This is a genomic window from Dyadobacter sp. CECT 9275, from assembly GCF_907164905.1.
Taxonomy (GTDB): Bacteria; Bacteroidota; Bacteroidia; order Cytophagales; family Spirosomataceae; genus Dyadobacter; species Dyadobacter helix.
Window position 1 is genome coordinate 460,343 of record NZ_CAJRAF010000001.1, and the last position, 57,671, is coordinate 518,013.

Here is a 57,671-nt window from a genome sequence, read left to right on the forward strand (position 1 = left end):
TACCATGGGTATTGGCTAGATTTTTGTATTTAACGGATAACCTTCCCCAAAGGACGTTAAACGGGGGAACATGTTTCCGGTCCAATGGATGTCTGGTTTTATTTTAAATTGAATTCACAACCCGCTTAATAATAAATTTTTTATGAATACTTCGAAAATCACTAAACTAATCCCGTTTGCCGTAATGGTTCTAACCCTGATTTTTCAATCCTCGTTTGCACAGGGAGACAAAAAGTCGACGGCCATTTTGGATGCCATGAGTACCAAATATCAGAAAATGAAATCCTTCAAGGCGCTGTTTACTTATACGCCGGAGGGGGGGACTGCCCTTAAGGGTGATGTTACGGTAAAAGGTACCAAGTTTCGCCTGAAAATGGCAGGCCAGGAGATTTATAATGATGGCAAGCTGATGGCCACCTACATCAAAGAAACAAATGAAGTAAACCTTCAGGATTTTGATCCTTCATCTGCCGGGGAGCTGGATCCGACGAAGATCTATTCGGCTTATAAAAAAGGTTTCAAGCACAATTTCCTACAGGAGAAAAAAGACGGAAAGGATGTGGTTGAAGTTGTTGAGCTTACGTCGACCAATAAAAACAGCCAGGTGGCAAAAGTGCAGCTGCTGATCAGCAAGGTTGACAAAACAATTAAAAGCTGGAAAATTTTCCAGAAAAACGGACAGAAAGTAGACTATAAAGTGGAGCAGTTCCAGCCTGATGTAGCTGTTGCCGATAATTTTTTCACATTCAATTCCAAGCAGTACCCCGGCGTGGAAGTTGTGGATCTGAGATAGAACATAACCTTTTTTGCACGAATCAAAGGCCTTCATTCAGAAACGGATTGAAGGCCTTTTCGTATACGCTCGGCAGAGGAAACATGAAATAAAACGCCCTCTGTCCTATTGCAGGTCAGAGGGCGTTTGAGTTAACCACCAGATTTTTATTTCTTCTCCTTCGCCAGTTTCAGCGCTGAGGTAGTTGTGTAATATTTGGCTACCATGTTTGGTACTTCCCATGCAGGTAACTTACCTTCCTTGAGATATTCCATGTATTTGTTGGCAACCTGGGCGAAATGAGATTCGTGGCCTGTGTCGTATTTGGCAGGTATTGTAATTTCCCAGCCTTTGTCGTTTTTCTTTAACTCGATACCTGGAAACTTATCCTGAACGGATTTGAATGCAGTGGCCAGCGCTGCTTCATAAGTTTTATCCTTTTCAACCGGCTCGATATATAGTACCGGCTTGAACTTCTGGTCTTTTCCCTGGCGGACAATCAGGTTGGCTTTAGAGCCTTTCATGATCGAATAGTGGGTATCTCCCGTTCCTTCCGGTGCCTGGAAGTTCCAGTAAACTGCCACACGGGCGTTAACACCTTTTAGTTTATAATTTATTTCGCCGTTTGCATATACACTCAGTACCGTATCCTTTACATCCTTGCTGAGGAAATCGGGGAATTTTTCACTTTTGGTAACCAATTTGAACTGGGAAGCAGTAACCTCCGTAGCTTTTCTTTTTGCGGAAAGCAGCTCAATGTCTTTTTTATAATCCAGGGTTACGTTAGGGAAACAGCTCCATTGCACCAGGTCTACCAGGTGTGTGGTAACATCCACTATTCCTTCACCCTGCTGATTTACGTCAAAAAACCAGGTAGGGCGGATCAGCGGTTCGCCGGATATATATTTAAAAAAGTGATGCACGCTTTCTTTTACAACGGCCGGGTCCTGTGGCGTTCCTTTTTGCAGTTCACCGAAAATATCGGGTAAAGAGGCCAGTTCGCGCTGCAAGGTATTGGTAATTTCGTAGCGTTCTGTCATGATATCATAAAGCAGTACCTTATTTTTATCAGCGCTTGCAAAGGCTTCCTGAAGCAAGCCAAAGCCCGCATCGTCGATCGCCATCGGCTTGTCTGCCAGTACATTCAGGCCTGCATCTACCGACTTTTTGATATAGTCAGTTTTCTTTTGATTGTTTCCTGCCAGTACCACTACATTACCTTTCTTTTCGGCAAGCATTTTGTCCAGGAAGTCAGGACCGGTATATACCTCTTCTTTCCAGCTTGTTGCGTCTTCCGGGCGGGTATTGTACTTTTCAATTTTGTCCAGATACGCTTTCACGTCAGGCCCTTCGGAAGCGTAAACATGTACTAGGGAGTCAACATCCTCGTACATAGATTTTTGTACCAGGGCCGCATGGAAATGACCCGGTTCTACAACTAGCAGACTTAGCGGTTTGGACTTGGCCTGCGTGGTTTCTTTGGTGGTATTACATCCCTGGTTCAATGCAAGTATGCCGCTCAGCGCAACGGTTATAAGTTTTGTCTTCATTTGATTGGTTAAATTTACTTTCTGGTATGGTCAGAAAGTTAGGGATAATGACCGGCATCGGAATTTTGTAATATATTTTCATTCCTGATACCTGTCCGTTCCTAACTTCAAGCCTGACTATAAGACGAGATTTCCCTCAATTTACCTGCACTGTCTTTGTCAATAAATAACGTAACGTTCGGGTGGTTCCTTAAAACGGTGGAAGGGTAAGCCTCCTGAATGTCATCTTCCAGTGTATGCTGAATGGCTTCCGCCTTTTTTGTGCCAGGTACCATTGCATAAGCATATTTCGCCTTCAACAAGGCAGGAATGGTAATCGTAAGGGCATGGGTGGGAACATCCTCAAAGGTGTCGAAGCATTCATCGTTCACTTGCTGCTGGCGGCAGGGAGTATCCAGTTCCACCTGTTTTACAATCAGCGGATCGTTAAAAAAGGCCACGTGGGGATCATTAAAAGCCAGGTGGCAGTTTTCTCCTATGCCCAGACAAACGATGTCAGTAGGGTATTTAATCAGTAAATCCGCATATCTTTTGCATTCCGCTTCGATATCGGTAGCGTTACCGTTCAGGTAAAAAACTTGTCCGACTGGTACATGGTCAAATAATCTTACCTTAAGAAAATGCCCAAAACTCTGGGGGGCATCTCCTGGCAGGTTCACATATTCATCCATGTGGAAAGCGTTTATTTTTTCCCAGGCGATATCTTTTTCCTGCATCAGCACTTCCAGAAATTCGTTTTGAGAGGGAGCGGAGGCGAAAATGATATGAATGGTTTCCTGGGTTTTCTGAAGTTCGCGAATCTTGGCCGCTACCGTTTGAGCCGCTTCGATACCCATAAGCCGGCGGTTTTCGAATATTTTTACGTTGAGGCGATCTATTTTAATTTCTTGTGCCTGTGTACTCATTTCGACGAGATCAATAAGTGGTGGTTAATTAGGTATATCCGGTATTCTCGGTGAGCCGGGAGTTTTGGTTCTAGTTTTTCTGGTAAACCACGCTGCCCTTGACAATAGTCGTCTGGATATGAATGTTGCTGTCAAAAATGACAATGTCCGCATCCTTTCCTGCTACGACGGAGCCTTTGCGGTTTTCAACACCCATGATTCTGGCAGGTGTTGTGCTCATCATTCTTACGGCATCGAGTAGTGAAACATCGGCCATGTGAACCATGTTGCGTACGAGCCTGTCGGCGGTGGAAACGCTTCCTGCGAAGGAGGTACGGTCGGGTAATTTGGCAACTCCGTCTTCCACAATCACCTTGAGGCCGGTTGCGAGAGGTCCTAGGACACTTTCTCCTTCTGGCATGCCTGCGGCACGCATGGCGTCGGTGATCAGCGCGGTCCGGTCGGCTCCTTTGATCTTGTACACCAGTTTTAAAAGAGGCGCCGGGAGATGAACACCGTCGGCTATGATTTCCACATCCATATCCAGCAGGAAGGCACTTTCAATTGTGCCTGCATATCTGAACGCATTTTTCCTGGTTACACCCGACATGGCAGAATACAAATGTGTGGCCAGAGAATAACCGTTTTCATACGCATCCAGCACTTCTTCATAGATGGCGTCGGTATGTGCAACGGCTGCCAGAATTCCTTTCTGTCTTAATCTTTTGCCAAAAGTAATCGCTCCGGGTAATTCAGGTGCGGCGCTCCAGCGTGTAATGGAATCGGAATAGGCAAGTATTTCTTCATATTCCGCAGGGTCAGGATGGCGGATATAACGTGGGTCCTGCGCGCCGCGCTGGCTTACGGCAAAATAGGGTCCTTCAAGGTGCATACCCAGAAACTGTGCTCCCCGGGTATTGTTCCGATGCGCCGTTTCGTAGATATCAAGGGTTTTGAGCAAGTCTTCCTTTTCACTTGTGAGGGTAGTGGGTACCATAGCGGTGGTACCATATTGCGCATGGAGTTCCGCAATTTTCAGGAAGGCTTCTTCTGTCCCGTCCATAAAGTCATATCCACCGCCACCATGGATGTGGAGATCTATAAACCCGGGAGCCACATAATGTCCTTTGGCATCCAGGATTCGGGCATCAGGTACATCCATGTCTCTTTCATGTACTCCGGCTATGACGCCATTTTCTATCACCACCGTTCCGTTATGGATGGTCCTGTACGGTGTTAGTATCTTTCCGTTTATTATTTTAATTCTCATTCTCTCAATTTACACAGTGGCTACTCCGGCTACCGGAACCGGGTAATTTCCATTTTGGTCAGGCATTACCAGAGGATTAGCATCCCATGCCAGTTTTTCCGGTACAATACTGACGTTCGATTGCATGGCCTCGTCCCATTCTATGGTCTGTCCCGAATGTGCCGCCATCCGGCCTATGATACAGGCCATGGTACTTTTGGCACCCCATTCCGTATCATTAATCAGCTTTCCTGTGGTAATGCTTTCAAATAATTTATCGTGCTCGATCTGATAAGGATTGTGAATGATCCGATCGTTTTTTTTCCAGATTACTTTCCCGTTATGCTCTTTCAAACCGGTGGCCAGGTCGCCATAGCCTTTTGTTCCTAAGAAGGAGAACCCGTTTTTCTTCATGGTTCCATCAATATGGCGTATCTCGCTATGCAGCTTAAAGCCATCGGCATACTCATATTCTACATAAAAATGATCGTAAACATCTCCATTGTCGGGGCCTTTAAAGGCGGAACGCCCGCCCACACCCTGCGCTCTGACGGGATACCCGTTTTTGACCCAGTTCACAACATCATCGTTGTGTATCTGAAGGCCGGCCGGTGAACCTGCCCAAAGCCAGTTGAAGTATCTCCAGTTCCTGACCTGGTATTCCATCTCGGTCCACCCTGGTTTGCGGGGTACCAGATTGATATTGCCCACCATATAATAACAGTTGGCGGAAAGTACATCACCTATGGCACCTTCTTTGATCAGATTTACAAATTCCTGATGTGTAGGATCATAGCGATTCTGGAGGCCTACCACCACTGACAGTTTCTTCCTGGTGGCGAGTTCGCCTGTTGCCAGTATCTTCCGGATACCCGGCGCGTCTGAGGCAAGTGGCTTTTCCATAAAAACATGTTTTGATGCCGCTATTGCTGCTTCAAAATGGTCGGGACGGAAAGGCGCCGGGGTCGCCAGCAATACTACATCGGCCAGCTCAATAGCCTTTTTGTAGGCATCAAAACCCACGAATTTATGATTCTCGGGCACGTCGATCTGCCCCTTGAGCTTTTCAATTTTGGACAAATGAAAAAAGGTTTCATCCAGCTGATCGCGGAAGACATCGGCAAGGGCCACAAGCCGTACGTTTTTTGATGCCGTTAAGGCTTGTGCCGCCGCTCCTGCACCCCGTTTACCACAGCCAATGAGTGCGATCCTGATCACATCATTGTTGGAATTGTTAACGAATACCCTTTCGGCTCCCGGGCTTAAAAGTGCTCCTCCAAGGGCAAGGGATGAATGTTTTATGAATGAGCGGCGTGACGGGAGCAAATCAGTTTCAATGATCTTTTTCATAGGTTGTTGTCAATCTGAGCGGAATGATCTTACCAGTGTCTGAGCTTATGGCCATACATGGCGTAAAATACCAGATAGAGATAACATGGAAGCAGCACCCAATAAGCGAGCCTGACGTCATACAAATCAGCAAAGTGGCCGTAGAACAAGGGCATAATAGCATTTCCGCAAAGTCCCATGATCATTACGGAAGCGCCAAGTTTGGTAAAACGGCCAAGGTCGTCGAGAGCGAGGGGCCATATTCCCGCCCATACAAGCGAGTTGGCCAGGCCCAGTAATACCACAAACCAGATGGAAATATCTGTGGTATGCCCAAGAAAACTCACCTGTCCTTTTGTAAAAATAATCAGTAAGGTAAATATGGTACCGAGTAAAGTGCAAATCCGGAGGGCATTCACCTGGCTGATGAATCTGGGAATGGTAACAATCCCGATGAGGTACCCGCAAATGGTACAAAAGAGTGTATAGGATGGAAATACCTTCGCTTCGAGCAGGTCAATACCCATTGAATTAGCGTAACCGATGATGGTATCAATGGCAATAACCTGTGTTCCAACGTGCAGGAAAATGGCAAGAGCGCCCAGGATCAGGTGGGGAAACTGGAAAATGCTGGTTTTTCCTGCGTTGGCAGTAGCAACATCGCCAGTTTCATGCTCGGTATCTATTTCGGGCAGGGGAGAACGGTACACCAAAAAGCCCAGAACAAACAAAAAGGTACCCAGGGCAATATAGGGGTTGATCACCCGGCGGATCAGTTCGTCCAGAGCAGCACTTTTTTCAGTAGGATTCATGGTACCTAACTGTGCAAAAAGGTCAGTGTCGGTAGGCCGCAGAATCACAGCCGCAAAAATGATGGGTGATAAAATTCCTGCCGCTTTATTACAAATACCCATCATGCTGATCCGCTGTGCAGCTCTTTCTTTCGCACCCAGAATGGTAATGTAAGGGTTTGCAGCCGTTTGTAATATGGATAAACCGATACCAATGGTGAACAAGCCGACCAGGAATATCTCATAGGTACGGGTCATGGCGGCGGGTACAAAAATAAATGCGCCCAGGGCCATTGCCCAGAAGCCAAACATCATTCCTTTTTTAAAACCAACGGATTTTAACAGGTAGGAAGACGGAACCGACATCACAAAATACGCAATGTAAAATGCGAATGCCACCAGATACGCCTGAAAGCTGGTGAGTTCACATGCAATTTTGAAATAGGGGATCAGTATGGAATTAACCCAGGAGACAAAGCCGAAAATGAAAAACATCAATCCGATCAGAAAGATGGAGATGGTGGTTTCCTTTTTGGTAAGATGTTCTACTTTTATCGCTATTGCAGCACTTTTCATTCTGGTAAGAGTTAAATCCCCGGGAATTTCCCGGGGGTGAGGATTACAGGGTCGGGTAGGTTATGAACGGACAATTGGCAATTAAACCGTTGGTTCCCATCCTTTTTGGTACTCGCGTTTCCATAGTTTTGCGGCCGCTTTGTTATTCTTGATATGTCCGTTGGAAGGATCAATATCAAGCGCACCTCCCGAACGGAGGGCAATGTTGCCCAGCTGCGCAAGTAGTGTACTTTTGTGTCCGCTTTCAATATCGGAATTCAGTGCCGTACCTTTTTTGATTCCCTCGAAGAAGTTCTGAATGTGTAACGCATCCAGCCCTTGCGATGGGTTCATTTTATTTCTTGGATCAATGACAAAGTCATTTTTTACATCTTTAACCAGCTTGTTTTTCAGATCATAGATGCTGTAATTATTACCTTCGCCAATCTGTATGGAACCGGTTTCACCGTAAAAAACCACACCTACACTGGTACCTTCTATATTACGTCCATTGCAGCTTCTTCCTTCCCAGGTCATGGCCGTGTTGTTTGCAAATTCCAGGTTAATCACTTGTGTATCTGGCGTTTCCCAGTCATCTTTGTAGCGGTATCTGCCTCCTGCTGAGGTGACACGCGTGGGATAATCAACCTGAAGTCCCCATCGCATCAGATCGAGCATGTGGGTTCCGTTGTTCAGAGCTTCGCCGGTTCCCCAGTTCCAGAGCCAGTGCCAGTTGTAGTGGATCAGGTTGTCTTTGTAAGCTCTTCGTGGTGCGGGGCCCTGCCACAGATCGTAGTCCAGCCAGCTTGGTACCGCCGTTTCTTTTCCTACCCCGATGGACGCCCGGTTGTTAGTATACCAGCCTTTTACAAAATACGGACGTCCGATGGTCCCACCATGCACTTCTTTAATAGCAGCGGCAACATTGGGCCAGGAACGCCTCTGATTACCCATCTGAATTACATTTTTGTATTTTTTCTGAACCGCCATCAGCAACTCACCTTCATGCGGGTTGTGGCTGCAGGGCTTTTCCAGATACACATGTTTACCGGCTTTGGAGGCCAGTATGGCAGCAGGGGCATGCCAGTGGTCGGGAGCTGCCACTACCAGCGCATCCAGGTCTTTGTTTTCTAACGCTTTTCTGAAGTCAGGAATATTGGCTGGTTTTGATTTCTGAATATTCTCAACCGTACTGATACATTTTTCAGCGGCACGGGTATCTACATCAGAAACAGAAATTACCTCACAGTTGGGTTGCAGGGCATAGTTGGTTGACAACGCCAGGCCGCGGCTGTTCACACCCATCATACCCACTCTTACCTTTTCGTTAGCCCCAATAATACGTGCATAACTTTTTGGGGTGAAGGACGGAAGTATACCTCCTAAACTTAGCATGGCGGTGCCTGCCAGGGATTTTTTTATAAAATCCCTGCGTCCGCTGTCATTTCCGGGGTTATCTGTTGTTTGCATAGAATTAAGAAATTATGACTTATTATAAAATACTTTAAGGTCAGAATGCAGTTACTTTATTAAGTTACTTTTTCAGGTAAATTACTGGTAGCGGGTCTATTCTGCTACTTGCGCCGCCCAGTAGGTGCAATAGCCGGTTGCCAGTACAGGCCCTTTGAACAGCTGGCATTTTCCGCAGGCAGGCGTATCTTTCTGCGGCAGATAGAGCTGGCAATTACTGCACTTTGAATCTGCAATAGGTGATTCCTTCACATATCCGAGTTTTTCCCTGGCTTTCAGGTCGGTATCACTGATCCCTGAAAAATCATTACAGGGATCAGCTGAAGGCTTTGCCTGTTTATCATCTTGTTTTGCTTCTTTTTTTGATTCTGTGCTGTTACACGCGCTGAGGAGTACTCCAGATGTGAGCAACACGGATCCCGAAAAAAAGGATTTTTTAAAAAAATTCCTCCGGTCCACTATTTGAGCCATATTGTAAATGCTTTCGTTTAAAATTTAAAGAACGGACAGAGGTAATCACGGTTTGAGTATATCCTCAAGAACGGCTTTGGATTCTGCCGATGCGGTTGTTTTCATAGCAGTAAGCATCTTTTTGGATTCAGCCCCGAGTGCTGTTTTTTCCTTCCTTGAATTTCTTCCGTCGGCAATTCCGGAAAGTACTGCTGAAGTCCAGGTTTCAGTATCCGATCCGCCGGGTTTGGTAACGACGGACAGCAGTGCCGTTATCTCCGTATCTTTATTTCTTGCACCGGTTACATACGCAAAATCCTGAATGAAATCTGTTTTTTCTGCATCACTTTTTGAGAAAAACGAATTACCAGCCGCCAGCGATTTAAGCAGGTCAGGAGAAGTTCCTGCGTTTGAACTGAGAACCGCCATTCTGAACCAGTGGTCTTTATAATGTTGTTCCACCACTTTGGCCAAAACCGGCGCCGATTGCTTCGCCGGGAAATTACCTACGCTTAAAGCTGCCTGGAAAGCCACACGGGCGGAGGAGTCGGCTGTTCTGGCAACGATAGCCGGGAGAAGCTGCGGATACTTTTCGGCAAACATCAGGCCATATTCACGAACGCCCGCATCCTTGTCATCCACTGCTTTAGCAACCAAACCAGCGTCCAGGGCACTCAGACCTTCCAGAACGAAGAAGGCGTGCAACCTTACGCGGGGATCGGTACTTTCGGAAAACAGCGTTTTAACGGCCGGAATAATACTTTTGTCCTGCTTTTCAAGAATAAGCCGCTGGGCCTGTAACCGCCACCACTGGCCGGGATGAGAAAGCACGCTAACGAGCTCAGCAGCCGACATTTTTGCCAAATTCGGTACGGTTTTGTCGGTAGACTTTGGATTTTTAGGGGTGATCCGGTAGATACGTCCTTTGTCCGAACCTTTCATAAAATCCATGTCCGCCTTAAGATCGTCTGGAATGGAAACCGGCGTTTCAATATGCTGACGGTAAAAATCGATCACATATAAAGCGCCATCCGGACCAACCGTAAAACCTGCGGGGCGGAACCAGGTATCGGTTGAGCTTAAAAACTCTTTGTCTTTTTCAGTGATAGAATCTCTCCGTGCTCTGAACGTCGGGCTGTCCGCGAGTGCTGTAAGAACGTCCCGGTGTACCAGGCTTCCGGAAACATCGCCGGTGAAAACATTACCGTAATATTTGTCTGGAAAGGTTTGCCCACCATAAAAGGTACTTCCAGAAGCACCCGTGAAATGGTCTTCGGCGTATTCCACACGGTCAAGCTTTTGTTCCTGATATTGCTCATTCCGTCTTTTAGTCCGTTCGGCACGCCAATACGGAGCCGGTGTGGTCTGGAACATGATTACCTCTTTGTCCGTAATATCTTTTACGGCCCTGGTGGAAGGCAGGTATTCGTGACGGTGCAAGTACCGCCAGGGCATGATCATCTGCTGCATGTGCAGGCTGTTTTCGGTCACAAAACGGTGGCCAAAGTCATCAAACGTATGCCCGAACTGCCCCGGGCCCGACTCCTGTTCAAACTGGTTGCGGTCGAGCCGGAAGCGGAAATCCGCACTTTTCATATTCATAGGCTCACCCCCAGGCTTCTTACTGAAAGTAACCGAACCATCCTGGCCATGATTGGATGCATAGATCCAGTTGTCCACGCCAAACCGCAGATTTGTGATCTGCGCCTCGGAGTTATTTTCAAAAAAACCAGTAAACAGTACTTCCTTCACATCGGCTTTTGAGTCGCCATTGGTATCTTTCATGTACCAGATATTGGGTGCAGCCGTTACCAGCAGTCCTCCTTTCCACGGCAGCATACTGGTGGCCTCCGTCACGCTGTCTGCAAAAATGGTCGCTTTGTCGATCCGCCCGTCGCCGTCAGTATCTTCCAGTACTTTGATCTTTCCCTTTCCTTTTCCGGGTTCCGGTTTGTAAGGATAATCGGGCATTTCTACGACATATATCTTTCCTTGTTCATCAAAAACCAGATCTACCGGATCCATGATGAAGGGTTCGGCGGCAAAAATTTCAATATTGAAATCGGGGTTGAGGTCGAAACTTTTCAGCGCCTCTTCCGGGGTGAGCGCGTCGGGATAGCGTTTCTGTGAACAGGAATAACTGAACAAGACCAAAACAGAAACAGAAAGTAACGTGGTGATACGATTCATGGGTTGAAATCAATTAAAAGGGTTCGATATTTTTACCAGATCCTGAATGATTTTGCCTTCATGGTTAAATCTGGCAAGGAAATAAATGTGGCCGTCGGAGCCGACCGCAATGGAATTTACATAGGTAGGGCGTTCACCGTTTTCGTAGAAAACCGGACCGTGATCGGTATACTTATGATCCGAGAGACGAAAAGTTACCAGGTGTAAATTTTCGAGTCCTTTGGCAGCGCCTTTCGCAATCTGATCCTCGCCTTTGAGCCTTTTTCCGTTGATGTAAATGGGCCCTCCGGTGAGATAATAAATAGTATCCTGATCAGGCCCAAGCTGAAATCCCAGATAGCCATAACTGAACTGATCAAACATTCCGCTTTTTCGGGAGGGCAGGGATGTAATCCGTTCAACGATTTCTATGTTTTGTTTTCTGGGGTCAAACCTGAAAAGATACCCCGAATTGCCATGAACCCCGTAGGCAACTTCTTCCACAGGATGCCAGAATATCTTGCGCCAGTTGTAACACATGCTTCCCGGGCGGGTGAAGTCGTATTTGCCAAAATAATCAAGGCGGAGATCCACGTCGGGGAGTTTTTCCAGGATTGCGGAGTCCGGATTGTAGGTAAAAATATCACCTTCCGCAGTGGAGAAAAAGACAGAGCCGCTTTCAGGATCTACAAAGAGCGAGCGGCACAAGGAGCGGAAATCGTCTCCGGGAGTACCTGCTTCTCCATTTCCTGAAACCCTTCCCAAGTCTTTTAATGTACGGTTGTCAACATCAAAATGAATGAAATTCCCTCTCGGCCAGGAGATACCGTACAGATGTCCCCGGTCGCGGTCCATGGTCATGGAAACCATCCCTTCCCCGTTTGGTACCAGGGCCAGATCCTCGAACGTGCCGGTTTGCAGATCATAGGACAAAAAGTGCCCGCCGGGATAAAGCTGATACCCCGCAGGAGGATTTACCGGCAGGCGGTCCATGCCATCGATCAGTTCATAAAATCCTACATGCGTTGAAAAGTAAAGTTTTCCGTTTCGTTCATAAAAACGGACGTGGCTTTTCCCCTGTGAAATGGCTTGCAGGTGCCTTTCTCCGCAGATATCTGTCAGATCGCCAAGGAATTTGGTTTGGTCCGTTGCCGGATCGTAAACATACATCTGGCCTCCGGTATCATGCTGGTCTGACGACAGTACGTAATAGATCCTGCCATCACTGGCTGCCGAAATAGCATTGTAGGTATCGTGCGCCTTTTCAAAACCGGAATAGTAATGCCGTGCTGCCAGCATTCCTGAATCAGCCGATACTTCGGTCAGCGTTTCGTTTAATGAATTACTCATCTAAAAATTTAAAGGTTTAGGTAGTACTGTCAGAGGCGAAAAAGTTTTTTGGCGTTTTCGTAAAGTATCTTTCTTTCGGCCTTTTTGTCGGGGGCCAGTTTTCTGATCTCGATGAGGGTTTGCGCCCCCTGGCACTTTTCGCCGTGTCCTACGCTGTCATCGCAATCACTGCCATAGAGCAGCTTGTCCTGATGCCTCTTGATAAAATCGCGTGCGTGCTCTTCATCCCTTGTCATGGATAACAGGCCAGAGCCCGCCGACATGTCTCCGTACATATTGGGGTAGTCACTCAGCAGCTTATCGGTGAGGCCGCCCTTTGTAACTTTTGTTTTTGGGTATAATATGCTCTGGTCTGTGTGGTTTTTATCGATATTGGCCCACCAGGTTTGCGCATGGCCTATGAAATTGACCTTGGGATATTTCTCCAGCATCTTAGGAAAACGTTCAAAATTGTAATTGAACATCTGAAACTGCCAGTGCATGAGCACAGGCACATTGTAATGTTCTGCAAGCTTGTATATTCTCTGCATTTCCTTTGAGTCGCAGTCCACACCAAACTTTAATTCGCCTATGACCGGTGCTCCCAGTTTAAGGTATTTTTCAATTTCTTTGGTGGCATCGGGCAGATCAGGAACTTCGTTGGCTCCAAAAGTAAATTCGCTGGGATAACTTTTTGCAAAATCGTAACAAACCGAATTGACGCCGCATTTTGCCTGTAAGCCGTTGGTGGTTCCCTTATGTGTGGATAATCCGAAAGAGGGCGTACCCGCAGGCAACAGAATGGTTTTGGTAATGCCCATTGCCCGCTGATGTGCCAGGAGTTGCTCCTGAGGCCGTCCTGCATAGTTGGTATGCTGGTGGATATCGATAATGGGTTCCTTGTCCTGAAAAGAACTCTCGCCGGCATGAGAGGCCAGTGCATTACCTAAAAGCAAGGTACTGGTGCCAATAATAAAATCTCGTCTGGAAATGGGTTGGGTTTTACACATATTCTTCTTTTCAGGAAACAATAATTATTTAATCAGTTTTGACTCCGGTTTGGGAACTCCCACCTGTTCTGCCAGTTGGGTAATACCATGCAGTATATCCTGCTCCACTTCCGAAGTCCAGGTGCCTGGCAGTCCATAAACTATGGCGGCAATCTCACCTTCGTAACCTCCTTCACGCAGAATGGTAGCCGAGGGGATGTAGGTCATCACGTCATTGGAATAGCCCATGACAAAAATTTGCTGCCCGAATATTTTTTTTAGTTCAATGGCATACTGTACGACCAGCTCTCCGCCCAGGGTCATGATGGGGAGTTCTCCCAGTTTCCACACCTGAACCGGGTAAGGATATGTTTTGTCAAACGCTTCACCTTTATTTATTTTTTCAATCATCCGCATGGCCCAGCGTTTCTGGTACCCCGCTGCTGTTTCTGAATACTTTTTAAGTTCGGCCAAAGTAGGTGCCGTAGAAAATGCAAGGTCAATTTCGGAATAGGCGGTTTTTAAAACAGGCGTCAGTTTGGGCATGTCCTCGCTCAAAATTCGTTCTACAGCCGCAGCAAGGGTTTTTCCGTACTGTTTGGCCAACGGAACAGTGTGGCGCGGAAGGGGATTCTGGTCTGCACCAGCTCCCTGAAAAAACATAGCAGTCGTACCCGGATACAGCTTTTCCAGCTCCAGTTGCGCATACCCGGGATAATCGCCAGACCAATTGTATCCGTCCAGTACAGTTGGATGACAGGCATAACCAAAGGCAATGGCCATCAGCTTACCCTGATCGTCGGTGACTTTAATCACTGGTACCGCAAAATCATTGGGTCCCTGTAATTCAGTGAGGCGTTCCAGTATGCCTGCATCGTTATTACGGCGGTTGACCTGAAATCTGGCTACTCCGTTACGTGCATATATTTCAGCAGGCTTTAATGCTTTGATGGCATCTCCCACCAGTTTGACAAACTGCCCGACGAGCTTGTCTCCGTACTGGTCTATTTTCACCTGGTCTTCGGCAGTGATGGGGTATATATCCGTCAATGCTTCCTTCAAAACCGGCGCTGAATGGGTGTGCGAACTGTTCAGGATGATCTGATCTTTTGATAGATTATAACTTGCTTTAAGCTGATTCCTGATTTCATCCGACATTTTCTTGGGAAGCCCGAGCAGATCTGAGGTAACCAGCACAGACCTTTTACCATTTGCATCTTCAAATACCAGGGCCTTTGCCCAGAGCTCATGCAGTTTTCCTTCCGAAGCATGGGTGCGGCTGGCGAACCCTGCCATCCACATGTTTTGATCGGGTGTAATAACGACCCTGGCAACACCTGCCTTCCAGCCAGCTGCTTTTCCGTTGGCCGAAACCAGGTGGCTAGCCATCAGAAGCAGTAAAAGGAGATGAACATGTACGTGATTCCGTTTCATTTCTGATCCAGGGTTTTAATTTTCTCTGCGTTGGTATATATCTTTTCGATGGCATTGGCTATCAGGTCCATATCATTTTTGGTTCCCAACAGCATATTTTGGGTAAACCATACCGCTTCCTTGCAAAGCAGGTCGTTTTGCGGGCATTGGTTTCTTTCGTTGTATTTTTTAATATCCAGTAATTCCTTCGGATAAATTCCCTGGTAACCTTTTGACTGAAAAGTTTCGTTCAGGAATGGCTGGGTGTTCAGGGTGTTGTACCCACTGGAACAGGGAACACCCTCCGCTGCCAGAGCTTTCAGAAAGCCGGCTCTTGTAAGGCCTTTGAATGCATCCTGTTTGTACCGGAATGGAAAAAGGTGAAACGCTGCGCGGGTTACATTGGGGTACAACTGGTAAGGCACAATACCCGGGATGTCTTTGATTTTGGATTTTAAATAAGCAGCGTTCTCGTTGCGAGTGGTGGTTTCGGCATCAAGCCTTTTTAACTGTGCCAGTCCAATGGCCGCCTGGTATTCAGTCCATCTGAGTTTGGTACCCTGCATGGTGGCGCCCGTTCCAACCGCACCCACCGCACTTCCGTACGGGTTCCCGAAATTGGTAAAGGAAAAACAGCGGTCCAGGAAGGCATCATCGTTACTGGTGACGGCACCGCCTTCTCCAATGGGCAGGTTTTTGGAATTTTGAAAACTAAAACAACCCGCATGGCCGATTGACCCCACTCTTTTTTTATTAATTTCTGCCAAATGTGCCTGGCATGCATCTTCAATAACGATGAGGTTATGTTTTTTGGCAATGGCCATGATCTTGTCCATGTCAGCAGGCAGGCCCAGAATATGAACAGGGATAATGGCCTTGGTCCGTGGAGTAATTTTAGCTTCGATTTTAGCCGGATCCATCTGATAGGTATTGGGATCTATATCAACGAAAGCGGGCATTGCTCCATTGGTCAGTACGGCGCTTACAGTGGCAATAAAAGTATAAGGAGGCACCAGTACCTCATCGCCTGCTTCAATATTAAACTGCGAAATCGCTGTTACCAGCGCGTTGGTACCATTCACAACCGCCAGGCTTCGTTTTACGCCTATTGCCGCTGCCCATGCTTTTTCAAATTCCGTGACGACTTCCGCTCGGGACCAGACTCCGCTGCGCAGTACCTGCAGAACCTGCTTTTCATCCGTTTCAGGATTCCAGGTTGGCCAGGAAGGCCATTGGGCTTTGCTCCAGGACGGCGTTCCACCCAGGATTGCAGGGGTAGATGCCGTCTGAATACCTGCTGCAGCCAGCTTGCCTGAAACACCGGATGTCAGTGCTGCTCCCGCAACGGCCATTGCGTTCTGTTTTATAAATTCACGTCTCGAAAAATCAGACATAAGTGTAAATGATTAGATGACAGGATATCAAGGGTTTGTTTAGTTTTTTAAAATACGATCAATGAACCGATATGCTTCCATGCGTGTCTCCGTCGGAAAATCGTGGGCTGACGCCGGATATCTTACCTGGATCATATCGGGTTTGTGCTGGTATGCCCAGGAAGCATTTGCAATGCCTTTTCTTACACCGGCGACATCGAAATTGCTGTCGTTGACCGGAGAATTGGAAAAGAATGCCCTTGGGGCTATAACGGCTATTACCCCATCAAAATCAAATGGGATTTTTTTGCCGTCAAGGCCGTACTTATCTCTGAAAAGCGGCATATATCTTTCCTGAGCCCAGGGGCCCAGGCGGCCACCATATTTTTTGGAGGCTTCTTCACCAATGTTATAGTAGTCAAAAAGTGTCCAGCCGCAGCTGGTTACCACCACTTTCAGGCGGGGGTCAAAAGCGGCTACAAACATGGCATTGTGCCCGCCAAGGGAATGTCCGATGACGCCGATCCGGTCGGGATCTACCTCTTTTCGTGAAGCCAGGATATCCACACACCGCATGTGGTTAAAGATCCCTTTCATCGTTGCCGACTCATAACGGTCGGTTTTAAAATTGTAATCTTTTGCGTCTCCAAAACTGGGATAGTCCGGTGCAATGACGACATAACCGCGCTCGGCGAGTTCTTTGGCGTAACCCCGGTTTTCAACGGTGCCCTGCCCATCTACGCTTTTCATGCCAAGAGCATTGGTTGGATGCAACGCCAGCATTGCCGGAAACTTGTGCCTATTTCCAGCAACTGGAATATATAAGTAAGCACTTACTGGTTCGTTCTCCGCAACGTCAAAAGCAATGGTATACCGGGTATATTTATCCGTTTTGATACTGTCCGCAATCCGAAGGACCGGCACGGCCGCTTTGGGATTATACGGCAGCTTACCCATTACATCCTGCATTCCCTCAAGGACCTGCTTCCGCTTTTCCTGTAAATCTTTTTTATTCTTGACTGGCTTTAATGTGCCGTCATCAGCTGTATAGGTGAGTACTTGTGCTAACGGCTGCCCTATGATGCAGACGGTAAAAACAATGCTGAAAAATAGGGTCGGGAAGGGAATGTTCATTTTCGCTGCATTATATTGATAATCAAAATGTTGGTCGTAGAATATTCCGTTGATCTGAGGTTTCGGGTACGTACCCGAAAAATTTAGGATTAAAAGGGTATAAGCTTTTTAAAATGTACATATACGTCTTTTCAGGATAACTCAGTATTGTAGAATTTTAATACCGATATGAAATAAATGAATTTTTAATTTTTGCCGGATCCGCCTGGACCCGGCGAAATCAGATACACAAATATAAAATTTTTATTTTATGAAGATTATAATACCAACTTTTTATTTGGTAAATGTTTTTAGGAGGGGAAGGAAATTCTGCCTGCGGGTTGGATGACATCGTTTCCGCCCTTTCGGGTAAGCGGGCTGTACGTTAACCGCTTCTGAGGGGGGGGAGTTTTCAGTTTAGGCGATCAGTCTGGATAAGGGTCCCGGCACGTATTTTCCAGGAGGATGGTGATATCGTGCCGGGGTATTTCAGATCTTCGTTTGTGTAGTTCCGCCTTTTTCCATGGAGATGTCCACAGGGCGGTTTGTTTTCCAGGATCCTGCTGTAAAATCGGGAACATTAACAGAATTGGACCGATGTGCCACCGACCACTCACTCAAAGGTCCTATGGCGCTCCACAATGCAGCGTCGTAAACGTCCTGATCAAGCGGCAGTCCGTTTCTGAGACAGTCAATGGTGCGCCAGTCCATCAGGAAATCCATACCTCCGTGGCCACCAACCTGTTTGGCCACTTCCCCAATTTTTTTAACAATGGGTGGGGTATATTTTTCTTCAAGCGCTTTAAATTCTTCATCCGAGAGCCATTCGTGTCCCTGTGAATAGCGGGCGGGAAGCGGATACTTCAGCGCACTGCCTTTGGTACCACTGATGAGCTGTATGCGCGAATAGGGACGGGGAGAAATCACGTCAAACTGAAGCATGATCGTCTTGCCTTTCTTTGTCCGGATCGTGGTAGTATTCATCATACCGTTGTAGGGCTTGCCGACAAAGGATTTGAAATCAGGATCTTTGGCGGCGAGTTCTCTGGCGGTATCTGCCATGACAAAATCATTATTAGACATGGATACCAGGTAGTCCATCTGGTCTCCTCTGTTGATATCCATGATCTGGCAAATAGGGCCAAGCCCGTGCGTTGGGTACAGGTTTCCCGTACGCTGTGAAAGCTCTTTCAGCTCCCACATCTGGTAAAACCTGTCTTTTGAAAAAACATATTCTGTTAAACTGTGGATATAAGCGCCTTCTCCGTGGGTAACTTCCCCAAAAAAACCGTTACGGGCCAGATTCAGATTTAGCAATTCGGTAAAATCATAACAGCAGTTTTCGGTCATCATACAATGTTTCCTGGTACGTTCCGACGTCTCCACCAACTGCCAGCATTCTTCTATTGTTTTGGCGGCAGGTACTTCCACACAGACATGTTTCCCATGGTTCATCGCAAATACGGCCATTGGTGTGTGTAGTGCCCATGGGGTTACAATGTACACCAGATCAATATCATTTCTGTCGCATAGCTTTTTCCAGGCATCGGGGTGGGTATCATAAAGTCCGGGGCTCTGACCCGAAACTTCGACCATTTTTTTTGCTTCATTCACTTTTTCAGGGCGCAGATCGCAGAGTGCTTTTATTTCAACCCCCTGGATTTTATTCATACGTTCCACCGCCGCCATGCCACGGTTGCCCAGGCCTATAAAACCAATCCGTACGACGTCCAGTTTGGGAGCGGCATAACCCGACATATTGAATTTCTGAACGTGATTCTTATCAGTCAACGCCTTTGTCAGTTGTAATTCCGACGGGGTACTGAGTGCCATTCCCATCAGCCCTGCCTGTTTTAAAAATTCTCTGCGCTTACTTTCCATGTGGTTGAACCGTTTCTTATTCTGAAATACATGTATCTAAAAATGCCGGCTGGTATCCATTATTATGGGCCCATTTTACTGCGGTGATCAGTTTTTCGCGGTAATCGGGCTGATAATTGAAGTAGGACGAATAAAAATATTGCTCATGCACCAGCAGGTCCACATAAGGTGGACTGCTACCTTCTTCGGCATACTGATTGAGCCAGGGCTCTATTTCTTCTATTTTTTTGATATCAATCACAATACTCGTTTTGATGAAAACCACATTTTCACTCATGTCTTTCCATACAAAACGTTTTTTGATATGCCGCCTTTCTTCTACGCTCAGGTAATAGCTTGCCGGATACAGGTCGTCATCCACATTGAAATATCCCAGTTGCCCCCGATAGCCAGCATCTCTCAACGCCCTGGAGGCCTCCCGGGTGGCTTCTCCCCAGTGTATGGTTGTTACGCCGGTCATTACTTCTTCCCCGGCAAAACGCCTGATCTCCCCGATCACCAGGTCGCAATCCTTTTTTACCGTATCATAATCTGCGCTGATATAGGGCTGATCGGGAAATTCACCGCGGGCATGAAAGCTTAAAGTGAGCCAACCGGCATTGTCTTTCCACTCCTCTTTAAATTTGTCAGTAAACTGAGACAGGTTGAAACCTTCTGTTTCGTAGAAAAGGTTCAGATGTATTTTCGTACCATAGGTATCGTTGATTTCTTTCAGCACAGCCAGATAAGGGTGCTCAAAAAGGGAGCTGTACACATCAGCTTGCTGCTGGATATCTCTCAGGAACCAGATGTTGTCGTCGATAGAAAGGCGGTATTTCCCTGCGAAATTTTTGAGACGATACACGGTGATGCGGGTGTGCTCTCCGGTTGTGGCGTTTACGGCTTCCAGGGTATTTTCATAATCGGAAAGCTCGATTTCAGCGGAATAGTAACTATCCTCGAAGTTCGTTTGAACACCATTAATCGTAATTGAATTTCCCGCTGGGGCAGCCACTGATACTTTTGTTTTCAATGACTCCCCGGTCAGCGCGCCGTCCCGGGCATGAAGCATGTCGCCGTGTATGGGTTGAATGAAATACATTGCTTTATCGGTCATTTCATTTTGGGTTCATCGTGAGAAATTTCTGTCTAAAGATTGGCTTGCCCCGTTTCTGGATACAGGATCATAACCATAGCGAGAGAGCTGCACCGTTAATAAGTTGCTCTCCCGCCCGACAAGTCGAAGGTAAAACCAGTGGTGAAGCTGTTTTCTTTAGAAACGATATAGGTTGCAAGGTTAGCGGCTTCTTCCAGGGTACCACAGCGTTTCATCGGGATTTTGTCGGTCATGTATTTCACCTGGGCTTCGGGCATGGCAGCTACAAGCGGCGTCTGAATTACTGCCGGTGCCAGTGCATTAACGGTGATACCATTTTCTGCATATTCTTTGCCCTGTACTTTTGTCATTCCGATCACCGCCGCCTTGCTTGCCGAATAAGCCAGCATTCCGGCATTCCCTTCTTTCCCGGCAATGGAGGCAATATGCAGAATACGGCCATAATTGTTTGCAAGCATACTGGGTAAAACAGCCTTGGAAGTGTAAAAACTCGCCATAAAGTTCAGCTCAAAAACCTTATGCAGGTTTTCGGAGCTTACCAGATGGCTGTGCGTGTTAGTGATTCCCGTAATGCCTGCGCAGTTGACCAGAATATCAATTCTGCCAAACCTTTTGAGTATCTGTTCAATCGCGCTTTCAACTAAATCCTGCCTGGTGATATCAAGGACAATTGATTCAGACTGGTCAGGAAAATGGTCAAATTCGTTTTTTAAAGCCGTTTCGTTATAATCCAGTAACCCTACTTTGGCACCTTCATTCAGTAATTTTTTAGCAATTGCGAGGCCAAGACCGGAGGCAGCACCGGTAATGATAGCAACTTGTCCTTGAAAATCAGTCATGTTAACGGTTTAGGTGTTTTGAGGCAGTGTACCTGCCGTATGTTTTTTACTTACTTGTATTCAATTCCAGTGGTGTAATCTCGTAATTTTCGTCGTGCAGCAAATTGATGATCCGCTGGTTGAGCTCCCTGATATAACTGATCGACGAAGCGTCCGGTATATAGGCGGCCTTACGTGATATACTGTTGGTGAGTATTCCACGGGCTATCAGCAGCTCTTTTTCGGCGTAATGAAAAAGCTCCATATTTTGTAGTGAGAAGAATATCTGCGGCATCACTTTTTCAAAAAGATCAAAAGCTTTGGCATCTTCACCGTTGCTCCGCAAGTTAAAAACTCTTTGCAGGATATCCGAAACGGCCAGCCCTGGCATTACGCCACGAATTCCTACAGGAATTAGTTCTAACATATATAGCCCGCCCCAGCCTTCGAAGAGCCCGACTTTGCCCTCGGTGATTTTGATGATCTCATCAAATTTGGGCGCACAAAGGGGTTCTTCCAGTTTCAGGTATTTGAAATTCGGATTTTCATCCATCAGGTTTTTAATAAAACTTACGCTAATGGATGAACCGCCCGGGTTGAAATCCTGAATCAAAACAGGGGTATTGGGAATTGACTGGAGAAATTCTGAGAGATAGGCTTTCAATGCGTTTTCGGGGAGGCTGAAAATCCGGGGAACGGCCAGTGAAACCACATCGGCACCTGCCGCAACATTGGCCTGTGCCAGCCTGATAGCTATTTTGAGAGACGGGTGATTGGACTGCGCTACAATTTTGATCCTGCCCGCTGCATGGTCAACAGCAACCTTGACTACATGTAGTTTTTCTTCGTCAGTGAGTTTGTAAAATTCACTTGCGTAGGCGGGAAGACAAACAGCCTTGATGCCACTTGCGATGGCAAAGTCGATCAGGTCACGGAGGGCGTTGTCGTCAATGTCCTCATTTTCGGTAAAGGGGGTAGGAATAATAGGAACTACACCGTCGAATTCGTCTGCTGTATTAATCATATTGTTTCTGAGTTTACTTTCGTCAGGTTTTTTTGTTGTGCTTTGTTATCTACAATTGTAAGTATTAAGGTGGAAGCCAATACCAGAACTCCCCCGATGATGGCTTGCGTTTTCAAGGTTTCTCCCAGTATAAATGCGGCGATTGGAAGGCCCATCAGCGTAATGAGATAGTTGGAAAGTGCTACCTGTGTGGCATCCAGGTTTTTAAGTGCTTTAAAGAACAGCAGCATGGACAGGAAATTGTGAAAGAGTGTGAGTGCTATCATTCCGATCCAGGTCTGTGTGGTATAGTCAGGTATTCTGGAGAACATTTCCGGTTCGTAATATGCCACCAAGGGTGCCAGGAAAATCACCAGAAAGAGGTAAGTGTAAAATACCATTTCCATTTCGGTAAATTTGCCGGATATCTGCTTGCAGCCAACATTGTAGTATCCGTTACCTGCAATCGCGATTATTATCAGGATATTTCCCCAGGCATATTGAGAACTGAAATCCATTTTTTTAAGATCGTCCGTGGAGCATAATACCACACCTATGATTGCGATGGCAAAACTGATCCAGCGAGCCCGGTTCATTTTTTCTTTTAAGATCAGAAAGGCAAAAACGGCAGTGACTACCGGAAGAGCCAGTACAAGAATGGCAGCATTGCTGGCCAGTGAATACTGCGTACCGTAGGTCATGAACACCTGTGAAGGAAAGGCACCCAGGGCCGCCAGCTGGATAAATATCAGATAGTCTTTCAGCTTTCTATTTCCCTTTTTGAAATCCTTGATCACAAAGGGGATAAGGAAAAGAGTGGCCAGTACCATAGGAGCCCACACAGTGAAGTAGGGGCCAACCTGATCCTGCGTCAGTTTGATGCAGGTAAAGTGAAATGACCAGATCAGGTTACAAACGAAGAGGATAACCCAGGACGTGATGGATTTGCTCATATAGTACTTTCTAAAAACTGGTTCGTTTTGTATTTGTCAATCGCGTCATAGTCGGGTACTATGCCAAGTCCGGAGCCGGCAGGTACTATGGCCGCCCCATTTTCAAATCGGATCGGATTTTTGAGCAGGTCATCTTCCCGCACCAATTCTCCGAAAATATCGGAAGGTATGCTGCAGTTAATGCTTGCTGCGGCAATATGCAATCCCATGGCTTCGGAAATCCCAAGGTCCACCTCCGAGCCGCGCCAGCATGTTTTGCCTTCCATGTGGGCAATCTCGGCCAGGAGTACACAATTATAGGCGGAGCCGTTGAAATTATAACCATCGGCGGCATCGGCCCGCACAAATGTGATCATGTCCCGGATGTCCTGGGTGTAAGGCAGCGAAATATGCCGGTAAAGCGGGATGCCTAAATTGGATTTCAGGTATTGGAAACCTGCAACATCTCCGTGCAGGATGGGGTCTTCGAGTCCAAACATGATGCTGGTGTCCACCCCTTCCATCAATTTTAATGTGGTTTGTACATCATTCCATCGCTGGTTGGGATCCAGGATTATTTTGATTCCTTCACCGCATTTTTTTCTGATTTCATCCGTCCATAAACGAACCGGGTCTTCATCCGAACATTTGAATTTAAAAACCTTATGTCCTTTCTGCATGGCTTCGTAAGCCTTTTGGGCAGCATCTTCGGGGGTTCTGCGACCTGTCCAGCCGTTGCAGTCCACGCGGTCACGATAGCCTCCGCCCAGCAGTTGGTATACCGGAACATTCAAAAGCTTGCCCACCACGTCCAGAACTGCACTTTCAAATGCCTCATAAATCCGCTGGTCGGTTACCGGGAGCCGTCTCCAGTTTAGTTTGAGTACATCTTTTCCTGTAAAATTCTGCATGGCGGCCCAGAGGAGTTCCCTGGATGCGCTCCGGTAGGTTTCACCTATGCCGGTCAGGCCATTTTTAAGTTTGATTTCAATAATCCATTTGGGCTGGCTGGCAAATTGAGTCCAGCTTTCTCCTGTCATGAATTTTTTTGCAAATTCGGTATCCTTGTCCAGGACCAGGTCAGAGTTGAGGCTGCCAGGTTTGGATGGGACAATTACCTCGGTTGCGCGAATGGAATGGATAAGGGTCATTTATGATTCAATGGATTTGGTATTGTATTTTTCTGCGAGCTTACGGATGTCATAACTAAATTCGATGAAGGACTCCTCCCATTTTGCGGCCGTTTCTTTGGTATAAGGGTAAAATCCTTTCCCATTACCGACCCCCTTTGCACCCTCCGCCACCAGCTTCTCCATTATCTCCGGGGTGTGTGTACTATTGTCAAGCTCAGGAAAAAGATCCTTCATCACGGTTAAATATGCCGGGATACCGGTAAGATCCATGAACCGGAATGGGCCTGCAAAAGTGATCCAGTACCCGAGGTCGTTCCGTAGCGAACGGTCCACATCTTCAACGGTCGCATATCCGTTTTCCACCAGATTAAAAGCTTCCCGGAGCATGGCATACATGATCCGGTTGGTAATAAATCCGCGGATATCTTTTTTCAGCAGTGAAGGTTCTTTTCCCCAGCTTTCAGCCAGTTTTACAATAGCCTCAGCATTTTTAATGTCGGAAGACTTCCCGCAGATCACTTCCATGAAACGTGTAATGTGTGCAGGTTCAGCCCAGTGGATCCCTAGCAGGCGTTCGGGGTGCCGAAGCCCTTCCTGCAGAATAGATACAGGAATAGCAGATGTATTGCTCCCGATGATAGCAGCAGGGGACACAACTTTTTCAAGCTCCCGATACAATTTTTGTTTCTCGTCAACACTTTCCGTAATGGTTTCGATGATTACCTCATGCCCAGCCAGCAGATCCAGCTGGTCCGTGATGGTAATTTTTTGAATGATCACATCTGCACCTTCCTGCAAGAATCCTTCAGCTTCAAGTTCTTTCAGGAAATTCAGGATGCGTTCCCTGGCAGTACCGGCTTCTGTTATATCTTTTACGAGCGAGGTAACCTCATGTCCGGCGGCCAAAATACAGGTAGCAATGCTGCTCCCCATAAGCCCGAGGCCGACGGTACCAATTTTTATTTTGTTGATCATGTTTCACTATTTTAAAAACCGGTTACACCTTCCTAATCCTTGCTATGGCATCAATCTCTACTTTGATACCATCTCCCAAAACCGACTGAACAGTGGTGCGGGCAGGCTTTATCCCCTCAAAAAATGAAGCGTAAGTTTTATTGTATCGGTCAAAATCGTTGATGTCGCTCAGGTGTGCAGTGCATTTAACAATGTCCTCTTTGGTGCCGCCGGCTGCTTCCACGATCTTGAGAATGTGATGCAAAGTATTGGCTGTCTCTTCCTCAATTGTCCCGCGGATGACCTCGCCGGTTGCAAGATCGAGCGAGCCCTGGCCGCTAACAAAAAGCCAGCCGTCTACCAGGATGCCAGCGGAATAAGCACCGGTATCTGCAATTTTGTCGGGGTGGTGTATTTCTGTTTTACTCATGGTTCAGTGTCTTATTCAGGGTTTGGGGGCCTGTGATTTTGGTATCGTATGTTAGTATCTGTCGGGTAAAATGTTTTTCTGGTCTGCTTCTATTTTTTAAGGCTTTCCATCAATGGCCATTCCTTAAATGATATTAAAAACTCGGTAACCGTCCGGACTGCGGTTTCGAAAAGGTGTTTCCCTTTGTCAGGAGTGGCAAGCTGAGGTTCTCCGCTGCTGCCATTACCGGAAATAAACCTGGTGGGTTTAAACAGGGTCACACCTTTATAAGCCTCGTCATCCTCCCATGGAATGTACCCGTTACTTGCTGGCCGGGGAGCTCTTTCGGCTTTGTCCATCCACACCTTTTCCGGGAAAAGATGTAACATTAAGCTTGTTTCGTATTCGCATGCATGGCTTAGCGCCGGGCTTTCCATCGGCGGGGCACCAGCAAAAGCCTTTCCGCCTACCTCCCAGTATGTTGCGAGGGCAATGTTGGGTTTGTATTTTTCATCTACCGTTTTGCTTAATACGGCAAGAGCTTGTTTCACGGGAGTGATATTGCCGCCATGGCCATTTAGCAAAACTATTTTGCGAAAACCTCCTGACAACATAGACAGCACAATGTCGACAATAACTTTGCTATACAGTTCCGGACCGATGCTGATCGTACCGCCAAAATCCAGATGGTGATCACTTGATCCGAATGGGAGCGTCGGGCAAAGTAAGACATCGGACGGTAAGTTTTTTTCAACCTGGGAAGCCACATTGCTGACAATATCAGTGTCTGTTGCCACTGCCAGCTGAGGGCCATGTTGTTCAATGGCGCCCAGAGGTAACAACAGGATTTTGTCAGTTGCAAGTGCTTGGATAGACGTATAGGCCAGGTTGGAAAACAGCATAATATGAGCGTGCTTTTTCTTTATTTCTTAAAATAATAACTCTGTTTCAGATAATGATTCAAATTTATACAATTTAATTTGTAAACAAAAATTATGTAATTTAGTTTACAAATTAAATTTAACCCTTGCTGTGGAGGAATGTGTTACGGCACTTATTGTTAAAAATCAGGTCGGAATAATTCCTCAAATGATCTATCCGATACGTTTTCTGCAGGATTCTGAATCCTGTAATCATTCACTTTCAGATAAAGTTTTTGCCAAAGCGCATGTTCTACCTCGAACCTGCCTAGAATGGTATTGAGGCGGTAAGGCATGTATTCTGTTTTCCAGGCCTGGGCATAAGCGTCTTTCAATTCTCCGTTTTCGTCCATCATATCAACCAGTAAGCCATGGCAGAGATAGGTGATATCATATACGACAAAGTCATTTTTCTTCTTTTCCAGCATCGAATGATTCCAGCGTTCACAAATGGTGTGGGCCCACAAAAACCGGGTGGCTGTGTAAGCCATCAAGCGTGCAGAAACCAGGAGGGAATTAATGAAAGCCGTGTCTTTCTGATCACACTTTTCAAGTGCCGTGATGAGCTGATCCTGCGCTTCTTCGCTCATTTTTCTTGCGTTCTTAAAGTCGTCAGTATGCTCCCGGGTATTTTTAAGATAGTATGGTAAAAAGGGATTGGCCCAGCTTTCCACAATGGTGCCACGAGGCATTCCGCCCGTGTTACGGCCCAGCGATCTGTTGAGGTAAACGTTCGATTCTTTCAGGTAATCGAATGCCTTGCTCATTTCCTGAGCTACTTTGGGGTACATTAAAGTAGCGTAGTCTTTTGCGAAAGCGTTTTTGTCCGGCACAATACCTTGCCAGGCTCCGATGCTTCCATACGCCATAAATAGCCACGAGGGGCGTACAAAGGGTTCTACCGGATCTGTCCAGACAGAATTGATAAAACCAAGACTTTTATTCCGGATACCTGCTTTCAGGCATAGTTCTATATTGGTGTAAGTGTAATCCACATCGGGATAAATGTGGCCCCAGCCTGATACCGCTGGCTGTATCAGAAACCTTTTGTTTTCCTTGAGTACCGGGTTAAGGTATTTGTTGATTTCCAGGGTATCGGGCTTGTATTCCCAGATGACCGGGATGATTCCTTCTGGCAGTTTCTTCATGATGTCCGGATAATAATTGTTCATATCTGTCCATGTCATGACGGTTTTGCCATATTTTTTTAACTCATTTTGTACAAAGCTCAATTGCTGAAGCCACAGTTTTTCCGAATCAATTTTGATATCACCGTCGTCTGCAATACGTTTTGTTTCCCAGGTCTCGTCAAAACCAACATGGATAAACGGACTTGGAAAAAGTGCTGTGTATTGTTTGATCCAGTTTTTCAGGAGTTCGTTGGCGGCGGATTTTTGCGGATTTAATTCGTGACCATATTTGCCGATGGCAAGATCGGCATACTTTTCCTTCCGCAGCAACTCGTGCAAATGCCCGTAGAGGTTCAGGAAAGGAATTACATCCATATGACGTTCTTTTCCGTAGGCTATGATTTCTGAGATCTGGGATTTGGTGTAGCCAGACTGGTACCCAATTGACGGAAACCCGTCGAGTGCAATACTTACCTCATTATAGAAATAGTACTGGTTGGTTTTCCAGCGGGCGAGGAAATCGATCTGGTTTTTAATCTCCTGCACGGTGGCCAGGCCGCCATGGGCAAAATCCATCATGATACCTCTGTAAGCCAGTTGGGGACGATCATCAATGATGACTTCCGGCAATTTGGCGCCAGCTCCGGAACCCTGGATCAATTGTCGCAATGTTTGAACAGCGTAAAAAAGGCCGGTTGAGGTTTGCGCATTGATATGAATTTTTTCAGGACTGATGGTGATACTGTAATGTTCCCTTTCGCTTTTGTTTTCGCTTTCCGCTACTTCGGGCAGGGTGCGTCCTTTTTCATGAAAGGTATAGCTTAATGTAGCTTTTGGTTGTGTGGGGCTACTTTTAACCGGTTTTCCGGTGCGTTCCGAAACCGCGTCAGTGAGTGTTTTAAGCGCAAATGAGATATCTTTTGAAGCGGAGGGTGAAGCGAAAGTGGTAAGCTCAGAAAGCTTGAAATGGCCGTTGCCATACTGGATTTGGCTGGGCTTGGGAAAGAGTACCGGCAGTGACTGGGATACAGCGGGAATTGCAAACAGACAGATAATCCAGATTCGAGATAACAAGTGTATCATTAAGTGTTTTGGGTTGAAGTGTTTGTCAGATATCAGTTTCGGCGGATTTGCCTGTGAAATGTATGCTGAATGATGAAGCTTGTGTCGGGGCCGCTAAAAAATAAGGGCCGGTAATCACATGCGAAACCTGCACAAACTTACCTGCGGAAAACAGCAGGGCAGATATGAGCAGGTTTCGCATGGAAAACATACTGAACGATGGAATTATTTTGGTGGCTTCTAATTTTTGTCCCACCAGAGCGGGGTGGCAGCGTTGTCTGCTCCGCCTAACATTTTAACAGCTTTGGTAACCTCGGCAGCGTTGGTTTGCTTTTCGGTATCCAGAAAGGGCATTCGGCGGATGAATTTGCCCTGGGGCAAGTCAGTATTTTCGCTATGTACGATCGGATACAGTTTTGGCAAACCGCTTCTCCTGACTTCCGCCCAACCTTCCATGCCGTCAGGAAAGAGTGCCAGCCATTTTTGCTGTGCTACCTGTTTGCGCTGCATATCTTCGGTTGCGCTCCACTTTACAGGGTAATCATTCACGGCCGGAGAATTCATACCATCCTTAGGTGCAATGGGCACAGCAGTATTGGCAATGTACTTCGCAACAGCAGCCTGGTCGGTTATTCCCCACTGTGCCATGGATGTTTCAATCCCTTTTTTGTAAAACTCCTCCGCAGTTCCTCCCATATTCCATCCGTTGAGGGCACCTTCTGCCCGCAGGAAATAGGCTTCGGCCGTATGCATGATATCCTGCGGAACGTTGTACGTCGTTTTCCAGTCATTGTTTACCCAGTTTACCCACCGGGTTCCCATATTGGAATTGAACAAACGGGAATTAATGTCGATAATTTTTTCCGATGTAAATAGTCCGTTCCTCACCCCTTCGTATGTTCCGGTAGCCACCGATGGCTGGAAGTAAACCGGCAAGCGGGGGTCATCATATCCTTTCAGAATGGATTCCATGGAAGCACTCATACGTACGTCATCCCAGCCAGCGGTTACCGCAAGTCCATTGTATTCGTTGTAGGTAGTGGTGGACTTTGGCATATAGGCGTCGTCCGCAATGTTGGTCAAAACACCCGCAGCTACCGCGGCCTCTGCCTGTTGTTTGGCTAATGTCGGATTTACTTTTGAAATACGAAGCGCAAGTCTGAGTCTTAAAGTATTGGCAAACTTCATCCAGGCGGTTGCCGGGCTCGCGTTTTTATTGTAAACAAGGTCGTAAATTCCGAATGGCTTTTCGCTTTGGTGAGATTTCAGCACCGTAGAAGCTGCATCCAGTTTTTTGAAAAAATCATAATAAACGGAGTCCTGGGGGGTATAGGAGATATACCTTTTACCAGAGGCAGCGTCGAAATAAGGTATCGGGCCAAAATAATCCGTTACCCTGTGAAACGTCCATACCCACCAGATGTTAGCCAGTGCATTTTCTGCGGACTGGGTTTCAGTTCCGCTCATGATGGTTTTCAGCTGAGGCGCCGCTGAGGTATAAACCGGGTTCCAGCAAGCAGGCATCCAGTCCTGACGAATTACGTAACGGTCGGTTGGGAAGGAATGAGCAGCCTGAGACAGGAACTGCGAATAAACCGAGGCGATGGTACCTTCCCCGACTTCAAAATTATCAGGGCTTAGGGTGGGGGTCATCAGCGCATATGCAAACAGGTATGGGTATTCGGTGCTCCCCACAGTACTGATTTTCGTACCGTCGGTATTCATGGCGGTAAAATCATCGGTACAGCCAACGAGGCCAACTGCGGCCAGTGCAAACAGGGCGAGCCCGGCGGTTGCTGTGTAAATTTTTGTTATCGTCTTAAACATGATAGAATATTTTAAAATGATAGTTTCAGGTTCAGTCCAATATTCCTGCTTGAAGGAAGATTGTAATATTCGATACCCTGGTAGTTACTGTTGCCAAAGCTCACCTCGGGGTCGAAATCCATTTTGCGTTTCCCTACGCCCGGAACGTCCAGAATGGCATTACCCCGGTAGATGAAGAACAGGTTACGGGCTACAAAAGACAAACGAGCCATTTTGATAAAACCAGGCAGGTTTTTAAACTCATAGCCCAGGGTGAGTTCCCTCACTCTTACATTTGTTGCATGATACGTAAAAAATTCTCCCCACGAATAGTCTCCCTGCGCTACGGTTTGCCAGAATTTTTCGCTGTTGACTGCAACCGTATTGGCTGCGCCTTCGGCTGTTACACCATTTACAACCCATGAGCCCGCTTCGCGGAAATTTTCGGTGCTTGCAGCAGTTCCCGCATAGGCCATTTGCGCAGCTGTTCCGGAGGTAATCACCCCGCCAAATTTGCCGTCCACCAATACTCCTAATGACCAGCTTTTGTAGGCAAATGTGTTATTGAACCCTGCTGTAAATTTCGGGTTGTAGTTTCCCAGTTTCTCGATAGCATCGGTTTTTACCGGAACACCATTTTCATTGACCACATGTTTGCCATTCAAGGTTTTCCATTTGTAGCCATAAAGATCTCCAAATGAGCCTCCCTCTTTAATTAGCGGCGTAGCGGAACGGACGCTTGTTGAAGAACCCAGGTATAGCTGGCTCACACCTTCATACAATTCCACTACCTTATTTTTGTTCACGGCATAGTTGAGGCCGATGTTCCAGGTGAAATTTTTGCTTGTAACAGGTTTTGCAGAAAGTACCAGTTCAAAACCGGTGTTCTGAATATTACCCGCATTCACATTTAGGGTTGAATATCCCGAGGAAGCCGGTGAAGCAACTCTTAATAACTGATTTTTAGAGTTGGTTTTGTAATACGTGAAATCCAGGCCGAGACGGTTGTTGTAGAATCGCCATTCGGTACCTGCTTCAAAGGACTGGGTTAGTTCGGGTTTCAGGTCAGCAATGGCTTTGGTGTTGCTGCTGGCAATGTAACCTCCCAGGCCACCGCGGATATAGGTATACGTTTGCCCAAGCAGATAGGGGTCTGCGTCATTACCAACCTTGGTAACCGATGCCCGTACTTTTCCAAGGCTGATCCAGGTGGGAAGTTTCACCATTTCGGAGATAATGGCAGACAGTCCCACAGAAGGATAGAAGTAGGAATAGGGCGAAGGAAGCGTACTAGACCAGTCATTTCTGGCAGTCAGGTCCAGGAACAGATAATCTTTGAAAGATAACTGCGCCGTTCCGTAAACGGATTGTAACTCCCGTTTGGTAGTGGCCGTTTCAACTTTTAGGGTTGTAGCATAGCTAAGGTCATATTTGTTGGGGAAACCAAGTCCGTCGGCAGCATTTACACGATGGCGCATGCTTCTGTTTAATATAGAACCACCAATGTTATAGTTGATTTTTAGCTCAGGTGTAATGTTATTTGTACCTGTCAGGAGGATATCAGCATTTTTTTCAGATATAAAATCGTTACCTTCTGAATAGTATCCTCCTGGCTGCCGCGCATAGTTAACCGTATTGTTGGCATATTTCTGGCTGATAAAATCATTGTACCGGTCTGAGCTTACCCGTCCCTGGATATTGAGCCAGTCGGTTAGTTTGTACCTTAAAACCAATAAACCAGTAACCCTGCTGCGGTTTTCGTCGTGATGTGTATTGTTGATCGTCCAATAGGGATTCATATATACCGCATCCGGGCTTGTCCAGTAAGTAGGTGTTTCAACCCCCGTTGTATTTACATTTTTATAGGATTTCAGAGTTGCGGGATCAACGCTTCTCGGAATACGATAAATGTTGGCAACCACCATCCCGTCACCACCTACACCAGGTTTATTATAAATGTTCTGGATCATGTATGTAATCTTTCCATCGGCTGTGAGTCGGTCGGTGATATCATAACTCAGCCGGGCATTGAAAGTATTACGTGACAGGGAGTTGTGCGGTACTATCCCATTAATGTAATTGTTGGAGTAGGAAAGGTACGACTGTACTTTTTCAGATCCGCCGCTTACCCCGACCGAATTATTGGTCGACACTGCGGTGCGGAAGAAATCTTTGATATTATCAGGATAAGCCTGAAGATTCACCGTCGATCCCGCCCAGTTGGTAACGCTCTGGCCCGCAATTTTCGGACCCCAGCTTCCGCCGGTGATCGTGGAATAGATGCCGCCTGAACCCTGGGCATAGGAGTTCTGAAGGTTAGGTGTGGTAAATGCTTTGTCGAAGGTTACACCTGAGTTGAAATTGACATTCACCTTTCCGCTTTTTCCCTTTTTTGTTGTAATAATGATGACACCGTTTGCTGCACGGCTACCGTACAACGCAGCACCGGCTGCACCTTTTAATACGTTAATGGATTCAATATCATCCGGGTTGATACTTGACGCACCGTCACTGCCACTATGGCCACCAGCATCGTAACGTACCTGGCCCGCTGGGCTGGAATTGTCGATTGCGACACCATCCACCACAATCAGAGCATTATTGGAACCCTGAATAGACCGGTTTCCGCGCAGCACAATCCGGGTGGCACCACCGGGGCCGTTTGCTGAGGGCGTGATGGTCAGGCCTGCAATTTTTCCCGAAAGGGTATTGGTAAAGTTGGCATCTCTGACTTCATTAATCTGTTCAGATCCAATTCGCTGGGTAGAATAGGTGAGTGATTTAGCGGTACGTTCTATACCGAGTGCGGTTACAACTACTTCCCGGAGCACCACATTGTCTTCGGTCATAGAGATATCTCCCAATGTCGTTTTGTTGCCAATCTCGATTTCCAGTGTTACCATACCTATATAGGATATAGTGAGCGTGTTAGTGCCTTCCGGAACGGATAGAGAAAATTTTCCTTCGGTATCGGTCATTACGCCGGAGTTACTGCCTTTTGCAACCACAGATGCACCCGGAACGGCCACCCGGGCTTTGTCGACTACCCGGCCGGTAACCTGTTTTGTCTGCTGGGCAAACACCCGGCTACCAATGGGCAGAGCAGCCACGCTGCCGACCAGTTCCGCGCAAAGTAGCAGAGCTGTGAGCCGGGCAGCCAATGTGAAGCGTCTGCCGGTACTCGGCTTTGGGTTAATTTTTAATACTTTGGATTGTGTTTTCATAGTTTTCGGTCAAGTTTCTTCAAAATCACGTCATCAGGGTTACTTAGAAATTAAAAAAGAAGTGGATTGTTTAAATGGAAATGAAATGCTTAAGTAATTGGAGTTATGCGTACAGTATATTCCCATAGGCAACAGGTTGGTTAAATAATGGATGCGAACTGTTAGTCTGTAATCAGCAGGTATCTGGTATTGCCATCCTTTGGTTGAAGGATTTATGTTTACAAAAATAATATATTTATGTTTACAAAAAAATTAAAATAATGTTTTTTGAATTTAGGCAAAAAAATATGTTTTGAGGTGTATTTGCAGGTTATGCCTAATTATATTTGTATTTGGCCGGCTGAGGGGTGTTTGCTAGGGATGTTCTGGGATAATTTGTAAACATAAACAGTATTTTAAATTGTTTATGGTAGGCAGGATGAGCGGGTCTGGTATTTGTAAGGCATCGGAAGGGCGAGGCTGTAACCAGATCAATTAGAAAGGGGGGCTTGTGAAGTGTTAATCCATGTCTAACGACGCAGATTCTCCTCTGATCAGGTGTTTGCGTAAGGTTTCTTCGGCTAGCTTCGGATCCTTTTCTTTGAGGGCTTTCAGGATCTGACGATGTTCCTGGTCGGTCAGTTCGTAATCATCCATGTGGGTCTGGGTTTTGCCCAGCTTCTGATGGAACAGTGGGATGTTGCTCACTTGGTATAAATCGCGCAGCTTCTCGTTGTTGGCGCTGTCGATGAGTGTTTCATGGAATTTAACGTCGGCCTCACAGGCGCCGCCGAAATAACCTCCCTGTACCATATTGGTGAAATCGTCGCAGATTGCTTCGAGTTTTTGCAGGTACTGGTCGTCGATTTTTTCGAGTGCCAGCCGCAGGGCGCCCAGTTCCAGTATCTCGCGAAGTTCTCTGATTTCCCTGATGTCATCAACGGTCATCGATTTTACAAAAAAACCTCCTTTTTCGCCAAAAACAATAAGTTTTTCGCCCATGAGCCGGGTAAGCGCTTCGCGGATGGCTATTCGGCTCACCTCCATTTTCTTGGCCCAGAAATCTTCTTTCAGCCGTGTGCCGGAGCTGAGCTGGTTGGAGAGTATTTTTCTTCTTAGTTCGAGGTATACCTTATTGGCAAGCGATTCTTCTTTCATTGTGAAATATTTGTAAACAAATAGTTGTTCAATTTGTAAACTATTGAAGGTAAAGTTAACAAATAATTCTTTAGAATGGTATCATGCCGTACCTGAATCCTGAGATTGTAATGAGGAGGCCATTTTATGTCGGCAAAGAAAAAGCCCCACCGAAGTAACCGGTAGGGCTTGTGCCAGGTATTTGGACCTTATACCTAGTGAAACAAAGGATTATTGAAAAACAGCTCCTTGAAATTGATGATTGCCAGTGAAAAGATAATGATCAGCCCAAGCGCACCAAAGATTTTTACAGGTGTGCTGTTTACTTTGTCGCCCATGATATTTTTATCGTTACCAACCATGTACAGGGCGGTTCCGATAAAAGGCACGATAAAAATCGTGACACTTTGTGCGAAGACGATCAGTTCAAGTGGTAGCTTGCCAAATTTGATAGCTATGGAAGCACCTACCACCATTACAAGTGCTACGAGGTATTTTACCGACTTGGAACTGAAATTACTTCCCAGACCCAGTGCGTCGCCGAGCAAGGTGCCTCCCACAGAGGCGTTCCCGATGAGGGATGAAAATGCTGCACCGAATAATCCTACAAGGAACAGAGTGGAAGCACTTTCACCAAAAATGGGTTCAAGCGCTTTGGCCATGTCGGTGGCCGAGTTGACAGCTATGCCCTTCGGGTGCAGAATAGCCGCCGCACAGATGATTACAATGCTGCACATACAGCCCAGCAATATAATTCCGGTAGTACTGTCGTTTTTGCTGTTTTTCAGTTCGGGCCGTACACGTATTCTTTCTTGAATAAGATAAGACTGGTACAATGCACCGACAATAGAGAAACAGGAGGCAATAAAGGCAATGATGAGGCCTTGAGAACCTTCAGGTATGGACGGGGTGGTATAACCTTTCAGGATTTGTCCGATATCCGGTTTTGCCCAGAAGAAGGTGGTTACAAAGGAAAAAAGTTTAACAAAGATCAGCAGGATCATCGTGCGTTCCAGTACCGAGTAGAAACTCCGGAAGAATAACAGGCTGATGCCTATTGCATTAAAAAAGATTATCCAGGGGACAGGAGAGGTATGGTACAATTCGCCGACCGCTATACCGACACCGATGGAGTTCCCTGCCTGAAAGGATGTGCTCACCAGAAATACCCCTATACCCATTGCGATGGATGCTCCCTTTCCCCATTTCTGTTTCACCGATGCCAGTAGCGACTGGTCAGTTGCAACGCCTATCCGCGTGGACATGGAGGTGAAAATTGCCATGAAAAAAATAGCGACAATAACCACCCACAGGAGTGAATAGCCATATACGGCTCCGATCTTGGAAGTAATGGTAAGTTTACTCGGTCCGAACACAAGGGCGGCGGTGATCATGCCGGGGCCAAGGGATTTGAGCCACTTGAGCAGGTTTTGTCTGAAGGTTTCCAAAGCTTTGTGTAATCAGTTCGTGAATCTCCGAGGAGGGCTTTAAGTTTATGTCAGTGAAGTTTGAGGCACTTATTTTTTTGCCTTTGCCAGTACGCTTTCCAGCGTTACCGTTTTTCCTCCCTGCCGCTTGCTTTCGTCAGCCGCTTCCATAAATGTAAATATCTCTATGGTTTCCTCGGGTGTTACAGGAACCTCACCAGTCTTAAAATATTTGATAATGTCGGCTAAAAGTGGTTCGTAGCCTGCATAAGGGCCTAATATCTTGTTGCCCGTCTGCGTAAAGACCGTGCCGCCGTAGTCGTGTTTTCCTGTACGGGTGCCGCGGAAGGTTCCGGTGCGCCCGTCCGCCCATATTCCCACTACGATGTCCGTATTAGGGGTATTGACCCTGGTGACGGTCTTACAGCCAGTACCCATTACTGTATATAAGGCTTCAACGCCATGGATACCGTACCAGAAAAGGTCAGGGTGCGTTTTTTCCAGTACAGCGGGGCTGAAGGTATCTGCCCCCACTACTTTGGATTTATCTATTGACTCAAGTCCTTTGATGTACCGGAGCGAAGAAGCGGAGAAAATAGGTATTTTATATTTTTTTGAAGCCTCGAAAATAGCAAGGGTGTCTGCCAGAGATGCCGCCACTGGTTTGTCAATAAACATTCTTTTTCCAGCCTTGAGGACTTCCGTAGCCTGTTCCAGATGCAGCCTTCCATCATTGGTTTCCAGTAGTACAACGTCCACTTTCGACAGAAGTTCTTTGATGGAGCTGGTAATTTCCACACCCATTTTTTTGACTTCCTCAATGTACCCGGGAATCCTTTTGGTACTTGTTTCAATATCCTTGCTTCCGTAAGGATAGGCCGCAACAACTTTGTAACCGTCAAAAACCGGGTCGGGCTGTTCTGCGTTGAGGGCTTTGGTAAATGCAATACTGTGAGAGGTGTCCAGGCCAATGATACCTACCCGCTTTCCGTCTGCATTGGAAGCGAAAACGGGAAAAGAATTGACAAAGCCAAGTCCTGCGCCTGCCATGATGGATGATTGAACAAATTTCCTGCGGCTAAAAGTTGTCATCTTGGAGAAATGTAAATGGGTTAGGAATAATCAGTAAGACCAATGATTTCGGGTACGTACCCGTAAATATACAAACAATTTAAAATAAAGAAACCTTTGCCCAAAATTGTTTGCTTAAAATTTTGGGCAAATCTGTTTTTCAAATATTATGTTTCGATAATTGAGGAAAGTCCATCCGGATTAATTTTGATAAAAGGCCTGGTTCTCCTTTGTAATAATATCAATCGGCATGAAATGCACTTTTTCCTGGCTGCTTCCCACCACAAGAGACTGGTATAACGTCATGATCCCGCGATAGCCCTGGTCTTCTGGTTTATGGCAGATCAGAAAATCAATGTTACCGGCGTTCAGGTGAGCAATGTTTTCGTCCAGAAAATCATAACCCACCAGCGGGATATGTGTTTTCTGACTATTGTGGAGGAAAGTTGCAACAGAGAAAACACGCGAATTGGTGACAAATATGGCCTCAAAATCCTTGTGAAGATGCAATACGTATGTCATGTGCCGTGCCACGGACAGGTAGTCGGTATCACGGATGTCAATCCGGACGATTTCATTCTTGAGATTGTGATCCTTGAAATATCCCCTGAAACCTTCTTCAATCTGTAGATAATTGTAGTTTTCAATTTCTTTGGAAATATTAACGACCAGGATTTTATTATTTGTTTTCAGGCGGTAGGTCAACAGCTTGGCACCTACATAGCCGCTTTGATACAGGTGGGGGCCAATATAGGAAAGGCTGTTCTGGCCCGGAATGTCGGAGTCAATGAAAACATACGGGATTTTGGATTTATCACAATCCTCCACAAAGCTGACCGACTGTTCCACGAATGCAGGGGCGAGTAACACCCCGTTCACATTCTTTTCCAGCAGCGCTTTCGCCTCTGAAATGAAAGAAGCCCGGTCGTTGAGGTCAAAAAAGGAGTATTGCAGCACTACACCGTAATTTTTGATCTCAGCTTCGGCCCGCTGGATTCCTTTTAAAGGCGCTTCCCAGAAAGCGGTTTCGTTGGATACCCTCGGCAGCAAAACACCGATGGTAATAATTTTTCTGGAAGCCAGCCTGCTGGCCAGTATGTTCGGCTGGTAGTCCAGCTCCTTTATAATCTCGTTGATTTTCTTACGGGTTTTTTCCGAAACTCCTGTCCGGTTATGGATAACCCTGTCCACCGTAGCGATGGATACGTTGGCCCGTCGCGCTATTTCTTTAACTCCGTAAAGTGTATTCTCTTTGTCCATCGAGGGTTCAATTACCGGCGATTTCCGGAACGAAATAAGTAAAAATGCCGTGTGCCCGGCTCAATATCAGATCATAAAGCACCCTGCTTTTTCCCGAAAGTAGAATATCGTCAACAAATTAGCAAAATCTGCGGGGCAAAGCCGGTTGTATTATGAAGGCTTTTGATGCAGAAATATAATGAAAGACCAATGGATTTAACAAGAAAGTTATGGATAAAGGAGGGTGAGACGCATAAGGAAAAGGTAAGGACGGCTGATAGATCTTTTTCACGATTGCCGGTTACTATTTCTCATATCTTACCGTCCCGGTACTACTTAAAGGGATTAGTTCAGGCGTCTTATTCTACTTTTCCAGTTTACAGAGACAATATCTCCCTGTTGTGTATGGTCAATAATCGCATGTATCCTTTGGGAACCTAAATGCCAGGTGAGATGGTAGAAACGAAGGAAAATGGCCTTCTGATAAGAATCGTGTAGTTTTAATTCTAAAAATAGCGGTTGATATTCCTCATTGGTTCGCTTTTGCGATCCTTTGGTTTTAAATTTGATGTAACATTAATGCTATGCCCAAAATGATGCGCTCTTCAGTCAGGAGGAAACTTCTTTTGTTTTTAACTATCGCTTTAGTATTCGGCGTTTTCTTAGCCGCCCAGCAGGAAAACGTACCGGCTAAAACACCCAATATTGTAATATTTTTTATAGATGATCTGGGTTATGGCGACCTGTCGGCTTACGGAGCACTAGGTTATAAAACACCCAATCTGGATAAAATGGCGGCTGAGGGAACCCGATTCACCAATTTCATGGCTGCTCAGGCGGTTTGCAGCGCCTCCAGGGCCGCGCTTTTGACGGGTTGTTATCCCAATCGGCTGGGGTTGTCGGGCGCCCTGGGGCCAGAATCCAAAATAGGACTCAACCCTGACGAAGAAACCATTGCCGAGGTGGTGAAGCAAAAGGGATATGCTACAGGGATTTTCGGGAAATGGCATCTGGGAAGCAAGGAGGATTTTTTGCCTCTGCAACAGGGTTTTGACGAATATTATGGCATACCTTATTCGCATGATATGTGGCCGCTGCACCCCTTCCAGGCCAGAGCCAAGTACCCGCCTTTGTACTGGATTAATGGAAACCAGCAGGACCAACCCATCAGAGATCTGGAAGATGCCAGCCAGCTGACGCCCAGGATAACCGGAAAGGCAGTGGAATTTATCAGGCGCAATAAAAACAAGCCTTTCTTTTTATACATACCCCATCCACTGCCGCATGTACCGTTGGCAGCTTCTTCAAAGTTTAAGGGAAAAAGTGAAAGAGGTATTTTCGGAGATGTGCTGATGGAACTGGACTGGTCTGTCGGGGAGATTATGAAGGAGTTAAATGCACAGGGACTGGACAATAATACACTGGTCATTTTTACCAGTGACAACGGTCCATGGCTCAATTATGGAGATCATGCCGGCTCGTCCGGGGGCTTTCGCGAAGGCAAAGGTACATCGTTTGAAGGCGGGCAGCGGGAACCCTGTATCATGCGTTGGCCGGGGGTGGTTCCGGCAGGGAGAGTATGTAATAAGTTACTTTCCACGCTGGACATACTCCCGACTGTTGCCAAGTTAACAGGGGCCAAATTGCCTGGAAAAAAAATAGACGGGATACCCTTTGTTGACTTACTGCGAGGCGACGAAAGTAAGAATCCTCGGGAAAGCTTTTTATATTATTACCGGAAAAACAGTCTGGAGGCGGTAAGGAAACATAACTGGAAACTTGTTTTTGAACACCCGGGCCGCATGTATGAAGGGCAGCTGCCAGGGAAGAACGGCCAGCCGGGAGCAGCTCCGGAAGATCATTTATATCCTAAGGCCCTTTATAACCTTACCCGTGACCCCGGCGAGCGGTACAATGTTCTGGAACAAAATCCGGAAATAGTGGCGGAGCTGGAGCAGATAGCCGAAGCCGCCAGAGAGGATCTTGGCGATGATCTTCAGAAAAGGACCGGAAAAAATGTAAGAGAGGCCGGAAGGGTCAATGACTAAAAAAGGAAGGTGCTAATTTGGATTTTTAGTTTCAGCGGGAAGACTGTGCGAGCAGTTGTTCCGTTTTATAAAAAGGAATAAACAGTAAACCGGCTCAAGAAGGTGAAAAATTTCAAAGGATTTTTAACAGGGAATATTTTACAGAATGCAGTACTGGTTGTGACGATGTTAATGCCCAGTGCAGGGAAGGCTCAGAAAGCGGGAGAAAGGCCGAATATTGTGCTGATTCTTGCGGATGATCTCGGGTATGGCGACGTTGGTTTTAATGGGCAAAAACTCATTAAAACCCCCAATATAGACAGGCTTGCCCGCGAAGGCGTTATCTTTTCACAGTTTTATGCAGGCACCAGTGTGTGTGCACCGTCACGTTCTTCGCTGTTGAGCGGCAAACATACCGGGCATACCTATATCCGTGGTAATAAAAGTGTTGAACCCGAAGGACAGGAACCCATAGCGGATTCTGTGCTCACAATTGCGGAAGTATTGAAGAAAGCAGGATACAATACCGGGGCGTTTGGTAAGTGGGGCCTGGGGCCGGTAGGTTCAGAGGGTGATCCTGTCAAACAGGGTTTTGATCGGTTTTACGGGTACAATTGCCAGAGCCGGGCGCACCGTTATTATCCTGACCACCTTTGGGATAATCAGCAAAGGGTAGAGCTGAAAGGGAATCAGAACCTGCACAAAACGCAAGAATTTGCCCCGGATCTGATCCATGCCAAGGCGCTGGAATTTGTGGATAAACAAGCAGCCGGACAGCCTTTTTTTCTTTTTCTTCCCTATACCCTGCCGCATGCTGAACTGGTAGTGCCTGATGACGAGCTGTTCCATCTCTATAAGGATAAGTTCGAAGAGAAACCGTATCAAGGCGCGGATTATGGCCCTCACGCCAGCAATGGCGGATATGCCTCTCAAAAGTACCCGCATGCTACCTTTGCTGCCATGGTTGCACGTTTGGACAGATATGTAGGCGAAGTACTCGACAAACTTAAGGCTAAGGGAATAGATAAAAACACGCTGGTAATTTTTACGAGCGATAACGGACCTCATCAGGAAGGAGGCGCGGATCCTGCCTTTTTTAACAGCAGCGGAGGTTTCAGGGGAATTAAAAGAGATTTATATGAAGGCGGAGTACGCGAACCATTCGTTGCCAGGTGGCCTGGTACGGTAAAACCCAATACCAAAAATGAATACATCGGAGCATTCTGGGACCTGCTTCCGACTTTCGCCGAACTGGCAGGAGTCAAAGTTGAGAAACCTGTGGATGGTATTTCTTTTACAGCAGCGTTAACAGGTAAAGGAATCCAAAAGGCGCACGATTACCTCTACTGGGAATTTCATGAGCAGGGTGGCAAACAGGCTGTCCGGCAGGGAAACTGGAAGGCGGTCCGGTTAAAGGCGGCAGGAAATCCGGATGGGGTGGTAGAACTCTACGATTTAGCTCAGGACCCGGCAGAAACCAAAAACATTGCGCTGCGTTTTCCTGAAAAAGCCAAGGAACTCGGGCAAATCATGAACCGGGCGCATGTCCGTTCTGTCATTTTTCCTTTCGGGAGTCTTTCTACCAATTAATGTATATCAGTTATTTATTAAGCATGGCGCTGATACTGCAGATGTATTGGGTCTAGAAGGGTGATATCCTTTGTAATTTTTATCAGGTTATGTCAAAAACAATGTGCAGGGGTTTTGCTTTTTTAGTTGCTATCCTTCTCATACACTTTACAGGTACTGCCCAAAAAGCGGTAAAACGTCCCAACATCATCGTATTTCTGGTAGACGATATGGGGTGGCAAGATACCTCGGTTCCATTCTGGACAAAAACAACCGAATTGAACAAAAGGTACCATACTCCCAATATGCAGCGACTGGCAAAAGAGGGGATGAAGTTCACCAATGCCTATGCTACACCGGTTTGTACACCTTCGAGAGTCAGCCTGATCACAGGAGTAAACGCAGCACATCACAGGGTTACACACTGGACCTCACCCAATCGGAATACCAATACGGATCATCCGGATACAACGCTCCATTCGGTTCAATGGAACATCAATGGTTTCAGCCCCGTGGCTGGCGTAGAGCGTACTTTTTATGCGACTCCCCTGCCATCGGTTCTGTCAAACCATGGATATTATACTGTGCTCAGCGGGAAAGCGCATTTTGGCTCTGCCGGTACGCCGGGCGCGGTGCCCGAAAACGTGGGTTTCAGGGTGAACATTGCAGGAAGCGAGATAGGTCACCCGGCGAGTTACCTGGGTGAGAAAAATTACGATCAGCCTGTGAAGGGGAAACCTAGCCGGAATGCTGTAAAGGGACTGGAAAAATACCATGGCACCCGCACTTTCCTGACTGATGCCATAACCACGGAAGCCTTAAAGGCACTGGAAAAACCAATAGCTGACAATCAGCCGTTTTTTCTCTATCTCGCTCATTATGCCATACACACACCGCTTAATTCAGACCAACGTTTTGTAGGTAAATACCTGAAAATGGGGTTGGATACTACGGAGGCTAAATATGCAGCGCTGGTGGAAGGGATGGACAAAAGCCTTGGAGATGTACTCAACTTCCTGGATCAGCAAAAGGTTGCGGATAATACCGTCATTGTTTTTATGTCTGACAACGGCGGGCTGAGCACTGCCCCCTTACGTGGTGGACAGGCTTACACGCACAATTTACCTTTGAAAGCCGGAAAAGGATCGGTTTATGAAGGGGGGATACGGGAGCCAATGCTGGTGCGCTGGCCAGGCGTGGTGAAACCGAATACCGTTGCTGAACAATATGTGATTATTGAAGATTTCTTCCCTTCGGTACTTGAAATGGCCGGGATTAAAAACCCCGTGCTGGTACAGCGCCCTGATGGAAAGAGTTTTGTACCTCTTTTAAAAAATCCTTCTTTAAAAGATCCTGCAAGGGAGCTGATATGGCATCACCCCAATCGCTGGATCACAGAGGAAGGGCCTCACATACATTGGGCCAGTGCGTTCCGAAAGGGAAACTGGAAGCTGATATATGACTACCGAAATGGGAAACTCGAACTGTACAATCTGAAAATGGATATAGGAGAAACCAGTGATATTGCCTCTCAAAATCCTGTACGGGTGAAGGAATTGGCTGCGCTTTTTACAAAACAGTTACGAAAATATGATGTGCAATGGCCGGTTTTTAAGTCCACAGGAAAACCGGTACCCTGGCCGGATGAAGTACTGCAGAAGTGACCATAGACCAAGTGCTGTTGGGAGCACTATGAGATTTTCCTGCGGGGAAACTCAACCTGTCACTTCTGATAGAGATTCAGTCCTTTTGACCGGCCTTGGCTTTGCCTTTTTCTGAGAGCGCGTGTAAGCTGGAACGCGTCATGGTTTTGATAAGATCGACTTTTTTAAATCTCAGGGCACTCCAGTCTTCATCAATGGCCACCATCCGCACGGGTTCCAGGTCAAAACTTCCCATGACAGCCCAGCCGTTATCACGGTTGAAATCAGCTTTATATTTTTTGGAGGTTCCCTTGGGATAACACATCCAGATGACGGCATCTGCCTTAAGTAACGGGCCTAGCTGGGGGATAATGGTGTCGATTTCCGTTTGCCGGGTTACGAAGACCAGGATAAAGCCGATGGACGTGATACCTTCAGCTGATCGGATGATCGTCGCTTCCGGGCGGATACACGCTATATTTTCTTCGAAGGATGCAGGGCTGTTAAGTACTACTACTTCTTTCTGGTCCTTAAGATTAAGTTTTTTAAAAACAGTATCCATATGGTATCTTGATCTGGATGATTTATTTAAAACATACTGTTTGAAACGCTGTGTTTTTACCAAATTTTTAACCGCCCTTCCAGCCTTCGGAACAAAATTAGAAACGGAACCTCATTTTTTTAAAGGTGTAACCCGTCGATTTTAAGGGGTATTTGAGACAAAAATCTTACATTAGAACCAAAAATCCCGATCAGAATTATGATTACTCTTGGATTATTGCTAACAAGACAACATCGTTTACTAAGTGTAGCAGCCATTCTGGACGTTTTTGAATCTGTGAACCGGTTTTGTGAAAAAGAAGGAAAAGCGCCTTCGTTTGACATACATGTGGTTACGCAGGTGAAGGAACACACACTTCCTGGAAACTATCGTATGGGCTCGTTACCCCGGGACAAAATGGATATCATTTTCATCCCTGCTTTTGCCGCCGATGATATCCAGACGGCAATCCAGGAGAATACGGCCTGTATTCCCTGGCTCCGGGAACAGTACAGTCTGGGAGCGGAACTTGCCAGCTTTTGTACCGGTGCGTTTTTACTGGCCGCTACGGGCTTGTTAAATGGCAAAAGAGCAACCACCCACATAGATGCCATGATGTCTTTTTCCAATGCTTTTCCGCAGGTCAGGCTGGAAGGACATTCGGTGGTAACGGAAGACAACGGCATTTATACCAGCGGAGGTGCTACCAGCAGCTTTCATCTGATGCTCCATCTGATACAATGTTATTGCGGGAGGGATATGGCTTTGCGTATTGCCAAAATGTTTGCAATAGATATGGATAGGGTGCAGCAATCCTACTTCGGGACGTTCACACCAGCACAAACGCATGGGGACCAGCTGGTGGTAATGGCCCAAAAGAAAATAGAGGCGGGGTATACCAGGACAACAACTATTGAAGAGATCATACAGGATTTACCTGCCAGCCGCAGAAACGTAGTACGCCGCTTTAAACATGCCACTGGGGTGACACCCATAGAATATCTGCAGAAAACCCGGATAGAGGCGGCTAAAAAGTTGCTGGAACACACAGATCAGAGCGTGATGGAAATTATGCTCAGTACCGGATATAATGACCTCAAGGCATTCCGGCAACTATTCAAAAAAACGGCGGGGATAACACCAAAGGAGTACCGGGAGAAGTTCAACAGGGTATAATATCCGCCTGGCACAGTGCATTTTAATTGATGGGGAAAACGTCAATATGAATCCGTAGCATGTTAAATACAGTCTTTCAAATAAATTGGTAAAATGCTTTTTAAACAAAAACACCTGGAAGCTATTAAAGCGGGTAAGATTTCACTGGCGTTCAGGAAATGGAAAAAATGTGCAGTAACAAAGGGCAGTCTGGTGAAAACCAGCGTGGGCTTGATCAAAATCGGCTCGGTTGAAGTGATAAAATCAGAGGATATTTCTGATGACGAAGCGAGGAAAGCCGGTTTTTCGGAGAAAGGAATACTTGTGCAGTTGTTGTCCAAAGAGGAGGTCGGGGTAGTTTACCGGATCGGGGTGGAATACCATTCGGAGGATCCGCGCATAGACCTTCGTGAGAAAAATATGATACCGGAAGATGAATTTCTGGAAATACAATCAGCTCTAGATCGCCTGGATAAACACAGCAAACTTGGGAAATGGACAACAGATATGCTCATTGCCATAAAAGCTAATCCAAAATTAAAGGCCGCCGACCTGGCCGTGAAAGCCAGAAAGGAAAAGGAATGGCTTAAACTGAATGTGAGAAAACTGAAAAATCTTGGGCTTACCATAAGCCACGAGCCCGGCTATACCCTCTCGCCAAGAGGGGAGGAGTACCTTAATAGGATTACTGGTAAGTGAGAAGTAGGCAGTTAACAGTAGGCAGTTCACAGTGGGCGGTGGCCGAGTTGGTAGCGCTGTGAACTTTGAACTAAAAGCTGTTAACTCCAGGCATGCAGTTCTTAGTTTTAAGTAGGCAGTTTACAGTGGGCGGTGGGCCGAGTTGGTAGTGCTGTGAACTTTGAACTAAAAACTGTTAACTCGGGCAGACAGTTCTTAGTTTTAAGTAGGCAGTAGGTAGTTCACAGTGGGCGGTATGCCGGGTTGATGGCGTTGTGAACTTTGAACTAAAAACTGTTAACTCGGGTAGGCATTTTTGTTTCCCGCCAACCGCCTACTACCAACCACCCACCGCTCACAAACTCTTAACCATCTTCCTAAATGCTCTTTTATCACCTTGCCTGATTTCCACTACGTACACGCCGGTTGGCAAAGAAGTAATATTTACATGTTGTTTCACATTTACTTCTGATTTTGTAAACGAGGTTTTCTTGTGCAGTTGTCCATTGTGCGCATCAAATATTTTGATTTCGAGATCCGCATCCGCTGGTATTCCCAGGTCCACAAGGATATAATCTGTGCTGGGGTTTGGGTAAACCGTAACGGCTTCATGGAGCAGGTTGTTTTTAACCGGAGCTGCCGGTGACGCTTTTTCGATCAAAGCGGTGTCTATGGAAGCTATCCTGGCATTGGATGGATTGGACTGAACCACAAAAATGGGCGTCTCACTTGCGGTTACCGTCACATTGCCATTGGCTATCGGTTTTTCTTCCATGGCCATATCGTCACTGCCTGCAGTTGGTGTGTAAATTTTTGCAATACCATTCCCGGGAAGATTCAGCGTGAAATCCGCTGTTCGGCCTACTTCATCAGGAACGGTAAGCACAAAAAGCGACTGCCCGTTGTATTCGTAACGGTCAACAATCGGGTTTTGGTTGATCGTCTCTTTATAACGGTAGTTGCCAAAAAGCTTATTTACCTGATACAGATAGTCGGCGGCAGGTCTGCGCGACTGGTCAGAGTTCAGCAGGCCCGACGAGCCAAACATGCCGCCGCCATTGTTATCATCATACATCTGGTAAAAAAATACTTTTTCAATACCTTTTCTTGCTGAAAACAGAGAAGTCCTCAGGATCCAGTCCGCCTGTGTAACCAGTGCAGACTTGTTGCCAATCGGGATTGCTTTGATGGGACTGCTTTGATGCACGTCAAAGCCGGTTTCAGTGATCCAGACAGGCATGTCGCGGCAGATTTCATGGGATACTTTCATAAAATCATCCAGTGTCTGTCCTGCATTGGTCGTTTCAATTGCCGCTCCTCTGGTAGAGCTGCCGCTTTGGGAAGATGAGGTATTGTCGGTATACAAGTGGAAATTAACCACGTCCCAGCACAAATCCACGGAACCGTCAGGGTGATATCCCCGGAACTCCTTGCACCAGTCAACCATGCCTTTGATATAATCCGGACCAGTAACCAGCCCGGCGATGACCACCTTCATGTTAGGGTCAGCATTTTTGATCCCAATGGCAGGTCCCATGGTATTTTTATGGCCATCATAAAATGCCGAAAGGTTTGCCGCGTATTCACGGCCGGTCTGGTAGCCGCTGCGGCCTTTCCACCATTTGTCGCGCTCGTTGTCGCACTCAATATATTTGACAAGGTTCAGGCCGATTTTCACCGTATTAGGATTATCTCCCGGCCAGCGGGGAGTGTTGTGAACGCTGAGCAAGGCTGGATCAACCGCGGTGTTACTTCCATAACGGGCTGCATACTGGAACGCGATCCTGGCCTGTTCAAGATATGACTGCGGATCAGCGAAACTTTTACCATATCTCACCGGAACGTATTCCGAATCCCTTTGGCCTTCGGGATACGTTTCCTGCATCCAGCCAGGCTGCGATTTCAGGCAGGCCAGTACTTCGATGTTTTCCTGTTTACAGCGCTCGTAGATGAGGTCATAGTGCCAGCCACCGCTGATGGTAGGGTTGAAAGAATAAACCCCTTCCTGTGATTCCAGCTTGTCCCAGTCCATATAATGTCTGAAACCCGTAAAACTTTTGGCAGCATTTGCCATAGCTTCGTCTATCTGCCAGGGCGTGGCACCATGCTCAAAATTCCATTCGTAGCCGTTCACCCCGAACATATCTCCCAGTTTCACGGATTTTGCCGGAACCGCAGTTTCCTGTTGTGCCGAGGGTGTATGTGTTCCGTAGAATTCTATTTCAGTAGGGATCACGCCTTTGATGTTCAGCACCAGGTACCGAATGTTGCCAACTGGAGTATCCAGCAAATACTTGGCATTGCCTGACAACTGGCGGTCGGGATAGGGGCCTACCCAGCCTCCGTATTCGTATCCCTTAAAAGAAGCGATCTCGATTCGCTGCCACTGGTCATTGATCACCGAGAGCGTCATGGGATGATCCGGCGACATCCCTTCGAAATCAAAAAACTTAATGGCACTAAGTGTCAGTTGTTCATCGTCCTTTAAGGGGTAGTAAGCATCATACTCATTGAGTACCTTTCCCCAGCCGGTCTGTACGTTCTCCTGCGTATTTCCATCAAAAAGCCCGCCCAACCCGCTGCTTGCATTATTAAGCTGGTACCATCTGCCAGGATCCACAGCTACCTTGTTTCCTAGCGATTGCTCCGGAGCAGGAGAGATAAGCTGTGTTTGGCTTATCTGGTCTGCTTCGTCAAAAGTGGCTGTTGCGGCCTGGGAAGCAATTATATTGGTGGTTCCCGCTCCAACGATCGTTCCCTTCCACGAACCGGTTGAATTAGAAACCGAAACAACCGAAGGATTGGAAGAGGTAAATACTACGGAAGATTCGGTATTGGTACTGCTCGCTACCAGATCAAAAGCTGCATCACCCATGGAACGGTCCGGCAGAGTACCAAAACTGATGACGGCTTTGGTTTTTACCGGTACTCCTCCTTGTGTAATTTCAAGCCAGTTGAAATTAAAAGAACCTCTTTTCGCAAAAATCCTGATCAACTGACCGCCTGCAGGAAGCGAAGCCGTGGTACTAACGGTTGTATAATTTTGCCAGCCACCGGTCCTGGGGATGTCCACCTGGCCCAATATATTCCCGCTGCGGTCTTTGATTTCAATCACACCGTTTCCGTAACTATTTGCCACACGGAAAGAAAAGGTATGCAAACCGGCGTTGGCTACGCTCACGTTGTAGTCCATCCAGTCCTGATCATCGATATAATTTACGTTTTTTCCACCGTTTTCGTCCCCGGTATCTTCGGTGCGGACGTCACTGCTCAGATCAAAATCTTCTGCCTCAATCCTGGCGGGAACTGTTTTGGAAGCAACAGCTTCAAACCAGTTTAACGCAAAAACGCCTTTTTGCGCGAATAACTGGATGGTTTGCGGGCCTGCAGGTAGCTGAGCCACCAAATTAACTGTGCCCCAGCTTTGCATTCCGCCGGTACGGGGCAGAACAGTTTCACCTAATACCGTTCCGTTTTCGGATCTGATCTGAATCGTGGCGTCATCGCTGAAACCGTTGGCGATACGTAATTTAAAAGTATATAACCCCGGTGCCGCCACAGATACTTTATAACTCACGGAGCTGTTGTCGCCCATCCAGCCCACATCCAGGCCCCCTCCGGTATCCTGGGAAGTTTCAGTTTCAACGCCACTGATCTCATGATAATTCTCAGCCTCTATTTTGCCGGGAAGGGGCACAATGGTTTCCATGTCACCCGGATCCCTAAGCAAGTCAAACCAGTTAAAATTGAAAGTTCCTCTGCGGGCATAGATGCGTAATACCTGGCTTCCGGGACTCAGCGTAACCGGCGTGCTGATGGTCGTATAATTTTGCCAGCCTCCGGTTTGTGGCACATTCACCTCACCCAGTAGCTCTCCTTGTGCATTTTGTATCTCAATAATCCCATAACCATAGCTGTTGGCTACCCGGAGATTGACATTATACAAGCCCCCCTGCTGTACCAGGACATTATAATCCATCCAATCCGCATCATCAATATACGCTACATTTTCTCCTCCGCCGGTATCTCCGGTAGGCTCTGTCCTTACATCTGAAATCCTGTCAAAGTTTTCGGCCTCTACTCTGCCAGGTACTGTTTTGGAAGCGGTTGCTGAGAACCAGTTCAGTCCAAAAACGCCCTTCTTGGCTAAAATTTTAATAGTCTGATTTCCAGCGGCCAGGTAACCTGTTGTCTTTACGGTGGTCCAGTATTGCATGCCGCCCGTTCTGGGAAGTATGGTTTCGGTCACAACGGATCCTGACGCAGACAGTACCTGTAACGTGGCGTCATCGCTGAAACCGTTTGCTATCCTGAAATTGAAAGAATATATACCCGCTTGAGGTACATATATGTTGTATTCGGTGTAGCTGTTATCACCCATCCAGCCTACGTCCAGCCCGCCATCCTGGTCATCACAGGTTTCGGTGGAAACACCGTTGATCTGCGTGTAATTTTCCGCCTCCAGTTTTCCGGGGAGTGGCTGGTACGATTGCCCGAGGCAGTGCACATTATATAAAATTGTCGACAGGAATAAGTAGAGTGCTTTCATTATAGTATGTAGTTACCTGTTTTTTGACAAATAGTATTAATGCTACATAGATAGTAAAAAACATCAAACTTTGTAGGAAATTTTTCGACAATATTTGTATTTATTTTAGATATATTGAAAGTTACATTTTGTCCGCGGAGTGTTGTGTTATGTTACCTTCTTTATATCAGCCAATAAACAAAAGGTATCAGCATTTTTAGGAACCAGGATGGGTGAACTTTTGATGCGCGTAGCGGCTGCCTCAGTTGATTTTTTGCCCTGGCTAAGTGAAGGAAAAGCAGCAGGCTGGAAGGGAGGTATCTGTTGGGGGAAGTATGAATTGCAGGGGAATTTTATTTTGCCCGAAGTGTAATGGAAAAGCAGCGGACTAGGAATTGCCCGGCGGGAGGTACTAAATATTGGCAGCAAATGTTTGTCTCATTCTGTCTTTGATTGTTCGGACAGCGAGATTACAACATTTTCCTGGGTTCTTTTCTCCGTCTCACTCAGATTATTCTGAATGGATTCCTGTGGTTCTTCCTGGTCTGGAGAGGGATCCCAAAAAGCGGTGGCTAGTTGATAAATATCCATGTTTTTAAGACGCTATCAGTGTTTAAAAGTTACAATACCAGCATAAAAAAATTATGCCTGTTTATTTCTAGTAGTCAATCGGTTGGGTACGCTCCCATGTACCACGATTTGTAAACATGCTGAATTACCGTTATGACCGGCGTTGCTGTTTTATCAATAGAAACCAGCTTAATAGTTTTGGTTGGAACGCACCGTATATTTGGGAAGAATGGGTGGATGAGTCATGGATGCTGATATACCTGATACGACGTTTGGCACTGTTTTTTAAACTAATACCAGTCTATAACAAAATGTAAAAAATGGAAAAGCTGACAAAAATGGGGCAGGATGTAATAACTGACATTGCCTCTGAATATAAATTGAAAAAAGAATCCGTGGAAACCATGCTGATCGCGCTTAAACGGGGAAATGGTACCATGGCGCAGTTTAGTATTCCTGAGCTGGGTGGAGCAGGGCAGTGGATGCGGGGCGGCATGACCATGGTGAGTGACATGTTCAACAACAGCCTGAAAGCCAAGGTGGATCAGTTATGCCTTGAACTTTCGGACAGGATCCGTTCGCTGGAATTGTTTGAAGATGACAGCGCAGGAGAAATTTCAACCGAATCTTCCGCGCATAAAACGTCAAGAGAGTGGCCTGCCGTTTTTGGAACCCCTTCTGCGAGTGGCTCCCAGAATAATTTCCGGTATGCCTATTTCCCCCATGTCAAGCGGCTGGTAATAGATGATGCAGGAAAGAGGTATATCTATGATACCAAACATCATGTCATTTCAGGGGTTTCGCAGCAGCAGGGGGCCGGACAATCCTATGTTTTCAGCAGCCAGCTGGGGTCGGTGAATCTTGCGGAACTATCACTTATTTCCGAGCCAGACAAGCAGCCTACCCCGCAGGAAGTTTATGATATGCCAACTTCGGTGCCGGTAAAACCAGTTGCCGCCGGAGTGGAAGAGGATGCTATTTTTGAAAAGATAAAGCGCCTTGGCGAAATGTTTGAGAAAGGGTATATCACGGAGGAAGAGTTCAAGGACAAGAAAAAGGAGCTGTTATCAAGGCTCTAGAAGTACCTGCTATAAAAGAATCCGGCTCATTTTCTTTGAAAGGCCGGATTCTTTATTACTTGGCAGCTGTCAGTTGTACCGGTAAAAAGATTGTAAAAACAGCGCCCTCATTTTCCTTTGCATTGGCTATCAGGATGCCATTGTGATTTTCAACGATCTTTTTGCAGATCGCCAGTCCGATCCCCGTTCCTGGATATTTATGATGCGGATGAAGCCTTTGAAAAACCTGGAATATCCTTTCCCGGTATTCTTGGTCAAATCCGATACCATTGTCTGTAAAGCTAATCTTGTGATAATCTACATTTTTCAAACTGCTATTTCCCGGCAGCATTTTCGGTCCAACAATTTCGTAAGTAATGCTGATCACAGGACTTACGCCGTCCTGCGCAAACTTTAATGAATTGCTGATTAGGTTAACGAATAGTTGCTGGATCTGGAACCGGATCGCCGGAATCTCAGGCAGGATGTCGTGCAGTATTTCGGCTTTTTTTTCTTCAATCGTGTCTTTCAGATCACTGATCACACTCTGAAATACCTCGTTAAGATCTGTGGATTCAAATACCTTGGGAACGCTGCCCGTTTTAGAGTAATTTAAAATATCCTCAATCAGCAGCTGCATTTTTTCTGCGGCATATCGCATTCTTTCTACAGAATCCTTCACTTTCAGCGACAGTTCCGGGTCTTCCCGGTCAAGTACTTTGGAAGCAAATATCTGAATTTTACGGAGTGGCTCCTTTAGGTCATGCGTGCTGATCCAGTTAATATTGGCAAGCTCTTTATTGGCCGCTTTAAGTTCTTCATTAATAATGCGGTAGCGTTCCTCCTCCAGGCGTACCTGGCGCAGATTAAGATATTTCTGAAGTGCGTACGCAAAGCTGGATGCAGCATTTAATTCCGACTTACGCCATTCAGCACTTTTATCCTTTACCACCTCTTTCCAAAGTTCAAAAGATTTCCTTGGCGACAGCCGGAAACCACCCGCGTTCATATCAATTGCCTTCTCAGGGTTTCCGGCCCAGTGAACGGTTTCAATACGCTCCTGGCGCATCCATAAGATACAGTCGCTGGAGCTTGCAGACATGGCGTGGTAAATAATCCCGGCAGCGAATTTAGTGAGTTCCCGTCCTTCCGGATAAATGGATAAGAGCTGCTCGGTATGTCCTGAACCGTTTTTATACAGATATCTTAATTGACCCAGGAAAGGCAAAAGCGTTTCTTGTGCCGGCACCAGCCCATTTGTATATAACTTCCCTTCCTGGTAAATCACCACTCCCGAGGCGTTGGCCAGTTGTAAGAGCGACGCGGAATTGTAATGGTTTTCAACAAAATTTTCGTCCTCATGAAGCAGTGAAAGAGAATCAAAAAGTGCCTTATCAACCTGTTCACTTATTTTAAATTCCTCGGCTACTTCACGTACCTTGATCTGTGAGGTCAGAAAATTGCCCTGGAGCAAAGCAGCAAGCCTTTGATAGTGCGGTAATATTTTAGGGGAATAATGATGGCAGGCAATCAGTCCCCACAGTTTGTTATCCTGCAGCAATGAGACGGTTAAGGTGGCCCCCACGCCCATATTCTGTAGATATTCGATGTGAATAGGAGAAACGCTCCTCAGGATGGAAAGGCTCAGGTCCAGTGATTGATTGCTTTTTTCCTCGTTGCTGTCTGTTGTCAATAATGGTACCGGGGTATAATTGATATCTGCGATCATCCGAAGCGGATTGCGGATGTAAAGCTCCCTTGCCTGGGCGGGGATATCTGTGTGAGGGTATTTCTGTCCAGCGAATGATTCAAGATCAGCCCGTTTGCTTTCTGCAATTACCTCCCCGTTATACTGTTTATCAAACCTGTAGATCATCACCCTGTCGTAACCCGTAATTTCCCTGGTTTCATGTGCAATTTCCTGGCAAAGTTCTACAAGGGTATTGTTCTTCTCCATTGCACTAACGAACCGCCGGGTTTGGTCATACAGATTGGGAAGGTCGAGCGCCCCATTGGGAAAAGGTTCAAGTTCCAGCAGGAATGTCTCGCCGCTCAGATGGGCAGTTGTATTAAAGGGTATCCCGTTACGGGTAGTTACAAAAGGTTTGGGTGAATCAATATAACTGTCGGTTATATGTGCAGAGAGTTGAGCTATCTGTACATCCTGAAAAATATCAGTAAAGTGCTGTCCAAGCAGTTGTTCAGGTTTCAGTCCTATGAAATCCGTGCTGTTGGCACTGCAATAGTCAATGAGATAATCTTGTTTTTTAATCCCAATCAAAAATCCATGCGGCTGAATGGTCCCCGGAATGTGAATGGGCTCACTTTCGCAATTGGTCAGATTGACGATATCCCTGTTTACGATATCTTTAATATTCATTTTCTAAATCAATTTTCAGCTTCCTTAAGTAGTAGGTCGATAGCGGAAAAAGTGGCTGCGGCACTATCGATAATTTCCGCTTCTGAATGCGTTGTTACCGCAAATTCACATAATGCTGCAATGAACGACTTCCATCTGCTACCGGTTTCGGGCCCGTATCCTTTGAAAAAGGACGCCCCGTTTGTAGCATCCAGTGCCAGGTTTTTTTGCACATGTTTGTAAATCAACCTTCCGCCAAGTGTAGAACCTTCCACTACATAGAGGATACCGAGTGCTTCGGCCAAGTTTTGAGGAAGAAAGGTTGCGGGACTAAGACTATGTATGGAAACAAGGGACAGGCCCGTTTGGGAGAGGTCGTCAATTATGAGGTGAGATTTTCTCCTTCTGTTGATTTCCGGGATCATGTACTGTACTTTTTCGAACACAGTTAGTTCAACCCCTTTTACAACTCTATACATTGCCATCAGGTATCGCTGATAGGTGGCTATGGTAATCCCTGAATCCAAAATGGCTTTGGATAATGTATTTTCTTCTAATAACTTGTGTTGGAGGCTGGTTTTTAGCCGGAGATTTTGCAGGAATAATTCAGATACTTCATGCGAAATCGTCAATTCATTCATAGAGCAGGTACTTAAACTTTATCTGATCTGGTTTTTTTAAAAAATTGTACCACCGAATTCGTTGCTCCTGCAAGATTGCGGCAGGGCATCTGTTCTCCCGGTTGAATGAAATTATAAATATTTCATTCAGAGATCATACAGAACCTTCAAAATAAGACATCTTTTACTGAAAATTTCCGGAGCAGGTACCTGCAGAGTCTTATCTTTAAGGCTGTACTCCTCAGGAGTGAATCAAAATAATATCCCTTTTGGCAGTAACATCTCATTCAAAAGTGCTTAAAGTTTGTATATGTTGACAATATTTCTTTGCTTTGTCTATATATTAAATAGACTATTTGGTTTGCGACGTTAAAAATTTAACATCAGATATTTTTTATATGATTGCTTTCTCTTTAAAGAAAATCCGCCTCTCTTTTATTTTGGTTGTCCTGATGGCCCTGTTATCGCAGCACGTGCTGGCCGATGGAGAAAAAAAGTTTCCCGCAAAACCGAACATAATTTTTATTTTTTCCGATGATCATGCTTATCAGGCTATCAGTGCTTACGGCGGCAAACTGATGCAGACACCCAACATTGACCGGATTGCAAAAGAAGGCGCTTTGTTTGCCAATGCCCTCGTAACCAACTCGATATGTGGCCCAAGCCGCGCTACGCTGTTGACAGGAAAGTACAGCCACATGAACGGCTATAAAAGGAATGACAGGACCAAATTTGATACAGGCCAGGTGCTGTTATCCAAGGCAATGCAGCAAAATGGCTATCAGACCGCCTGGATCGGTAAAATGCATCTGAACAGCCTCCCTATTGGCTTTGACTACTGGAATGTACTTCCCGGGCAGGGGCACTACTATAACCCTGATTTCATAAGCCAGCCCAGTGATACCACCCGGTATACCGGTTATGTATCGGACCTGATCACCCGTTTTTCAATAAACTGGCTTGACAAAAGGGATAACTCAAAGCCTTTTTTCCTGATCGTAGGGCATAAAGCTACGCACCGCGAATGGCTCCCAGACTTGCAGGACCTTGGCGCTTTTGATGCGAAGGACTTTCCGTTACCAGCCACATTCTATGATGATTACAAAGGCAGAAGTGCGGCTCTGACGCAGGATATGACGATCGACAAAACCATGCGGCTTACCGAGGATCTTAAGGTCAATGTGAATTATGAAAAAAATCCTATCTACAAAAGATTTACCCCGGAGCAAAAGAAGGTTTTTAAAGCTTATTATGATAAGATATCTCAGGATTTTGAGGCCAGAAAACTTTCGGGAAAGGCACTGATAGAATGGAAATACCAGCGCTACCTCAAAGATTATTTGTCTGTGGCGAAATCGCTGGACCGCAACATAGGTACCTTGCTCGATTATCTTGATAAAAGCGGGCTGGCAAAGAATACGGTCGTTATCTATGCTTCCGACCAAGGATTTTACCTGGGTGAACATGGTTGGTTCGACAAACGGTTTATCTACGAAGAGTCACTTAAAACGCCCTTTGTTATTCGTTATCCCGGTGTGATTAAGCCAGGAACAAAAGTAAACGAACTGATGTCGAATATCGACTGGGCACCTACCGTGATAGACATTGCGGGGGGCAAGGTACCCGCCGTGATGCAGGGTACATCTTTCCTTCCCCTTGTGGCAGGATCCAAAACGGCCAGAACGCCCTGGCGAAAAGAAGCGTATTATCACTATTATGAATTCCCAGAACCGCACAGCGTTCATCCTCACTTTGGAATCCGGACGGGCCGGTATAAGCTGGCATATTTTTACCAGGGAGCCGATTCATGGGAGCTGTACGACCTTGAAAAGGATCCATCCGAGCTAAAAAATATATATGGTACAAAGGGGACGGAGAAATTAACGGCTGATCTGAAGGTGAATCTGAAAAACCTCATGACCGCCTACAAGGATACAGAGGCATTAAAAATACTGGAGTCAATAAAATAGTTAACAGGACATAGTAAAGTGGTAAATTTTCAATTGAAAGGAAGGTTTTTGTATGTAATGATGCTGATTGGAGTGGGTTATGTACAGCTAAGCTGCCAGGGTAAACAAACGGCGGAGGAGAAAAGGAAGGCAGACAGCCTTGCACATTGCATAGCAGACGGTATCCCTTCCAGGGCAGCGGCCATATCAGGTGTTTCAAATATAGCAGCGGGGAAAACGGATACCTCCAACATGGTATGGATAGCAGGGGGCTCCTTTTTAATGGGCTCCGACGAATTTCCTGACTCCAGGCCGCT

The 57,671-nt window shown here is 46.4% G+C and carries 45 protein-coding genes (2 of these 45 running past the window's edge); 11 read left to right on the forward strand and 34 right to left on the reverse strand.

What is annotated here, in order from left to right:
• Nucleotides 1-19, forward strand: the 3' portion of a protein-coding gene (locus KOE27_RS01830) for an FtsK/SpoIIIE family DNA translocase (RefSeq protein WP_215237157.1). It extends 2,510 nt beyond the left edge of the window; 19 of the gene's 2,529 nt are visible here — the last part of the coding sequence; the start codon falls outside the window, past its left edge; its stop codon occupies nt 17-19.
• A gap of 123 nt (nt 20-142) precedes the next feature.
• Entirely contained in the window at nt 143-793 is a 651-nt protein-coding gene (locus KOE27_RS01835) for a LolA family protein (RefSeq protein WP_229252593.1), read from the forward strand.
• 146 nt (nt 794-939) lie between these two features.
• Here the strand turns inward: KOE27_RS01835 and KOE27_RS01840 are convergent, their stop codons facing one another.
• The 29 genes from KOE27_RS01840 to KOE27_RS01980 all read right to left on the reverse strand — a co-directional run bounded on the left by KOE27_RS01840 (nt 940) and on the right by KOE27_RS01980 (nt 38,678).
• The gene (locus KOE27_RS01840) at nt 940-2,322 is read right to left on the reverse strand and encodes a putative oxidoreductase C-terminal domain-containing protein (RefSeq protein WP_215237158.1); all 1,383 of its coding nucleotides are present in this window, start codon (nt 2,320-2,322) and stop codon (nt 940-942) included.
• Nucleotides 2,323-2,429: 107 nt separating this feature from the next.
• A complete protein-coding gene (locus tag KOE27_RS01845; RefSeq protein ID WP_229252594.1) occupies nt 2,430-3,227 on the reverse strand; it encodes a glucosamine-6-phosphate deaminase in 798 nt (265 codons plus the stop codon).
• A gap of 70 nt (nt 3,228-3,297) precedes the next feature.
• Nucleotides 3,298-4,476: an N-acetylglucosamine-6-phosphate deacetylase gene (gene nagA / locus KOE27_RS01850; RefSeq protein WP_215237159.1), complete on the reverse strand. Its 1,179-nt coding sequence runs from the start codon at nt 4,474-4,476 to the stop codon at nt 3,298-3,300.
• A 9-nt stretch (nt 4,477-4,485) separates the two neighbouring features.
• Nucleotides 4,486-5,805 (reverse strand): Gfo/Idh/MocA family protein, encoded by a 1,320-nt coding sequence (locus KOE27_RS01855; protein ID WP_215237160.1) that lies wholly within the window; start codon nt 5,803-5,805, stop codon nt 4,486-4,488.
• A gap of 29 nt (nt 5,806-5,834) precedes the next feature.
• The gene (locus tag KOE27_RS01860; protein ID WP_215237161.1) at nt 5,835-7,151 is read right to left on the reverse strand and encodes a sugar MFS transporter; all 1,317 of its coding nucleotides are present in this window, start codon (nt 7,149-7,151) and stop codon (nt 5,835-5,837) included.
• A gap of 81 nt (nt 7,152-7,232) precedes the next feature.
• Nucleotides 7,233-8,600, reverse strand: a complete 1,368-nt coding sequence (locus KOE27_RS01865) for a Gfo/Idh/MocA family protein (protein ID WP_215237162.1) — start codon at nt 8,598-8,600, stop codon at nt 7,233-7,235.
• 96 nt (nt 8,601-8,696) lie between these two features.
• Nucleotides 8,697-9,071: a high-potential iron-sulfur protein gene (locus KOE27_RS01870; protein ID WP_215237163.1), complete on the reverse strand. Its 375-nt coding sequence runs from the start codon at nt 9,069-9,071 to the stop codon at nt 8,697-8,699.
• Nucleotides 9,072-9,116: 45 nt separating this feature from the next.
• On the reverse strand, nt 9,117-11,240 hold the full coding sequence (locus KOE27_RS01875; RefSeq protein ID WP_215237164.1) for a PVC-type heme-binding CxxCH protein: 2,124 nt from the start codon (nt 11,238-11,240) through the stop codon (nt 9,117-9,119).
• 9 nt (nt 11,241-11,249) lie between these two features.
• Nucleotides 11,250-12,569 (reverse strand): Kelch repeat-containing protein, encoded by a 1,320-nt coding sequence (locus KOE27_RS01880; RefSeq protein WP_215237165.1) that lies wholly within the window; start codon nt 12,567-12,569, stop codon nt 11,250-11,252.
• Nucleotides 12,570-12,598: 29 nt separating this feature from the next.
• Nucleotides 12,599-13,558, reverse strand: a complete 960-nt coding sequence (locus KOE27_RS01885) for an amidohydrolase family protein (protein ID WP_215237166.1) — start codon at nt 13,556-13,558, stop codon at nt 12,599-12,601.
• Between the two features lie 24 nt (nt 13,559-13,582).
• Entirely contained in the window at nt 13,583-14,971 is a 1,389-nt protein-coding gene (locus tag KOE27_RS01890) for a neutral/alkaline non-lysosomal ceramidase N-terminal domain-containing protein (RefSeq protein WP_215237167.1), read from the reverse strand.
• Nucleotides 14,968-16,344 (reverse strand): DegT/DnrJ/EryC1/StrS family aminotransferase, encoded by a 1,377-nt coding sequence (locus tag KOE27_RS01895; protein WP_215237168.1) that lies wholly within the window; start codon nt 16,342-16,344, stop codon nt 14,968-14,970. The genes KOE27_RS01890 and KOE27_RS01895 overlap by 4 nt, the downstream gene beginning before the upstream one ends.
• A gap of 39 nt (nt 16,345-16,383) precedes the next feature.
• Nucleotides 16,384-17,457, reverse strand: a complete 1,074-nt coding sequence (locus KOE27_RS01900; RefSeq protein ID WP_215237169.1) for an alpha/beta hydrolase — start codon at nt 17,455-17,457, stop codon at nt 16,384-16,386.
• A gap of 468 nt (nt 17,458-17,925) precedes the next feature.
• Nucleotides 17,926-19,317: a Gfo/Idh/MocA family protein gene (locus KOE27_RS01905; RefSeq protein ID WP_215237170.1), complete on the reverse strand. Its 1,392-nt coding sequence runs from the start codon at nt 19,315-19,317 to the stop codon at nt 17,926-17,928.
• 16 nt (nt 19,318-19,333) lie between these two features.
• On the reverse strand, nt 19,334-20,413 hold the full coding sequence (locus KOE27_RS01910) for a hypothetical protein (RefSeq protein ID WP_215237171.1): 1,080 nt from the start codon (nt 20,411-20,413) through the stop codon (nt 19,334-19,336).
• A gap of 95 nt (nt 20,414-20,508) precedes the next feature.
• On the reverse strand, nt 20,509-21,252 hold the full coding sequence (locus tag KOE27_RS01915; RefSeq protein WP_215237172.1) for an SDR family NAD(P)-dependent oxidoreductase: 744 nt from the start codon (nt 21,250-21,252) through the stop codon (nt 20,509-20,511).
• 46 nt (nt 21,253-21,298) lie between these two features.
• Nucleotides 21,299-22,255, reverse strand: a complete 957-nt coding sequence (locus KOE27_RS01920; RefSeq protein WP_215237173.1) for a dihydrodipicolinate synthase family protein — start codon at nt 22,253-22,255, stop codon at nt 21,299-21,301.
• Nucleotides 22,252-23,187, reverse strand: coding sequence for a DMT family transporter (locus KOE27_RS01925; protein WP_215237174.1), 936 nt, complete (start codon nt 23,185-23,187; stop codon nt 22,252-22,254). The genes KOE27_RS01920 and KOE27_RS01925 overlap by 4 nt, the downstream gene beginning before the upstream one ends.
• Entirely contained in the window at nt 23,184-24,317 is a 1,134-nt protein-coding gene (locus KOE27_RS01930; RefSeq protein ID WP_215237175.1) for a mandelate racemase/muconate lactonizing enzyme family protein, read from the reverse strand. The genes KOE27_RS01925 and KOE27_RS01930 overlap by 4 nt, the downstream gene beginning before the upstream one ends.
• Nucleotides 24,318-25,274, reverse strand: a complete 957-nt coding sequence (locus tag KOE27_RS01935; protein WP_215237176.1) for a 3-hydroxyacyl-CoA dehydrogenase family protein — start codon at nt 25,272-25,274, stop codon at nt 24,318-24,320.
• 22 nt (nt 25,275-25,296) lie between these two features.
• Nucleotides 25,297-25,683 (reverse strand): RidA family protein, encoded by a 387-nt coding sequence (locus KOE27_RS01940; RefSeq protein ID WP_215237177.1) that lies wholly within the window; start codon nt 25,681-25,683, stop codon nt 25,297-25,299.
• An 89-nt stretch (nt 25,684-25,772) separates the two neighbouring features.
• Nucleotides 25,773-26,564, reverse strand: a complete 792-nt coding sequence (locus KOE27_RS01945; protein ID WP_215237178.1) for a creatininase family protein — start codon at nt 26,562-26,564, stop codon at nt 25,773-25,775.
• Between the two features lie 158 nt (nt 26,565-26,722).
• Nucleotides 26,723-28,795 (reverse strand): glycoside hydrolase family 20 zincin-like fold domain-containing protein, encoded by a 2,073-nt coding sequence (locus KOE27_RS01950; RefSeq protein ID WP_215237179.1) that lies wholly within the window; start codon nt 28,793-28,795, stop codon nt 26,723-26,725.
• Nucleotides 28,796-29,014: 219 nt separating this feature from the next.
• Complete coding sequence (locus KOE27_RS01955) at nt 29,015-30,601, reverse strand: SusD/RagB family nutrient-binding outer membrane lipoprotein (RefSeq protein WP_215237180.1); 1,587 nt, start codon at nt 30,599-30,601, stop codon at nt 29,015-29,017.
• 11 nt (nt 30,602-30,612) lie between these two features.
• Nucleotides 30,613-33,804, reverse strand: a complete 3,192-nt coding sequence (locus KOE27_RS01960) for a SusC/RagA family TonB-linked outer membrane protein (RefSeq protein WP_215237181.1) — start codon at nt 33,802-33,804, stop codon at nt 30,613-30,615.
• Between the two features lie 498 nt (nt 33,805-34,302).
• Nucleotides 34,303-34,941, reverse strand: coding sequence for a GntR family transcriptional regulator (locus tag KOE27_RS01965; RefSeq protein ID WP_215237182.1), 639 nt, complete (start codon nt 34,939-34,941; stop codon nt 34,303-34,305).
• A gap of 194 nt (nt 34,942-35,135) precedes the next feature.
• Nucleotides 35,136-36,368 carry an Nramp family divalent metal transporter gene (locus tag KOE27_RS01970; protein ID WP_229252595.1) on the reverse strand — a complete coding sequence of 411 codons (1,233 nt, stop codon included), beginning with the start codon at nt 36,366-36,368 and terminating at the stop codon, nt 35,136-35,138.
• Nucleotides 36,369-36,437: 69 nt separating this feature from the next.
• Nucleotides 36,438-37,439: a Gfo/Idh/MocA family protein gene (locus KOE27_RS01975; protein WP_215237183.1), complete on the reverse strand. Its 1,002-nt coding sequence runs from the start codon at nt 37,437-37,439 to the stop codon at nt 36,438-36,440.
• Nucleotides 37,440-37,619: 180 nt separating this feature from the next.
• Nucleotides 37,620-38,678 carry a LacI family DNA-binding transcriptional regulator gene (locus KOE27_RS01980; protein ID WP_215237184.1) on the reverse strand — a complete coding sequence of 353 codons (1,059 nt, stop codon included), beginning with the start codon at nt 38,676-38,678 and terminating at the stop codon, nt 37,620-37,622.
• Nucleotides 38,679-39,250: 572 nt separating this feature from the next.
• On the opposite strand from KOE27_RS01980, the gene KOE27_RS01985 reads away from it, so the two are divergent.
• The 3 genes from KOE27_RS01985 to KOE27_RS01995 all read left to right on the forward strand — a co-directional run bounded on the left by KOE27_RS01985 (nt 39,251) and on the right by KOE27_RS01995 (nt 43,917).
• Entirely contained in the window at nt 39,251-40,705 is a 1,455-nt protein-coding gene (locus tag KOE27_RS01985; protein WP_229252596.1) for a sulfatase family protein, read from the forward strand.
• A 165-nt stretch (nt 40,706-40,870) separates the two neighbouring features.
• Nucleotides 40,871-42,274: an arylsulfatase gene (locus tag KOE27_RS01990; protein WP_215238333.1), complete on the forward strand. Its 1,404-nt coding sequence runs from the start codon at nt 40,871-40,873 to the stop codon at nt 42,272-42,274.
• An 89-nt stretch (nt 42,275-42,363) separates the two neighbouring features.
• On the forward strand, nt 42,364-43,917 hold the full coding sequence (locus KOE27_RS01995) for a sulfatase (RefSeq protein WP_215237185.1): 1,554 nt from the start codon (nt 42,364-42,366) through the stop codon (nt 43,915-43,917).
• A gap of 76 nt (nt 43,918-43,993) precedes the next feature.
• On the opposite strand, the gene KOE27_RS02000 is transcribed toward KOE27_RS01995, so the two are convergent.
• A complete protein-coding gene (locus tag KOE27_RS02000) occupies nt 43,994-44,458 on the reverse strand; it encodes a hypothetical protein (protein WP_215237186.1) in 465 nt (154 codons plus the stop codon).
• Nucleotides 44,459-44,656: 198 nt separating this feature from the next.
• Here KOE27_RS02000 and KOE27_RS02005 point away from each other — a divergent pair, with 198 nt between their 5' ends.
• The gene (locus tag KOE27_RS02005; RefSeq protein WP_215237187.1) at nt 44,657-45,613 is read left to right on the forward strand and encodes a GlxA family transcriptional regulator; all 957 of its coding nucleotides are present in this window, start codon (nt 44,657-44,659) and stop codon (nt 45,611-45,613) included.
• Nucleotides 45,614-45,706: 93 nt separating this feature from the next.
• Nucleotides 45,707-46,291 carry an ASCH domain-containing protein gene (locus tag KOE27_RS02010; RefSeq protein WP_215237188.1) on the forward strand — a complete coding sequence of 195 codons (585 nt, stop codon included), beginning with the start codon at nt 45,707-45,709 and terminating at the stop codon, nt 46,289-46,291.
• Between the two features lie 334 nt (nt 46,292-46,625).
• On the opposite strand, the gene KOE27_RS02015 is transcribed toward KOE27_RS02010, so the two are convergent.
• Nucleotides 46,626-50,819 carry a carbohydrate-binding protein gene (locus tag KOE27_RS02015; RefSeq protein ID WP_215237189.1) on the reverse strand — a complete coding sequence of 1,398 codons (4,194 nt, stop codon included), beginning with the start codon at nt 50,817-50,819 and terminating at the stop codon, nt 46,626-46,628.
• A 208-nt stretch (nt 50,820-51,027) separates the two neighbouring features.
• Here KOE27_RS02015 and KOE27_RS02020 point away from each other — a divergent pair, with 208 nt between their 5' ends.
• Nucleotides 51,028-51,171, forward strand: a complete 144-nt coding sequence (locus tag KOE27_RS02020; RefSeq protein WP_215237190.1) for a hypothetical protein — start codon at nt 51,028-51,030, stop codon at nt 51,169-51,171.
• Nucleotides 51,172-51,236: 65 nt separating this feature from the next.
• Here KOE27_RS02020 and KOE27_RS02025 read toward each other — a convergent pair whose 3' ends face one another.
• Nucleotides 51,237-51,389, reverse strand: a complete 153-nt coding sequence (locus KOE27_RS02025; RefSeq protein WP_215237191.1) for a hypothetical protein — start codon at nt 51,387-51,389, stop codon at nt 51,237-51,239.
• A gap of 299 nt (nt 51,390-51,688) precedes the next feature.
• Here KOE27_RS02025 and KOE27_RS02030 point away from each other — a divergent pair, with 299 nt between their 5' ends.
• Nucleotides 51,689-52,447, forward strand: coding sequence for an SHOCT domain-containing protein (locus tag KOE27_RS02030; protein ID WP_215237192.1), 759 nt, complete (start codon nt 51,689-51,691; stop codon nt 52,445-52,447).
• Nucleotides 52,448-52,502: 55 nt separating this feature from the next.
• Here the strand turns inward: KOE27_RS02030 and KOE27_RS02035 are convergent, their stop codons facing one another.
• Both KOE27_RS02035 and KOE27_RS02040 read right to left on the reverse strand, forming a co-directional pair.
• On the reverse strand, nt 52,503-54,806 hold the full coding sequence (locus tag KOE27_RS02035; protein ID WP_215237193.1) for an ATP-binding protein: 2,304 nt from the start codon (nt 54,804-54,806) through the stop codon (nt 52,503-52,505).
• 8 nt (nt 54,807-54,814) lie between these two features.
• Nucleotides 54,815-55,426, reverse strand: a complete 612-nt coding sequence (locus KOE27_RS02040) for a biliverdin-producing heme oxygenase (protein WP_215237194.1) — start codon at nt 55,424-55,426, stop codon at nt 54,815-54,817.
• Between the two features lie 431 nt (nt 55,427-55,857).
• Between KOE27_RS02040 and KOE27_RS02045 the strand changes: the two genes are divergently transcribed.
• Nucleotides 55,858-57,375 (forward strand): sulfatase family protein, encoded by a 1,518-nt coding sequence (locus KOE27_RS02045; protein ID WP_229252694.1) that lies wholly within the window; start codon nt 55,858-55,860, stop codon nt 57,373-57,375.
• Between the two features lie 60 nt (nt 57,376-57,435).
• A protein-coding gene (locus tag KOE27_RS02050; RefSeq protein WP_406566847.1) for a formylglycine-generating enzyme family protein crosses the window boundary here: on the forward strand, nt 57,436-57,671 show its beginning. 820 nt of this gene lie beyond the right edge of the window; the window shows 236 of its 1,056 coding nt (coding positions 1-236); it begins with the start codon at nt 57,436-57,438; the stop codon falls past the right edge of the window.

Excerpts from the sequence above, each read along its gene's own strand:
- KOE27_RS01835 (WP_229252593.1), top strand. The coding sequence starts at position 143 with ATGAATACTTCGAAAATCACTAAACTAATCCCGTTTGCCGTAATGGTT.
- KOE27_RS01840 (WP_215237158.1), bottom strand. The coding sequence starts at position 2,322 with ATGAAGACAAAACTTATAACCGTTGCGCTGAGCGGCATACTTGCATTG.
- KOE27_RS01845 (WP_229252594.1), bottom strand. The coding sequence starts at position 3,227 with ATGAGTACACAGGCACAAGAAATTAAAATAGATCGCCTCAACGTAAAA.
- nagA (WP_215237159.1), bottom strand. The coding sequence starts at position 4,476 with ATGAGAATTAAAATAATAAACGGAAAGATACTAACACCGTACAGGACC.
- KOE27_RS01855 (WP_215237160.1), bottom strand. The coding sequence starts at position 5,805 with ATGAAAAAGATCATTGAAACTGATTTGCTCCCGTCACGCCGCTCATTC.
- KOE27_RS01860 (WP_215237161.1), bottom strand. The coding sequence starts at position 7,151 with ATGAAAAGTGCTGCAATAGCGATAAAAGTAGAACATCTTACCAAAAAG.
- KOE27_RS01865 (WP_215237162.1), bottom strand. The coding sequence starts at position 8,600 with ATGCAAACAACAGATAACCCCGGAAATGACAGCGGACGCAGGGATTTT.
- KOE27_RS01870 (WP_215237163.1), bottom strand. The coding sequence starts at position 9,071 with ATGGCTCAAATAGTGGACCGGAGGAATTTTTTTAAAAAATCCTTTTTT.
- KOE27_RS01875 (WP_215237164.1), bottom strand. The coding sequence starts at position 11,240 with ATGAATCGTATCACCACGTTACTTTCTGTTTCTGTTTTGGTCTTGTTC.
- KOE27_RS01880 (WP_215237165.1), bottom strand. The coding sequence starts at position 12,569 with ATGAGTAATTCATTAAACGAAACGCTGACCGAAGTATCGGCTGATTCA.
- KOE27_RS01885 (WP_215237166.1), bottom strand. The coding sequence starts at position 13,558 with ATGTGTAAAACCCAACCCATTTCCAGACGAGATTTTATTATTGGCACC.
- KOE27_RS01890 (WP_215237167.1), bottom strand. The coding sequence starts at position 14,971 with ATGAAACGGAATCACGTACATGTTCATCTCCTTTTACTGCTTCTGATG.
- KOE27_RS01895 (WP_215237168.1), bottom strand. The coding sequence starts at position 16,344 with ATGTCTGATTTTTCGAGACGTGAATTTATAAAACAGAACGCAATGGCC.
- KOE27_RS01900 (WP_215237169.1), bottom strand. The coding sequence starts at position 17,457 with ATGAACATTCCCTTCCCGACCCTATTTTTCAGCATTGTTTTTACCGTC.
- KOE27_RS01905 (WP_215237170.1), bottom strand. The coding sequence starts at position 19,317 with ATGGAAAGTAAGCGCAGAGAATTTTTAAAACAGGCAGGGCTGATGGGA.
- KOE27_RS01910 (WP_215237171.1), bottom strand. The coding sequence starts at position 20,413 with ATGACCGATAAAGCAATGTATTTCATTCAACCCATACACGGCGACATG.
- KOE27_RS01915 (WP_215237172.1), bottom strand. The coding sequence starts at position 21,252 with ATGACTGATTTTCAAGGACAAGTTGCTATCATTACCGGTGCTGCCTCC.
- KOE27_RS01920 (WP_215237173.1), bottom strand. The coding sequence starts at position 22,255 with ATGATTAATACAGCAGACGAATTCGACGGTGTAGTTCCTATTATTCCT.
- KOE27_RS01925 (WP_215237174.1), bottom strand. The coding sequence starts at position 23,187 with ATGAGCAAATCCATCACGTCCTGGGTTATCCTCTTCGTTTGTAACCTG.
- KOE27_RS01930 (WP_215237175.1), bottom strand. The coding sequence starts at position 24,317 with ATGACCCTTATCCATTCCATTCGCGCAACCGAGGTAATTGTCCCATCC.
- KOE27_RS01935 (WP_215237176.1), bottom strand. The coding sequence starts at position 25,274 with ATGATCAACAAAATAAAAATTGGTACCGTCGGCCTCGGGCTTATGGGG.
- KOE27_RS01940 (WP_215237177.1), bottom strand. The coding sequence starts at position 25,683 with ATGAGTAAAACAGAAATACACCACCCCGACAAAATTGCAGATACCGGT.
- KOE27_RS01945 (WP_215237178.1), bottom strand. The coding sequence starts at position 26,564 with ATGCTGTTTTCCAACCTGGCCTATACGTCTATCCAAGCACTTGCAACT.
- KOE27_RS01950 (WP_215237179.1), bottom strand. The coding sequence starts at position 28,795 with ATGATACACTTGTTATCTCGAATCTGGATTATCTGTCTGTTTGCAATT.
- KOE27_RS01955 (WP_215237180.1), bottom strand. The coding sequence starts at position 30,601 with ATGTTTAAGACGATAACAAAAATTTACACAGCAACCGCCGGGCTCGCC.
- KOE27_RS01960 (WP_215237181.1), bottom strand. The coding sequence starts at position 33,804 with ATGAAAACACAATCCAAAGTATTAAAAATTAACCCAAAGCCGAGTACC.
- KOE27_RS01965 (WP_215237182.1), bottom strand. The coding sequence starts at position 34,941 with ATGAAAGAAGAATCGCTTGCCAATAAGGTATACCTCGAACTAAGAAGA.
- KOE27_RS01975 (WP_215237183.1), bottom strand. The coding sequence starts at position 37,439 with ATGACAACTTTTAGCCGCAGGAAATTTGTTCAATCATCCATCATGGCA.
- KOE27_RS01980 (WP_215237184.1), bottom strand. The coding sequence starts at position 38,678 with ATGGACAAAGAGAATACACTTTACGGAGTTAAAGAAATAGCGCGACGG.
- KOE27_RS01985 (WP_229252596.1), top strand. The coding sequence starts at position 39,251 with ATGATGCGCTCTTCAGTCAGGAGGAAACTTCTTTTGTTTTTAACTATC.
- KOE27_RS01990 (WP_215238333.1), top strand. The coding sequence starts at position 40,871 with ATGTTAATGCCCAGTGCAGGGAAGGCTCAGAAAGCGGGAGAAAGGCCG.
- KOE27_RS01995 (WP_215237185.1), top strand. The coding sequence starts at position 42,364 with ATGTCAAAAACAATGTGCAGGGGTTTTGCTTTTTTAGTTGCTATCCTT.
- KOE27_RS02000 (WP_215237186.1), bottom strand. The coding sequence starts at position 44,458 with ATGGATACTGTTTTTAAAAAACTTAATCTTAAGGACCAGAAAGAAGTA.
- KOE27_RS02005 (WP_215237187.1), top strand. The coding sequence starts at position 44,657 with ATGATTACTCTTGGATTATTGCTAACAAGACAACATCGTTTACTAAGT.
- KOE27_RS02010 (WP_215237188.1), top strand. The coding sequence starts at position 45,707 with ATGCTTTTTAAACAAAAACACCTGGAAGCTATTAAAGCGGGTAAGATT.
- KOE27_RS02015 (WP_215237189.1), bottom strand. The coding sequence starts at position 50,819 with ATGAAAGCACTCTACTTATTCCTGTCGACAATTTTATATAATGTGCAC.
- KOE27_RS02020 (WP_215237190.1), top strand. The coding sequence starts at position 51,028 with ATGGGTGAACTTTTGATGCGCGTAGCGGCTGCCTCAGTTGATTTTTTG.
- KOE27_RS02025 (WP_215237191.1), bottom strand. The coding sequence starts at position 51,389 with ATGGATATTTATCAACTAGCCACCGCTTTTTGGGATCCCTCTCCAGAC.
- KOE27_RS02030 (WP_215237192.1), top strand. The coding sequence starts at position 51,689 with ATGGAAAAGCTGACAAAAATGGGGCAGGATGTAATAACTGACATTGCC.
- KOE27_RS02035 (WP_215237193.1), bottom strand. The coding sequence starts at position 54,806 with ATGAATATTAAAGATATCGTAAACAGGGATATCGTCAATCTGACCAAT.
- KOE27_RS02040 (WP_215237194.1), bottom strand. The coding sequence starts at position 55,426 with ATGAATGAATTGACGATTTCGCATGAAGTATCTGAATTATTCCTGCAA.
- KOE27_RS02045 (WP_229252694.1), top strand. The coding sequence starts at position 55,858 with ATGGCCCTGTTATCGCAGCACGTGCTGGCCGATGGAGAAAAAAAGTTT.